Origin of the sequence: Mucilaginibacter inviolabilis (genome assembly GCF_011089895.1) — a bacterium.
Taxonomy (GTDB): Bacteria; Bacteroidota; Bacteroidia; order Sphingobacteriales; family Sphingobacteriaceae; genus Mucilaginibacter; species Mucilaginibacter inviolabilis.
In genome coordinates, this window is sequence record NZ_JAANAT010000003.1 from 749,731 (window position 1) to 805,063 (window position 55,333).

Consider the following 55,333-nt stretch of genomic DNA (forward strand, 5'->3'; position numbering starts at 1 on the left):
ATTTGATATGCAGATATTTAATACTTTTTAAACCTTTCAAAACCCACTCGAAATTTGTTAAAAAGTGTTAAAATGGCGTTAAAGTTTAGTTAAAATGGGCAAAAGTGATGCGCTTTTGCCCTGTTTTTGACTAAAAAATTGTTAAAATTTAAGGTTTAAAAAGTTTTTTGAAAGGATGCTTCTCCCAATTTTTGTTACTCCTTTTTAAAATCGTAAGCGCCGCGTTCTACAAAGTCGGCTACTTTAACTTTTACGCCGGTAACTTTACCATTTTGTACTATAAAAGGAAAAATAGCTTTGCCCATAACCGGGTCAGAAAAAGTTACAAAAAAGCGGTTGCCGCCCAGCGGTTGTAATTTCGCAAACATAGTGGGATGGTGTTCAAAACGCATTTCCAGGTCGCTGTTTTCGCCCTGGGTTACGGTCATGCTGCCATAAAAACTGTTAGTATACTTACCCAGGTACGAGGTTGGTGGTAATGTGGGTTTTAAGGCAAGGGCCACGGTATCGCGCAGTTTGCGTTCGGTTTGTTGTTCGGTCGCGGCACGGGTCTTGTAGTTTTTTAGGTAAGCATCGCTGTAATCATGATATGGTTTGCCCAAAAAAGCATCCAGTATTTCCCAGCGCAAGGCCTCAAAAAGCAGGTTTTGATCGGTATTAGTCAGTATCACAATGCCCAGGTTATCCTGCGGCGATAGGGTAACTGACGAAAGGTAACCGCTAACACCACCATCATGCATAACCAGGCGGTGGTTAAAATAATCCTGTATAAACCAGCCCAGGCCGTACAGCTCAAAATTATTTTCGCCGTTCAGATGGTATTGACTGCCTACAATATCCTGTGGCTCGCGGGTGGCCATAATAGCTGCCTGCGGTATTACCTGGCGGTTGCCTACTTTGCCGTTGTTGAGTAAAGCCATTACCCATTTGCCCATATCGTTGGCGGATGAACTGATGGCGCCGGCGGGGGCAAGACCATCTATCTGGCAATAAGGTATGGGTGCAAGCCGGCCGTCGGTTAAGGTATGCGCCACGGTACGGTTAAGTGATTTGGGCAGATCTTTGGTTAATGCCAGGGTGTTGGTCATGCCCAGCGGCGCAAAAATAGCCTCTTTAAGATATACTTCCCATGGCTTAGTAGTCACGCGTGGAATGATCTCGCCGGCAGTTAAAAAAGCGGCATTGGTATAGCCCCATTTGGTACGGAAAGGATAGGTAGCCTTCAACTCACCCAGTTTTTCAATCACCTGGGCGCGGGTAAGATTGGTGTTGTAGAAAGTAAAGTCGCCCTGAAAAGTCTGGAAACCAAGGCGGTGACACAGCAGGTCGCGCACGGTAGCTTCCTGGCCGGCAAACTTATTCTCCAGTTTAAACTCGGGGATATACTTGGTTACTTTATCATCAAGGGATAGTTTATTGTTGGCCTGCAGCATGGCCAGGGCAGTAGCGGTAAAGGCTTTGGTATTGCTGCCAATCATAAACAGGGTATTGATATCCACTGTATTAGGCAATCCCAGTTCTTTGATACCATAGCCTTTTACCAATACTATTTTGTTGTCTTTTACTATACAAACGGCAATTCCAGGAACGCGCCAATTGGTTAAAGCCTTACTGATGTACAGGTCCAAACTGTCCCTGATAAACTTGGAGCGATCGGCATGCTGCGCCTGAGCTGTTGCAAAAAGGGAAATACAAATAATAAAAGGCAGCAATATTTTTTTCATTATACTGGATAATTTACGTACATGATTTGTGCTAATTTAATGCAAAATTTACAACGGCTTTACTTAATTGTAAATTAACGCCGCAATCTTCATTAAAACACCCAGTATATGAAATTTTTCCGTTCGGGATCATTATTCCTTACCGCTGTATTGCTCATTTTGGGCGGATACGCAGTAAAAGCACAACGGTTGCCAACTCATTGGACAAAGGATGGCTACCAGTATTACAAAATCACCGGCGATGGTATCAGGATACTCGATACCCGCGATACCAGCAAAAAAACCTTATGGATAAGTAAAGAGATGCTTACACCACAAGGAAGTGCGCCGCTCAATGTAAAAAGGTTTTCTGTATCGGCCGATGGGCAAAAGCTGCTCATTAATACCAATACTAAAAAAGTATGGCGTTATGATACCCGGGGCGATTACTGGGTGTATGATACCAACACCAAAAAGCTATGGCAATTAGGTAAAAACTTGCCAGAGTCCTCATTAATGTTTGCCAAATTTTCGCCCGATGGACTTAAGGCTGCCTATGTGAGCGGGCATAATATTTATGTGGAAAATCTGGCAGATGCTTCGGTTAAACAATTAACTACCGATGGTAGTACCCGGTTGATCAACGGAACTTTTGATTGGGCCTATGAGGAAGAATTTGGCTGTCGCGATGGTTTCCGCTGGTCGCCAGATAGCAAGTCGATAGCCTACTGGCAGATAGATGCCAGCAAGATAAAAAGCTACCTGATGCTGAATACAACCGATTCCATATATCCTTATGTGGTGCCTGTTGAGTATCCGGTTGCCGGGCAGGACCCCAGCTCGTGCAAAGTTGGTGTGGTGGATATTACTACAGGTAAAACCAACTGGATAAATACTCCAGGCGACGCCGTGCAGCATTATATACCACGCATGGAGTGGACGCTAAACTCCAACGAAATTATCCTGGAGCAATTGAACAGGGCGCAAACCGAAAGTAGGGTGTTTATCGGCAATGTATCCAACGGTACCGCCAGCCTGATTCGTGAAGAAAAAAGTAGTGCCTGGATTGATGGTAAAGAACGCTGGAATAACGGTGATCCTATAGGTTGGGAATGGGTAAATAAAGGCAAAGAGTTTTTATGGGTGAGCGAAAAGGACGGCTGGAAACACATTTACCGTATAACCCGTGAAGGTAAAGAAACACTGGTAACCAAAGGTGATTATGATGTGATCAGTATAAACCTGATTGATGAAGCATCCGGGTATATTTACTTTATGGCTTCACCAGATAATGCCACCCAGAAGTACCTGTATCGCATTAAAATTGCCGGCGCTGCAAAACCAGAGTGCGTTTCGCCGGCTGATGAACCGGGTACACATAGTTATGATATTTCGCCAAATGGCAAGGTAGCCCTGCACAATTTCTCCAACAGTTATACTCCTCCGGCAAGCGAAGTAGTGAGCCTGCCCGAGCATAAACATATTGCTGGTAACATCATAACATTGGATAAAAACGCTAAAAATAAGACTGAGTTTTTTAAGGTTAAAACTGTTGATGGTATTGAAATAGATGGCTGGATGAAAAAGCCCACCAATTTTGATCCGCATAAAAAATATCCGGTGGTATTTATGGTTTATGGGGAACCTGCTGCGCAAACGGTTACTGATACCTGGGGAGCAGGAATGAACAGGCTGTACGCAGGCAGTATGGCCGATGATGGCTACATCTACATGTCGGTTGAAGGACGTGGTGCACCTGCACCAAAAGGTACAGCCTGGCGTAAAGCAATTTATAAAAACATTGGTATCATTAATATCCGCGACCAGGCTATGGCGGCAAAAGAGATACTAAAATGGCCGTTTGTTGACTCCTCCCGTATAGCTGTTCACGGCTGGAGCGGTGGCGGTTCATCAACCCTTAACCTCATGTTCCAGTACCCGGATATTTACAAAACGGGCATAGCTGTTGCCGCTGTTGGTGATCAGCTTACTTATGATAATATTTACCAGGAACGTTATATGGGTGTGCCAGTTGATGATGAAGGCCGTGCGGCATTTATCAAAGGATCGCCGATAACTTACGCTAAAAATCTGCGGGGTAACCTGCTATATATACATGGTACCGGCGACGATAACGTGCACTATAAAAATGCCGAGGAGCTGATTAATGAGCTGGTAAAATATAACCGCCAGTTTGAGCTGATGTCATATCCTAACCGCACGCACAGTATTTCTGAAGGCGAGGGTACCGGCCTGCATTTAAGAACCCTGTTCACCAGGTATTTAAAAGAGCACTGCCCACCAGGAGGCAGATAGAAAAGTTTTAATGATCCTGTATTGCTGATAAAAATCAGTAATACAGGATTTTTGATGGTGATTGTATCACAGGCATAGATTTAAGCGTAATGTTCATAATTAACCACTTAAATCTCTTGCTTTATGAAAAAAACAACAAACCTTATCTCAGCATTTGGTCTTTTAATTATCATCCTGTTAGTAGCTATTTCGGCCTGTAAAAAAGATACATCACCTAAAAACGTTGGTATTGTCGGGAAATGGCAGCAAGCCCAGTTTAAGGGAACAAATAATTATGAATTTAGAAGTGATCAAACTTTTAAATATTATACGCTGGCAATTGACTCGGTTACTAAAAAAGTTTTAGGATATCGCACTAAAATAGAAGGCAAATACAGTATTCTTCAAAACGATTCATTGAGATTGTATGCTATGGTTGCTTATTCAACCTTAGGCGGCAATTTTACAACCGAAGATAAGTTGCAGAAGATTAATAGCGTCGATAACTCAGGTTATCGCTTTTCAATTAATGATAAAACAAATCAGCTTTCCCTGTTTTTTAAATGCCCGGATTTTGCCGATTGCGTCCCTTCGCCTATGGTTTATATTAAACAATAGGTGTTTAAATAAGATCAAATGATTAGTAGGTAAAGTACCGGGTATCGATAGCCGGTACTTTACTATATTGAGAAAGATGAATAATAATATCAATAAGGCTGGCTGCTGGCTTCGCCATCAGTATAAAGCTGATCTTCGGGTTTGGCAATGGATCGGATATCGCCATCAAAATCACTTTTACGGCCAAGCATGGTAAAGTTTTCAGCAACCACTTCGGTAGTGTATTTTTTAATGCCTTCCTTGTCTTCAAAGGAGCGGGTGCGTAGTTTACCTTCTATGTAAACAAGCTTCCCTTTTTGTAAAAATTTAGCCGCCATATCGGCCAAACCACGCCACATTACAATATTATGCCATTCGGTTTGTTCAACTTTTCGGCCATCTTTATTAAAGGTTTCAGAAGTAGCTAAAGGGAAACTGGTTACAGACACTCCACCTTCTAAAATTCGCACCTCAGGATCTTTGCCCAAATGACCTACAAGTATTACTTTATTAATTCCAGACATGCCATAAAATAACGAAAAATTATTTTATAAATTAAAAATATTTTTTATTAATATAACTACAGGTTTTGGGAATGCCAGGTTTGGCAGGTTTTGAACCCTGGTATAAAACCAGTTGGAGTCTAATTTAATGGGCTTGGATTCTATTTTAATCAACCTGATATACAGGCGTTGGTGAGTAAGAATATGCTTTTGTACAGGTAAGTTATCAGCAGAAATTTTGATATCGTTACCGAAAATTTCCTTTACTGCGGAATGATCCATCAGTTCGGGCAGAGGTAAAAGAGACGCTGTTTCTACCATTGGGAGGTCATATAAGTTGGCCCAGATGTCTTTATCGCCCCTTTTATTCATTAATACAGAGTCTTTATCGGTCACTAAAAAATAATTAAAAAAGCGTTCGCGCACTTTTACTGTCTTTAATTTAACCGGGAGCGTAGTAGTGGCATTATTTATAAAAGCAAAGCAATCCAGGTGCACCGGGCAGATACCGCAAGCCGGATTTTTGGGTTTACATAACATCGCGCCAAACTCCATCATGGCTTGATTATGCAAACCGGGATTTTTCTTATTAATTAAATTGTTGGCAAGTTCCTGGAATGTTTTTTTACCGCCGGTTGAATTGATGGGTTCATCGATGCCAAAATAACGGGCAAGTACCCGGTAAACATTGCCATCAACAACGGCTTTAGCTTCATTTGCCGAGAATGAGGAGATGGCTGAAGCTGTGTATTCGCCAATGCCTTTTAATTTAATGAGCTCGTCGTAACGTTGAGGAAATATACCATGATACTGTTCCTGTATCTGTTTGGCTGTTTTAAGCATATTACGGCCGCGTGAATAATAACCCAGGCCCTGCCATAGTTTAAGCACTTCGTCCTCACCTGCAGCAGCAAAACTGCTTACGTTTGGATATCTTTCTACAAAACGATAAAAGTAGGGCAAGCCTTGTTCTACCCGCGTTTGCTGCAGGATGATCTCCGAAAGCCAGATCACATAAGCATCAGTGGTATTACGCCAGGGAAGGTCGCGTTTATTTTGAAGATACCATTGTATCAGTTCATCAGTAAAATTCATGACTGTAAAAGTAAGGACTTTTGTGAGGAGGAAAGAGTAAGGATTTTTGAAGTAAGGATTTTGGGATAAGGTATTTTTAGACTTTAAAGTATGGCAAGAGATAGGTCCTGAGGTCCTGTTCTTTACTCCAGAAATCCTTGTTCTAAAAGTCTCTTATTCTTGCTCCAAAAATCCTTGCTCCTTAACGATTTAGCTTACAATTTGTAACGGAAATGTACGTTTTACTTACTTACGAAAAAAAAACTGTTAAATATTTCGCTCTTAAAATATAAAGCGATACTTTTGCAACCCCAAAACAGTTAAGTGTTTATATAATAAATAAAAGTAAATCAGATATGACTAAGGCAGAAATTATAACTGAAATCTCATCTAAGACAGGTATAGAGAAAGTAGACGTGCAGGAAACAGTTGAGGCGTTTTTTAAAGTAGTTAAAAGCTCAATGGTTGGCGGCGAGAACGTTTATGTAAGAGGATTCGGAAGTTTTGTTGTAAAGAAAAGAGCGAAAAAAACAGCCCGCAATATTTCAAAAAATACTGCCATCATTATTCCAGAGCATTTTGTGCCAAGCTTTAAACCAGCTAAAACTTTTGTTGAGAAAGTTAAAACAGGTAACAAAAACAGCAAATAATTTATAAGCATGAATAAGAAACAAATAGCCATTAGTGCAGCCGTAGTTGTTATTATGGGCTATTTGTATTATTTACCCGTTAAAGGTTTAATAAAACCCAAAGAGGCTAAACCAGATAAAGCAAACGTAATGACAGGAAACCGCAAAGCGGCCACTGCTGTAACGGTTGATATGGTATCTGCAACTGCTAAAACCGCAATTGGGGCGGCTTTAACAGCAAAGATAAACGACCTTGAAGGGCAACTAAAAAACGCATCAGGCACCAACGAGCAAAAATTGCAGCAGCAATTAGCCAGTCAGTGGGATGATGTTAACCAGCCGGCCCCGGCAGCATTCTATTACCAGGCTTTGGCCCGTAAGGAAAACAAGCTGGAAGATTGGTTAAATGCAGGTAATCGTTTTAACGATGCTTACAAACTTACACAGGACACTTTATTGCAGCCCGCATTTGTAACAAACGCGGTAGAAGCTTTTCAAAGTGCCCTGAAATTAAAACCAGAAAGCCTTGAGGGTAAAACAGGATTAGGTGTTGCGTATGTAAATGGCGGCGCCGGCCCTATGCAAGGTATAGCCTTATTGCTTGAAGTAGTAAAAAAGGATCCGAACAATTGGAATGCAAACCTGAATTTAGGGATGTTCGCCATGAAATCGGGCCAGTACGAAAAAGCGGTGGGCAGGTTTAAAACATTAATTGCCCAAAAACAAGAGCTGGAGCCAACCTTTTATTTGGCCGAAAGCTATAAACAACTGGGCATGAAAAAGGAAGCTATTGACGCTTACCAAAAATGTAAAGAAATGATGCCTGATCCTGTATTCGGGCAACGCATTGATGAATATATCAAGGAATTAAAGAATTAATCACACATTAAAAATTATTATTATGCCGAGCGGTAAAAAACGTAAAAGACACAAAATGGCTACCCACAAACGCAAAAAGCGTTTAAGAAAAAACAGACATAAAAAGAAATAAGCTGCTTTTTTAAAGCAGCTTTACCTGCTTTTTAACAAAGCAGGTAACTTTAATAGTGTTTTTTTACCCACTTATTAACACGCGGTTTTTACCGTTTTAAGAAATGGAGTAGCAGTTGATAAAAGAATTAATTATCGATTCATCCCCAAACGGGGCTACCATTGCATTATTACAGGACAAACAACTCGTAGAACTTCATAAAGAGCAGGTCAGCAACAATTATACTGTTGGTGATATTTACCTTGGGCGTATCAAAAAGATTATGCCCAGTTTAAATGCAGCCTTTGTAGACGTTGGCTACGAGAAGGATGCCTTTTTGCATTATCTTGATCTTGGTCCGCAGGTACAAAGCCTGCTTAAATTAACCAAACAAGTACGTAGCGGGGGATACCAATCGAAGCTTTTGGACGGCTTTAAGCTGGAAGGTGATATCAATAAAGGAGGAAAGATCTCGGAGATATTATCAAAAAACCAACTTATACCGGTACAAATAGCTAAGGAACCTATATCAACCAAAGGACCACGTTTAAGTTCTGATCTTTCAATAGCCGGCCGTTATGTGGTATTAGTACCATTTTCGGAGGCTATCTCTATTTCCAAAAAAATAAAGAGCAATACAGAGCGAAATCGTTTACGGAAGGTTGTTGAAAGCATTAAGCCAAAGCATTTTGGCGTTATTATCCGTACTGTATCTGAAGGCAAAGGGGTTGATGAATTACAAAAAGACCTGCTTGATCTGATATCTAAATGGGAATCATTCATCACTAAGCTGCCGTCTGTTGAACCATCAAAAAAGGTTTTGGGCGAAATTGGGCGTACTTCAACTATCCTTAGGGATATACTGAATCCCGATTTTCAGCATATTTATGTGAATGATAATGGCATGTTCGAAGAAATTCGGTCATACATTCATGAAATATCACCTGATATGGAAAGTATAGTTCGTATGCATAAGCATAAGGAGCCTATATTTGAGCATTTTGGTGTTGATAAACAGATCAAGGGCGCGTTTGGAAAAACCGTTAACCTTGCCGGTGGCGCTTACCTGGTAATTGAACATACTGAGGCATTGCACGTTATTGACGTTAACAGCGGTAACCGTACAGCCAATAAGGAAAACCAGGAAGAGAATGCCTACCAGGTAAATAAAGAAGCGGCTAAAGAAATTGCTCGTCAGTTGCGCCTACGCGATATGGGCGGTATTGTGGTGATCGATTTTATTGATATGCACAAACCGCAAAACCGCAAGGAGCTATTTGATTATTTACGTGCCGAAATGCAGTACGATAGGGCCAAACATACCATTTTACCACCGAGTAAATTTGGTTTGGTTCAAATCACACGTCAGCGTGTAAGGCCCGAAATGAATATTGTTACCAGCGAAGTGTGCCCAACCTGTAATGGTACCGGTACCATCAGGCCAACCATTTTGCTGATGGATGATATTGAAAATAACTTCAATTATATATTGGACGAGCAAAACGAAAAGGGAATTACCCTATGTGTGCATCCATATATTGAAGCCTACATTAAAAAAGGCATTTACAACCGCCAAATGAAGTGGTTTGTTAAATATGGCCAATGGATCAAGGTTAAAAGCAATCCTGCTTACCAGATCACAGAATTCCGTTTCTTCTCGTCAAAAGACGAAGAAATAAAATTGTAAAGAGATTGATTTGCAGCTATGCAGATTTCAAAATATGCAGCTATTTTAATTAATAGCTGCATATTTTGTTTACAGGGATATGGGGTTCCAACCCTTCATATTTTTAATGAACCCTGAATATGAAACCATATCCAACATAATCAGCTTCTGTGTCGTGGACATACCCTTTAGCCTGTAAGGCCAGATAAGGGGTTATAAAGTATTTAAAACCGGCAGTCCAGTAGGTTTTTGTTGGGAAGAAGCTGTCATAGTGTAAATAATAACCATAGCCGGTCATTAATGCCAGTTTGCCCAACCACAAATCAGGGCCCACTGCAAGGCCAACTCTCCAACGGTCATAAGAGGTGGCATGGGACTGAAAAGTATCCAGGAAGCTTTGTGTTGTATTGGTTATTTTATTATAAACGGTGTTATAGTAAACCGCGTCCGTACCCAGTTTAATGCTAAATGCAGGGCTAAACTTGTAATTATAGCCCATGTAAAAGCCTTCTTTATAAAGACTTTTATTGGTATTTAGCGCCCCCCGGCTGCCTATATTGGCGCCAAACTCAAAAAAGTGCTTATTCTCGGGAGCGGCTTCACTTTCATTTACCGGTCCGCTCTGATTAAGTTTTTGTACAATGCCCAGTGTGTAGGCAAATGCATTTATACCATTGTTGGGCAGCTTAGTTGCACCATTGGAATAATGAAAAACCTCAACGCCTGCTTGTATCCCTGTGGTTTGAGTTATTGGGGTAAATATCTTCAGACCGGCCTGAGTGGCTAAATTAATGTGGCTGCCTATAATAACGTTTTGGCTATTGGTTAGGTGAGTTTCGGTGGCGTACAAGAAGCCAAATCCCGGGGTAAACAATAGTTCCGTACGGTTTATTTTAAGCAAGCCAATCTCTAATCGGCCCAGTACACCATAAGTATCACCAATAAGGCCTTTGGTTGCCTGATCATGGTTTAGTATTAAATGGCTCATATTGCGATAAGAAAATACCGCATCAATACTTTTAATGTTTAGTATCCGGATGTAATCACTTTTATTATCCGCCATATTAATATGGTAAGCCAGTTCGCCCCCAAATAATGGGCCACTCAGATAATTTTTTTCTGGCGAAAAAGTTTTAATGCCCGAAGTACCGCTTATTTCAATACTATTTCCTGTATCCTGCGCTTTTGCGGAAAGACTGAATAACACAAACCCAATAATAACAGATAAAAATTTATTCATAAAGGTCAGTTGCAATAGTTAAAAGTACGATCACTAATTGTGCTTCAAATTTTATCTGCTTTTGTTAAATATGAAAACACAGCCGTGATACGGTTAAAGATAGTTTTATGTTTCCCGATTAATTTAGTTTTTCTGCAATTAATTAATTTTTGCGAAAGTTATAATTTAGGTATACTAGATCGGGTAATTCCTGCTAATTTTATTAGTATATTCACCCCGGATTAACAGATAAATGCGCATATTTGCACATCTGCATTGTGCAGGTTTAAAATATGGCTAAAACCAAAATTGCATACTTCTGCCAGAGCTGTGGCTTTGAATCGGCTAAGTGGCTGGGCAAGTGCCCTTCCTGCCAGCAATGGAATACTTTTGTTGAGGAAATTATTGACAAAGGTAATACCACCTCGGTGCCTACCTGGAAAGTTACTTCAAACACGCAGCAACGGGCCAATAAACCGGTTCAGGTGGCAGATATTACTTTTAGTGAAGAACATCGCATGCAAACGCCCGATAAGGAGTTTAACCGGGTTTTGGGCGGTGGTATAGTAGCCGGTTCTTTAGTGCTTATTGGCGGTGAACCTGGTATTGGTAAATCAACCCTGATGTTGCAATTGGCGCTCAATATGCCAAATCTGAAAGTGCTTTACGTATCGGGCGAAGAAAGTGAACGGCAGATTAAGATGCGGGCGGAAAGGTTGGTGACGCCAGAAGTTCTCAGTCAGCAGTCTTCAGTTAGCAGTCAAAAAATTAATATAGCGGCTCAATCCGAAATTAATAAAGGGTGTTTTATCCTAACAGAAACATCAACCCAGAACATCTTTAAACAAATAGAAGCCCTGGAGCCTGATCTGGTAGTGATTGACTCGATACAGACGCTTCATTCTTCCCATATCGAATCTACTCCCGGCAGCGTATCGCAAGTGCGTGAGTGTACCGCCGAGATGCTTCGTTTTGCTAAGGAGACATCAACCCCTGTATTCCTGATCGGGCATATTACCAAAGATGGTATGATTGCAGGCCCTAAAATATTGGAACATATGGTTGATACCGTTTTGCAATTTGAAGGCGACCGGCATCATGTTTACCGCATATTACGCACGGTAAAAAACCGGTTCGGTTCGGCATCGGAATTAGGTATTTACGAAATGCTGGGTGAAGGCTTAAGGGAAGTTTCCAACCCATCAGAAATATTATTGTCGCAACGGGATGAACCTTTAAGCGGTATTACCATATCTGCCACATTGGAGGGTATGCGACCGATGTTAATAGAAACGCAGGCATTGGTAAGTACATCTGCTTATGGTACGCCGCAACGCACCGCTACGGGCTTTGATACCAAACGGATGAGCATGTTGCTGGCTGTTCTGGAAAAACGCTGTGGTTTTAGACTGGGTGCCAAGGATGTGTTTTTAAATATTACCGGAGGTATCCGGGTTGAAGATCCAGCTATTGACCTGGGTTTAGCAGCAGCCATTATATCCTCACATGAGGATATGCCAATTCCCTTTAAAACTTGCTTTGCAGGTGAACTTGGACTATCAGGTGAGATAAGAGCAGTAAACCGGGTAGAGCAACGCATTGCCGAAGCACAAAAACTCGGTTTTAATCAGATATTTATATCCAAATATAATCTCCCATCAGCAGGGCAGGATAAAAAGCGGATGGATCTGTCGCGCTACGATATTGAAATAAAAATAGTGAGCAGCATTGAAGAGGTATTCAGCCAGCTTTTTGGATAGTTTTTAGGCTTTAGGATGATAGGACTTTTGAGATTATTGGACTATTAGATCATCTGAAAAAGGAGACTGTAAGGCAAAGATAAAGGGTTCATTATTCTCATAAACTCTAATAAAAAAACAAAAGAGCAAAGGACTGAAAATCCTTTGCTCTTTTGTTTTTTATCTTTTTTCGAAGGTCTAATAATCCCCTTGTCCAAATGATCTAATAGTCCATTTGGCTTATATTCCTGTCGGCGGAACAAGTTTACGTATACTGTTATTGTTGCTATCTGCTATCCAAATATTTCCGCTGGCATCAGCTACAAGGCCCTGTGGCGCATTAAATAGAGCGTTAGCGCCTTGTCCATCAACAAAGCCTGCTGTCGCTGTTTTGCCTGCTAATGTAAGTAAAACCTTATTGGCGGTTAACTCTAATACACGCCCGTTTTGATCGCTTATGAATAAATTACCTTTAGCATCAAAAGCAAGGGCTCCCGGGTTGCTGATCAACGCAGATAGTTTAAGGCCGCCAACAACGGTTGTCACTACTCCGGCGGTAGTAATCTTGCGGATGGCATAGTTTTGCAGATCTGCTACATAAATATTGCCTTGAGCATCCAATGCAATGCCATTTGGCTGGTTAAATTGTGCGGTTGTTGCCGTAGCATTGTCAACATAACCGGCTGTTGTTTTGCCAGCTATAGTAGTTACCACACCTGCTGCTGTAACCTTACGGATAAGATTATTACCCTGATCGGCCACATATAAATTTCCTTGACCATCCAGTGCCAGACCCCGCGGACTGTTAAAGGTAGCTTTGTTTCCTGTGCCATCGGCATAACCGGCATCACCACTTCCGGCAAGGGTACTTACGGTGCCATTTGCCGATATTTTACGGATCATATTGTTGCCAAAATCGGCTACATAAATATTGCCGGCAGCATCGGCCACCAGGCTTTGTGGTGCATAAAATTTAGCAGTAGCAACCGGGCCGTCAACGTAACCTATACTTCCGGTACCAGATACGGTAGTTACTACACCGGCCGGTGTAACTTTTCGAATAGCACTGTTAAAGGAATCCGCTACGTAAATATTCCCGGAGGCGTCAATACTTAGTCCTTGTGGACTATCAAATACCGCATTTGAACCGGTCCCGTCCGCAAATCCAGTAGTTGCACTGCCTGCAACTGTGCTCACGGTACCTCCCAGGGCCGACAGATCTGCACTGGTCGTAAATTGAATAGTATTACCATATACAGTTCCGGAAGCACTAATAGCATAAGCCCTTAAATAATATGTTGTTTTGGGAGTTAAGCCGGTTATTTTACTGGCATAGCTCAGTACCGTAGCGGTGTCGGTAGTTTTAGAGTCGGCAGTGGTAGGGTTTTGATTGCTTGTGCTCCAGCATACTCCAAGCCCCGTTAGGCTTTGAGTTAAGGTTGTGGTAATTAATCCACCGCTATATGCACCCGTGCCGGTAGCCGTGGAGGTTACATCCATGGTTACTAAAGTAGGTGGAGTGCCCGATATGCCTGATGAGCTTTTGTTACAGCTGGTGACGGTTAAAAAAACAGCTAGCAGACTTGTAGCAAAAAAAATGGATTTAGTTAAGGTTTTGTTCATGTGTTAATAGATTAAGTAGTAAGTATGTTATTAAGCACTTTATTAACTCTATACGTGACAGCATATTATTTAGCTACATGGGTTTTAACATATCTTAACAGATGGCATTAAAAACCTTTTTTATAGTCTGAAAATGGCCTCTGTGGTCTCTAAATAGATGTTTTTGAATGAGGATAGTATGAAGAAGGGTAATATGATCGGGGCATATAACATTTTGCCTATATAATTGTTACAATACAATAAACAATAGCCATGAAATTCCCCATATTTCTAATAGCCCTTTTAGTTTCATCTGCTGTTTTAGCGCAACAGCATACACCTTTACCACACGGTATGGTTTATGGCACAAAACCAGATACGCAGGCCATGATGAATGCAACAAAACTGGAAAGCTTCATGGGGAAAAAGACCCGGATCAGTACCACTATTGAGGGCCGGGTGATTAGGGTGATCCACGAAAAAGGTGGTTGGTTTGAGTTAGATGCAGGCGGAGGTAAAGTAATCACCGCGCATTTTAAAAATTATAATGTTAATATTCCAGCGGATATAGCCAGGCGCGTGGTAATTATTGAAGGGGTGGCACAAAAACAATTCATAGCCGATGATCTTCAACATCTGGCGGGTGATACAGTTACCGGGAAGAAACAACACCAGGTGAAAACTAATGCCAAAAGGAAGCTGACCTTTGAGGTAAAAGGATTGCAGGTGGATAAGTAAGCTCCCTCAAGAGAACTCATATCGAATAATGAATTTCCAACATCGAAGTTATTATGTGATACCCCCGTGTCTGATATTTAATACTTCATAAACCCTTATTTGGGGCGTTTAGGTGGGTTTACATGTAAACCCACTATATGATATTATTTTTTATTTAATTATTTGATTATCAATTATTTATATAGATATTGACCGTGAAAAGTGTAAACCATGTAAACCCACTTTTATAGCAAAATGGGGCGGTTATTGGTGGATTATGCTTAACCTCATCTTTTAAATACACTGCTATTGAATAGGGAATTTTTGAATAGCATCTTAAAATGAAAAAGGGAATCTATATATAATGGATTCCCTTTTTCATTTTAAGATTATTTTTAATGCTGCTTAAAACTTAGCGTCGCGGGTTAATACGGATGGTTCCAGGTATAAATCGGCTGTAAATAATTCTTTTACTTTTTGCGATATCTCGTTACGGTTAACGGTTGAGGCATCTTTACGACATTTGATATAATGTTCACGCGCCACTTTTTCGGCCAGATCGCCCAGGGTTTTTACTTTGAGCTCCTTACCAAATTTACCGGCCAGCATTAAGCCTGTTATGGCAACAATGGCTCCGATCAAAGCCATTACCGGCTGGTAAAAGAAGCCAACTGCTGATGCCAGAAGCACAAATAGAAATGTGCCTACAATGCCCTGTTTAGGTTGTAAAAGATTAATCTTGAAACCCATTTCGCGTTCAATCTCGGCAATTACCTGTAAACGGGTATCTCTGGGAAAAATATCAGCCAGTTTGGTTTGGGGTTTTATTAACTCTTTTGGAGGCGAAATAGTAGAGTTAATGGCGTTACGTATTTTATAAAATGCCTGTTGGGTGGTACAGCTATCGTTATTGGTTTGTTTTACCTTCTCTACCACAATATCACAAAGCTTGCCGAAGGTTTTTACATCCTTGCAGGATGTGTCGTCTAAACGGATATTAAAGGATCTTTCAATTTTTACAAGAACATCACCTATCTCCTCAGGATCAACATTATTCAGGTTGAATGCCTGCGTACTATTCGAATTAACTTTCAATCTATACTAACTTAGTTCAACAATAATTTACCTGCAGCCTGGGGGCTACAGGTAAATGTTATCGGTAATTAGACTGCGTGTGCAATCTAATGTTTTAATTATTTTATTTGCTCAGGTACATTGATTTCTCTTTGTACAAATGCCTGAAATAAGGATCCTGAAGGTTAGGGATAAAACGGATGGCTTCGCCGGTTGATTTCATTTCGGGTCCCAGTTCCTTGTTCACTTCGGGGAATTTATCGAAGGAGAATACAGGCTCTTTGATGGCATAACCCCAAAGTTTGCGCTCGATAGTGAAATCTTTAAGTTTGTTAACACCAAGCATTACCTTGGCGGCTATGTTGATGTAGGGTACGTCGTACGCTTTGGCAATGAATGGTACCGTACGAGAGGCACGTGGGTTAGCCTCAATCACATATACCTGGTCATTCTTAACCGCAAACTGGATGTTCAGCAAACCGCGTACATTTAAAGCCTTGGCTATTTTTATAGTATACTCCTCCATCTGGCTGATCACGTTGTCTGACAGGTCAAACGGGGGAAGTACAGAGAATGAGTCGCCGGAGTGGATACCTGCAGGCTCAATATGTTCCATCATACCTATAATGTGCACATCGTCTCCATCGCTGATCGAGTCGGTTTCGGCCTCGGCAGCACGGTCAAGGAAGTGGTCGATCAGTACACGGTTTCCGGGAAGGTTTTTCAACAAGCTAACTACAGCCTTTTCCAGGTCTTCATCGTTGATCACAATGCTCATTCCCTGGCCACCTAATACATAACTTGGGCGTACCAATACGGGATAACCAACCTGGTGAGCTACTTCAAGAGCTTCTTCAGCGCTTTCGGCAACGCCATATTTAGGATAAGGAATTTCAAGATCTTTTAACAGGTCTGAGAAACGGCCCCGATCTTCGGCGATGTCCATGTCGTTAAATGATGTACCGATAATCTTAATGCCATGTTCGTGCATTTTCTCGGCCATTTTTAACGCAGTTTGTCCGCCAAGCTGAACAATTACACCATAAGGTTTCTCCAGCTCGATGATCTCGCGTACATGCTCCCAGTATACCGGCTCAAAATAAAGCTTGTCGGCCATGTTAAAGTCGGTCGAAACAGTTTCAGGGTTACAGTTCACCATGATGGCTTCAAAACCTGATTCTTTGGCGGCAAGCAGGCCGTGTACACAGCTGTAATCAAATTCGATACCCTGGCCAATACGGTTAGGGCCCGATCCTAATACAATTATTTTCTTTTTATCAGACGATACTGATTCGTTCTCGCCTTCGTAGGTAGAGTAGTAGTATGGTGTTTTGGCCGGGAACTCTGCAGCGCAGGTATCAACCATTTTGTAAACACGGTTAATGCCGAGGGCTTTACGGCGCTGGTAAACGTCCTCTTCGGTTACGTTGCCCAATATGTAGGCTATTTGAGTATCTGAGAACCCTTTTTGTTTCAGGGTGTACAGGAATTCCTCAGGGATGTTAGTTAAGGAATAGCGGCGCAGTTCGTTTTCCAGGTTTACCACATCCTGGATCTGGTTCAGGAACCAGCGATCAATTTTGGTAACTTTACGTACCGATTCAATTGGCACTCCCAAACTTAATGCATCGTATACATGGAAAAGTCTGTCCCAGCTTGGGTGCTCCAGGCTGTGCATGATCTCTTCCAGGTTGCGGTTTTGGCGGCCGTCGGCACCTAAGCCAGCGCGACCGATCTCTAAACTCTGACAGGCTTTCTGCAATGCTTCTATAAAGCTGCGGCCAATACCCATCACTTCGCCTACCGATTTCATTTGCAAACCCAACTCGCGGTTAGCGCCTTTAAACTTATCAAAGTTCCAGCGGGGTATTTTAACGATCACATAATCCAGCGTAGGCTCAAAATAAGCCGAAGTGGTTTTGGTGATCTGGTTTTCAATTTCGTCAAGGTTATAGCCTATAGCCAGTTTGGCAGCAATTTTGGCAATTGGATAACCAGTTGCTTTTGATGCCAGGGCTGATGAGCGTGAAACGCGGGGGTTAATTTCAATAGCGATGATAGATTCATCAGCCGGGTTAACCGAAAACTGTACGTTACAGCCGCCGGCAAAGTTACCAATGGCGCGCATCATTTTAATGGCCTGGTTCCGCATCTCCTGATAGCAACGATCGCTCAGAGTCATGGCAGGTGCCACGGTGATCGAGTCGCCGGTATGGATACCCATCGGGTCAAAGTTTTCGATAGAGCAGATAATGATCACATTATCATTGCTATCACGCAATAGCTCTAGCTCGTATTCTTTCCAGCCTAAAACCGCTTGCTCCACCAAAACCTCATGGGTTGGTGATGCCTGCAGACCACGGCTTAAAGCGGCATCAAATTCTTCTTTTTTGTGTACAAAACCGGCACCTTTACCACCCAGCGTATAGCTCGGACGGATAACCAGGGGAAAGCCGATTTCCTGAGCTGCTTCTTTGCCTTCTAAAAACGAGTTGGCAATTTTCGAAGTAGCAACACCCACCCCAATATCAACCATTAATTGGCGAAAAGCTTCGCGGTTTTCGGTTTTTTCTATCGCGGCCAAGTCAACGCCAACAATTTTGACGCCATATTTTTCCCAGATTCCGAGTTCAGCAACGCTGATACAAAGGTTAAGGGCGGTCTGGCCTCCCATGGTAGGCAGTACTGCGTCAATTTGCTGTTCCTGTAATATTTTTTCAATACTTTCAGGTTCAAGTGGCAACAGATACACATGATCAGCAATAACCTTATCTGTCATGATAGTGGCAGGGTTACTGTTGATGATGGATACGGTAATGCCTTCGTCTTTCAGGGAAAGGGCGGCTTGTGAGCCAGCGTAATCAAATTCGCAGGCCTGGCCGATAATAATAGGGCCGGAGCCAATAATGAGAACAGATTTGATGGAATTATCTTTGGGCATAGGGCTTTTTTTAAGTCAAAAGTTCTAAGTCAAAAGTTAAAGGCTTTTTAAGGCCCGTAAACGATTTTTCCTATGCACTGAAGGCGAGAAATCCCGACCTCAGTGTCGGGGTGCAAAGATATGTTTTTGTTAAACTTTTTTTGTTATTTTTTTACAAAATTTCAGAAAGTCTCTATAACCTGATTTTGCATTGCTTTTCATGCACTAAAATGTGTTTTTAAATACAAAAAATGTATTTTTAAATATTGTTGCGATAAACCAGTTCAAAACCCCTGTAGATATTGTGTTTTTACCTGTTTTTAAGGTAAATTATACCGAACTTTAAGTTGAGGCTCGTGTATAAGAATCGCCGAACTTTTATCTGTAGCTTACTGGTCAACCATCTGAATTAAAATGATGAAGAAACTTACATTTATTTTGCTTGCTTCAATTTTATTTTTAAACAGCTGTGCTATGATGCAACGTGTTGTAAAAGGGACATTTCCTTATACCGCTAATATGGTAATCCCGGCATCAGCAAGTATAGGTGAACCCCATACCGCCATAAGTACCGCTAACAGCTTTGATCAGGATTTTACCAAAGATGGCAATAATGCGGGTAAAATAAGTGAAGTACGCATCGTGTCAGCCAAACTGGAATCCAAAGACCCCGCTAACTATAATATTGGTAATGTTGTTTCGCTAAGATTATATATGGCCAAAGCTGATGGAAGCGAAGAGGTAATGGTTGCAATACGTAAGGATATTGCAGCTGCAGCAGGTAACAGTATTGTACTGGATATTGATAACTCCCATTTTCTTGACGAGTTGGTGCGGCAACCCAGTGTACGCATCAGGATGGTTTACAAATTGCGTAAAGCCAATGATGTAGATGTAAGTTTGAAATTATCGCTGGGTATCGCTGCTGACCGGCAGTAGTTAATTGCCAAGTGTAAAAGTAATAGGAACACTATATTGCACTCTTACAGGCATGCCGAATTGTGTGCCTGGTATCCATTTAGGTGATTCCTTAAGCACCCGTATGGCTTCGTTATCAAAAATCGGCGTCACCGATTTGCTTACTTTTATATCAGAAAGCTCACCATTTTTTTCAACTACAAATGAGAGTATCACCTGGCCTTGTATGCCTTTTTGACGAGCCAGATCTGGGTATATAATGTTTCTCGACAAATATCGTCCAAAGCGTTCGATACCTCCTTTAAACTCCGGCGGCACTCCTCTTGCGCCTGAGTAAGTGCTGGTTTTGCCATATCGGTTCGATGCATTTCCAATTAGTAGTTTGCCGTTGTCGTAACTTTCGGTGAAAGTGATGTGGTTGTTCCTATATTCGCCTTTCCAATTTCCATCTCTTCGACCGTTTTTGATATTACCTTCCTCCTCAACGTAAATGAATTTGTCATCGTAGCTTTTCATATAGCCATTCCCATCCTTTACAAGTACGTTTCCCAACGAATCATTACATGATTCTATCAGTGCGTCATTCCGGTATTCGCTTTCACGGGTTTCTTTTTCCGGATAGTTTAATAAAAGATAGCGTTTGCCATTTGGATAGTACAGGACCTCGTTCCCGGTTTTTGAGTTGTTTTTGTAGTTCGATAGCCGTTGTTTTAGACCGTTAGCATAATAGGTAATACGTGGCCCTTCATATTTGGGCGGATCGATACTTCTTGATTTTCCGACAAGTTTTTGGGCGCCATTGAGGTAAAATTCAACAACATTGTATAGTGTTGAAGCAGAATCGGGTTCTCTAACTATCCTGATATAATCGGCGCTGTCCCGAACATTTACATATTTACCATTGTTTTTCAGGAAATAAATATTTTGCCTTTGCGCAAAGCATATGCTTGCAGTTAATAGAAAGAGAGAAGTAAAAAATAATTTCATCAAAACAGTGACGGTTTAGCACACACAAAGCTACTGCAATAATTATAATTATGCCCAATAAAAGTAATCTGCCCGGTTTATACCTGGGCTTTGAAAATAGAAGATAATTAAGGGGGACTTCCTGAGTAATAAGAAAGCCCCGGTTTTTTTTAATATTTATAAATTTTGTAGCCTTTGGTTGTGCCCTTATTGTCGGTTACGTTGATTACATAATAGCCAGGCGATAAACCGTTAAGGTCAAGCTCATAATGTGTATTATTAATGTTCGAGAACTTTTTAACTGTATGCCCTGTCCCAAACTCAGTAAGCTGCAGATCCGATATTTCAATGGAGTTATCCAGGTGCAATACGGAGGTTGCCGGATTTGGATAATAGGTGAGTTTGGATGTTGATGGGACTTTGGCCGGGATAACCTGATTGTTTTTGACATCAGCTACCGTGCCGGCGCCAACGGTGATGCGATAAATGGAGGCATCGGCGGCGCCAAGGGTAAAATTTATCGAATTATTGCTGATGTTTGATGTAGTGCCGGCATATAACTCCTTCATCGCATAAGTGCCATTAGGCAGACCAATACGGCTGAAGTTTACAGTGTATGACTTGCTGCTGGTACCATAGTTAAATGCAGCCAGATATAAATAGTTACCAATACTACGGGCAAACAGTTCACTTGTTCCGGTGCCGGTATTGCCGTCAACCGGTCTGAAGGCAACTCCATTACGCGCGATGTCCAATACATCCTGATTTTGGAAAAGAGTTTGCGCCCGGCCTGTCCATTGTCCGGTTGTGGAGTAGTTGTCGCCGGTAATTACGGTTCCTGTAATAACTCCAGAAGTGACTCGTATGTGATTAGTGCCCAATGTTTCGGTAGCTAAAACCTCATGATCAGCATCAATGTAATTATACATATAAGTTTGCCACCAGCCATAGTTGGTGCTGTTAAGTGTATACTTTGCATCGTTCACAGATGAATAAGCATCACAGGCTATCCTGCGCATGTGTGCATAACGAGCAGTTGCCAGATTGGGCGAAATAGCCGCGTATACCAACATTTGCCCGGCCAGCTGATCGGTTAAATATTCCATACCTTGCCTGTATGCTTGCATTCCTGTGTGGATATTGCCATCATAATAACTATCTGCTTCGATGGCTGCGTGCCCCAGGAAATCAATTTTGATCATCTGAAAGCCTGCAGTTTTAAAACGACCGATCATATAAGCTATCCGTTGCTTGGTGCCAGGGTGAGTAGGGTCCAGAGCACGGCAACCATCAAGATCATGATAGGCTCCATTTTCTTTCGCCCATATATCGGTATAATTATAAGTGCTGCCCTCTACCGTGCGACTACTTTTGCCCCAATCAACAAACGGAGCCCAGTAAACGCCCGGTGTTAGTCCTTTGCTTTTAGCGTAATCTGCAAATTGTTTCAGTTCGCTATCATTCAGGTTATCCCAATAGGAGTCAAGATCGATATAAGCTGTATTGCCATTGCGGAAACCGGTTAGATTGTTGGCGAAAAAATCAACCACGCCTTTGGCATTGGTTAAGTTCAGGTTGCTTTGTATCGCTCCCCAACTATTCCAGCCAAATGGAGTGGATGATGTCCAGTTAAAAATGTACGGAGGTTCGGCTATCCGGTTCGATTTTCCGTATTCTTCCATGCCGTCACGCCAGTCACTAAAAAAACCAACCATCATTTTGGGCGATTTACAGGTAGTTGCGCCCACACCAACCCAACCATGCCCTCTGACGTCGCGGGTTATATTTACATTGGTAAAACCGCCGAAAAGACTCAGCTGGGATAGCGTATTACCTGCTGAACCTACCATCTGTACCCCAGATTTCCAATCCTTATGTTCAATAGAGCCTAGTATCAGTCCATTACGGCTGTTGTTATCATATAAAGCGCTAACTTCCGAACTGGTAGTATTTACCGAACTGCTTAAAGATGCAGCATTGTATGAGATAAAAGTGTCATTATCGAAGGGTACATTTAATACCCGGTTATCTCCGCTTACGGGTAAAACAACATTATTGGATACCAGTGGAGTCATTCCATAGCTATTGGCACCTGTACCGTTCAGTAAAACTTCTGTATAAAAGTAACTTCGGTTATTATATACATAAAATACCTGTTGCATGGGTATAAGGCCGTTACCTGAAAGAGAGATAATGTGTTTAGTGCCCGAACCCAGACCGTCGGAAACAGGCGTGGAACTATAAGTGCGGGTAGAATAGTTAAGACTTGAATATAAATTATTTGATTGCGCAGTAGCATAAGCGTCGGTAATAACCTTAGTGCCATTAAAATAAACATTGTATTTGCCAGAGGTTAGGTCATATTCAATGCGGCTGTTGGGTGCAAAACTTATATTTTTTGTGGTAGCTGGTATTGTTGCCAAGCTTAATCTATCGGCATTAGGTGCATACCATCCTGGATTGTTTAAAGTAATAGTGTTATTTCCAGCATTTAAAGCTACGGTTAGGGTTGCTGTTGCCACGGTGGTCCATCCCCCTGACGGAACACAGGAAAGCTCTGTTGCGGCTGCATTATTTACAGATACAAAGAATGAACGTGGATCCTGGGTGGCATAATAAACAGTGAGTATATAGTTACCGGCAGTGCTTACATTCACAGTGTTAGTTACCGATCCTGTACCGAGGTTGCCCACCATTGATGCACCAGAACAAGATGGGCATGATTGTATATTGGCCCCGCCCGCTAATGTCCCGGCCTCAGCTTCGTAAAATATAGGGGCGATGCCTATCCGGTCTACATTTGGAGCCCACTGTAAGGCGTTATTATTTAATTTGATGGTATTGGCCCCTGCCTGTAAATTAATAACCAGCGTAGTAGTTGCCACAGTACTCCAGCTCCCCGAATTACAGGCTACTATTACAGCAGAATCGTTGTTTACTGTTATGTATAAATTACGTGGGTCGGCGGTTAGGTAATTTACAGATAGAGTATATTGACCAGCAGTAGCCACATTAACCGGGATACTAAGTGTCCCGTTTGATGGCCCGCCAAGATTACCCACTTGCTGCCCGCCAGAACTACTGCTATTGGTTTGTACAGCCGCGCCATTGGATATTGTACCCGATTCTGCTTCGGTCCAGGTAATTTGGGCAAATGTAACTTGCGTAATAAGAAGTAATAGGATGCTGAATAATGTAGTAAGCAGCTTTTGCCTGTTCTGCGGCAAAGCAGAGGGAATAAAACACACCTGTTTCATAGTATAAGATTTAAGTTTAATTGGTTCAAATTGGTAAGATCTGAAGTTACTTCCTAACGTTGTGGCAGGGAGTCTCAGCTCTTTTTGCAGCAAGAGCAAAGGATTGCTATGCTTGCTTTATAAAGGTATTAATTAAATTTTATTAATGTCAATATTACATTAATAAAATTTAATTAATAGGTAATACCTATTATCATCTCCCAATAAACTTATCGTTGGAAAAAGATGTATTCTTAAAATGGCATCGAAAAAATAAGCAATAATATACATGCCCGCTTAAAGCAGGGAGGTATAGAAGAGGTCTACGTGAGAGATTGGGGTTATTTGATTAGCTTATTATCAGAATCGGGGAATATCAATATAGGTTCGTAAGAGCGGGCTTCTTCGGCTTCCATGTAAGCGTATGACATAATAATCACAATATCACCCACCTGGGCTAACCTTGCGGTAGCGCCATTAAGGCAAACGGTACCGCTACCACGTTCGCCCTTTATTACATATGTTTCGAAGCGAGCGCCGTTATTATTATTTACAATCTGCACCTTCTCGTTAGGTATAATATTGGCCGCCTCAATTAAATCTTCGTCAATTGTAATACTGCCCACATAATTCAGTTCGGCTTGCGTTACCTTAACCCGGTGAAGTTTGGACTTTAATACTTCAATAATCATGGCGCAAAGTTAGGAATAATTTAGTCTATTGGTTCATTGGTTTATAAGTTCATTGGTCTTGGCAGTGCAATATTCAATTACAGCAACATGGGGTGATAAACTAATGAACTAATTAACCAGTGAACTAATGAGCTATCCCCCAATCAACATATTATCTATCAATCTTGTTTTACCGGCACGGGCAGCAACAAGCGCAACAATATTCTGAGTGTCTGCGACTGCGATATGCAAGGTTTTTCCGTCAACTATTTCAAAATATTCCAATTCGATCCCAGGTTCATTGCTGATCATTGATTCGGCCTGTTGCTTTATAGCTGGAATATTACCTGCATCAAAGTTGGTTTTAACCCAATTTAAGGTTTTTGAGAGTATGAGGGCATGTTCGCGATCATAGGGAGTTAAATGGATATTTCTTGAGCTCATGGCCAATCCATCAATTTCGCGCTGAATAGGACACATGATCATTTGGACTGGCATATGTAGCAGATCAACCATCTTACTCACAACCAGGAACTGCTGGTAATCTTTCTGACCAAAAAAAGCGAGATCGGGCTTAACAATATTAAATAGTTTAGAAACTACCTGAGTAACCCCCTGGTAGTGCCCTGGTCTAAACTTGCCTTCCAATAAATGCTCCAGATCGCCTATATCTAAATGCCATTTCTCATTATCATCATATATTTCACTAACGGTTGGATTAAACAGAACATCACAGCCCGATTGCTCAAGCATCGCTATATCCGCAGCTATAGGTCGTGGGTATTTTTCAAGATCCTTAGGGTCATTAAACTGAGTTGGGTTTACAAAAATGCTGCAAACTACTTCATCGCTATTTTGCTGTGCCTGTTTGATTAATGATATATGGCCCTGGTGCAGGGCGCCCATAGTTGGAACAAAACCCACTATTTTGCCCTGTTTAGAGGTAAAATACTGAGCTATTTCATTTTTGGTGGTAAATATTTTCAATGGAAAAGTTATTACAAATTTTGGTAAAGGTGTGCATTTGTATAAAAAATACCAAAAGTTACTTGCGTAATTCGTTGACAGTTCATATAATAATGCTTATATTTGCAGACTCAAATTTTTTGACTTCTTTACATATTTAATACTGATTAAGTGATGGGTAAATCTAAGCTTTTGTTTATAACTCATGAAATGTCTCCCTTTCTCGAACTCACAAAAATTGCTGAAATAACACGCCAACTTCCGCAGGCTATGCAGGAGAAAGGTTACGAGATCCGTATCCTTATGCCGCGTTTTGGCAATATCAATGAGCGCAGGAATAGACTTCATGAGGTGATCCGTTTATCGGGAATGAACATCATTATCAACGATAATGATAACCCGCTGATCATTAAAGTAGCATCTATCCCGGCGGCGCGTATGCAGGTGTATTTTTTAGATAATGAGGAATATTTTCAGCGTAAACATGTGTTTGGTGATAAAGACGGTAAGTTTTACGCTGATAACGACGAAAGAATGATTTTCTTTTGTAAAGGTGCATTGGAAACAGTAAAAAAATTAGGCTGGGCTCCGGATATTATCCATTGCCATGGCTGGTTAAGCGCATTGGTTCCGGCTTATTTAAAAACCACTTACAAAGACGATCCGACATTTAAAAACTCTAAAATTATTTATTCTATTTACGAAAATGATTTTAAAGAGAAATTAAATGCTGATTTCGCACAAAAAGCGGTAATGAGCAATATGACCGAAGATCATGTTGAAGCCTATAAAGAAGGCTCTAATTCTGCACTATACGCAGGAGCCATTCAGTACTCTGACGGAATTGTTTTGGGGAGTGAGAATATAGATGCAGATGTGTTAAATAATGTTAAAAACAGCAATAAATCGGTTTTAGAATTTGATTCTACCGCAGATTTCGAAAATTATTACAATTTTTACGACGAAATTACCAACGACGAATTGGTGCATGTTGCTTAATCTTTAATATTATATATGAAATTTTTAAGATTAGACTTATTGACCCTGTTAATAAGTCTTTTTATTTTTAATAGTTGTAAACGGCAGGATGGAATTGGTTTGGGTATCGACCCAACCAACCAGGTTAATGGTGCCTTGGTAGTGGATACCAATATCATTATCCGCACAGAAGTTGATTCAACTGCAGTAACGTCCGGACTTGCAAAAACACCGCTTGGTAACTTTACTGATCCTGCATTTGGTACCACTGTTTCAAATGTGGCTCTTGGTTTATCATTGCCGAATGATGCGGCATATACAGTACCTGCAGGTACATTAACTATAGACTCTGCCGTGCTTGTATTAAGGTATGCCAATGGTTTTTATGGCGACTCGGTAGCTACGCGTTACACCGCGAATGTTTATCAGTTAGCAGAAAAAGCAGGTGTCCAGACTTATTATAATACAAAACGCTGGCTCGTGAATACAGGAACTGTGTGGGGAACAAAAACATTTACTGCACGTACCCATGATAGCGTTACTATTGCCAATATCAGAACAGGTAAAGCAGATACTATACAAAAGGTAGGTCCACAGGTGCGTATCCCGTTTAGCAAGGCATTTATATATAATAACCTATTTAATGCAAACGGCTCGCAATTAGCCTCTACATTGCTTTTCCAAAATGCAGTAAAAGGATTATATATAACATTAGATAAAGGACAAGCTAATAACGTAGGTGGTATTTTACAATTAGCACTTGACTCTTCAAGGTTAGATGTATTTTATAAAACAGTTAACGGGGCAACAATTGACACTGCTACAGTATCATTGCCTTTTGTATCGCATAGCGCGGCAATAACATATACGTATACAACAACTATCCAGGCTTTATTAGCAGATAAAGTAAATTCACAAAATACAGTTTATTTGCAAGGATTGGCTGGATTACGGGCTAAAGTAAGTTTTCCGGATCTTAATAAATTTAATCCGGATTCGATTGTGTTAAACCGGGCCGAGCTGGTAATTACCCCTCAGCCTAATTCGGGTATACCATATGCGCCATTGCCTAAGTTAACCATGTACCAGTTAGATATAGCTCATCAGCGAACTTATATTCAGGATGCTTCACCAAGTGATGGGCGTAATCAAATATCTGCATTTGGTGGTAGGTATGATAAAACTAAAAAGGAATATCATTTTTTAGTGACGGCCTATGTTCAGGATCTGATTCGTAAAAAAACAGTAGACTACGGAACTTTTATCGCTCCGATTGATACCACTGAGGTTACCACAGTAAGCGGTAGCAGTGTTGGGACAACCAGTGTTTCTCCAAGCGTGCAAACTGCGGCCCGTACAATTGCAGTGGGTAGTGATAAAAGCTCACCTTATAAGATCAAGCTAAACATTATTTACACGCGTATACGCAAGTAAATAAAAGCACATATTAATAAAAAGAATCCCCGTTAAGGGGATTTTTTATTTAAGCCATTTCTACTTTTTAAAATTTATTTTGAAGTAGGGAAAAACTCTTTCCGTTTGTGAAAAAAACAAAATAATAAGCCGTCATTTATGTTATATAGCTAATTATTTTTGCTCCATTTACACTTTATTAAATTTACTATGTGCGGAATTGTTGGTTATATAGGTTATCGGGATGCTTATCCCATCGTTATAAAAGGGCTTCATCGTTTAGAGTATCGGGGTTATGATAGCGCCGGTATTGCTTTGCTTGACCAGGAACTGAAAGTTTATAAAAAGGCAGGAAAGGTTGATGACCTCGAAAAGTTTGTTAAAGATATTGATCTGAAAGGGTCAATTGGTATGGGGCATACCCGCTGGGCCACGCATGGCGAACCAAACGATCGTAATTCGCACCCTCATTCATCCGGAAATCGTAAGTTAACCATTATTCATAATGGCATTATCGAAAACTATGGTGTTATAAAAGAAACCTTACTGGCCAAAGGACATACTTTTAAAAGTGATACGGACACCGAAGTGCTGATTCATCTGATAGAGGATATACAGCTGCAGGGCGGGCTTGAATTGCGTGAAGCGGTGAGGGTTGCCTTAAACAAAGTAATAGGGGCATATGCTATTGTGATTATGAGTGCAGATGAGCCCGATCAGTTAATAGCGGCCCGTAAAGGGAGCCCAATGGTGATAGGTGTAGGCAAAGGAGAATACTTTATAGCCTCAGATGCTACACCAATTGTAGAATATACCAAAAATGTGATCTATTTAAATGATAATGAGATCGCCTACATCAACCGTGAAAATCTGCTGATCAAAAATATTGATAACTCGGTTCAGACACCATACATTCAGGAGCTTGATCTGAAGCTGGAGATGCTTGAAAAAGGCGGCTATGATCACTTTATGCTTAAAGAGATATATGAGCAACCCCGCTCTATTCGTGATTGTCTGCGTGGTCGTATATATCCGCAGCAAGGTAAAGTACAATTAGGTGGCATTAAAGAGTATGCGGAGAAGCTAAAAAATGTCGATCGTATCATTATTATAGCCTGTGGTACTTCCTGGCATGCTGGTTTAGTGGGCGAATATCTTATTGAGGAGTATGCACGTGTACCGGTTGAGGTGGAATATGCCTCAGAGTTCAGGTACCGAAATCCTATCATTACCGAAAAGGATTTAGTGATTGCCATTTCGCAATCGGGTGAAACTGCCGATACTATGGCAGCTATTGAATTGGCCAAAGAAAAAGGAGCTACCATATTTGGTGTTTGTAATGTAGTAGGTGCTTCTATTCCGCGTATTACCCATGCCGGAGTTTACACGCATGCCGGGCCCGAAATTGGTGTAGCATCTACAAAGGCTTTTACTGCCCAGGTGAGCGTATTAACGCTAATGGCATTTTACATAGCACAACAAAGAGGTACGATAACGCAAAGCAAACTGGTGGAATATCTAACAGAACTGAACGAGGTTCCGCAGCTGATAGAAAAAGCGTTAAAATCAAATGAGCGAGTAAAGGAAATCGCTGCGAAATTCAAAGATTCAACCAATTGTCTGTTTCTGGGCAGGGGAAGTTCCTTTCCCGTAGCGCTGGAAGGTGCTTTAAAGCTTAAGGAAATATCTTATATACATGCTGAGGGCTACCCGGCAGCCGAAATGAAACACGGTCCTATCGCCTTAATTGATGATGAAATGCCTGTGGTATTTATTGCTACACAACATTCATCTTACGAAAAAGTGATCAGTAATATTCAGGAGGTAAAAGCGCGTAAAGGTCACGTCATAGCTATTGTTACCGAAGGCGACACCGAGGTGAGGAATATGGCCGATTATGTGATTGAGATACCACAAACCAATGAAGCATTTGTACCGCTGGTAGCTACTATACCACTGCAACTATTGGCCTATCACATTGCAGTGATGCGGGGCTGCAATGTTGATCAGCCGCGTAACCTGGCTAAGTCTGTTACAGTGGAGTAGGGATTAGATTGGAGATGTTAGATTTGAGACAACTACATAGTTGTTTTAAATCTCAATTTTCGTTTTATAAAAAAGATGCCTCTTGCAAGGCATCTCAAATCTTATGTCTAACATCTCAAATCTATTAAGCCGGCATTTGTTTCATGGTTTCGGCCAGATCAAGCTCAAGACCTTTGGCAATAGCCATGCCTAAGTTGATATCTGCCCTGAACCAATGACACAGCTGACGATTAACGATTTGATCTTTTTTAGGTCCGTCGATACCACTCATGGAACCTACAATATTGTTGATCAGGTCTTTTTTCGCTTGTGCATCCATCAAACGATATAAATTACCAGGCTGAGTATAATGATCGTTTTCCCCTTCTCCGTTACGATCATACCAGTCGCCTACAGAATTGCCAAAATCCCAGGCCGGTTCTTTATAAGTTTGATCCGCCTCAATATCATCAAAACTGTTTGGGAAATAATTAGGGCCTGAACCTCCATTACCATCAACACGCATTTGCCCATCACGCTGATAATTGTTCACCATAAACGGACATTTATTAACCGGGATCTGCTCATAATTGCCACCCAAGCGATAACGGTGAGCATCTGGATAAGAAAGGATACGACCTTGTAACATTTTGTCGGGAGAATAACCCACTCCGTCAATTAAGTGCGCCGGGGCAAAAGCTGCCTGCTCTACATGGGCAAAATAATTATCAGGGTTTTCGTTTAACTCCATAACACCCACATCAATCAGAGGATAATCGGCGTGAGGCCATACTTTGGTCAAATCGAATGGGTTGATATGGTATGTTGCAGCGTCAGCTTCCGGCATTACCTGTATTTTCATATCCCATTTTGGGAAGTTGCCATTATCAATAGCGGTTAGCAAGTCATGTTGTGCAAAATCGGGATTTTTGCCACGCATTTCTCCGGCTTCTGCATCGGTAAAGTTTTTAATGCCTTGTTGCGTTTTAAAGTGGAATTTTACCCAAAATCTTTCATTTTTAGCATTGATAAACGAGAAGGTATGGCTACCAAACCCGTCCATATGACGATATCCATATGGAGTGCCCCTGTCGCTCATCAGGATGGTTACCTGGTGCAGGCTTTCTGGATTCAACGACCAAAAATCCCATACCATGGTGGCACTTTTGCAATTGGTATATGGGTCGCGTTTTTGGGTATGAATAAAATCACCAAATTTCTTAGGGTCTTTTATAAAAAATACGGGTGTATTGTTGCCTACTAAATCCCAGTTACCATCTTCTGTATAAAATTTAATAGCAAAGCCACGCGGATCTCGTTCCGTGTCGGCAGAGCCCTTTTCGCCGCCAACAGTTGAAAAACGTAAGAATAATTTTGTTTGCTTACCTATTTGATTGAATACTTTGGCACGTGTGTATTGTGAAATATCATGCGTTATGGTTAACGTTCCGTAAGCGCCAGATCCTTTGGCATGCACCACGCGTTCAGGAATGCGCTCGCGGTTAAAATGAGCCATTTTTTCATGAAGAATATAATCCTGTAACAGAATAGGCCCCCGCGGACCGGCAGTTTGCGAATTTTCATTTTCCGCATATGGCCTGCCAGAGGCAGTGGTGAGTTTCTTTTTATTAGTTTCCATAGTTATTGGGGTTTCTGATTCAAACTTCATCATAATATTTCAATAGAAAAAATCAATAATTGTTATATTTGAATAGAATTTCTCTATATGACTATTACTCAATTAGAATATATTGTAGCTGTTGACACTTACCGGAGTTTTGTGATTGCAGCCGAAAAATGCTTTGTTACCCAACCTACATTAAGTATGCAGGTGCAAAAGCTGGAAGATACCCTGGGCGTGAAGTTATTTGACAGAAGTAAGCAGCCGGTAACACCCACCGAAATAGGGATCGAGATTATTACGCAAGCCCGTATCTTGTTGTCGGAAAGCGAAAAGATAAAGGAAATTATTACCGACAGGCAAAAAGAATTATCGGGCGAATTAAGGGTTGGTATTATTCCTACAGTATCTCCTTATATATTACCTAAGATCATTAAGGGTTTTATTGAAAAGTTTCCGCAGGTTAAGCTGATAGTTTGGGAGCAAACTACCGAAGAGATCATACAGCAGTTAAAGCTGGGAATGATTGACTGCGGTATTATGTCGACCCCGCTGCATGAAAGTTCATTAACGGAGATCCCCGTATTTTACGAAAACTTTGTAGCCTATGTATCCAAAAACAGCAAGCTCTCCAAAAAAAAGAATATCAACCCCGAAGATATTGATATGGAAGAGATATGGGTGCTTAACGAAGGGCATTGTATGCGGGAGCAAGTTTTGAATATTTGCCAGCGACGTAAATCAACCAAAGGTTTTCTGCATTTTGAGTATAATACCGGCAGCGTGGAAACCCTGAAGCGTATGGTTGATCAAAATAACGGTGCTACCATATTACCTGAGTTAGCTTTGGCTGAGCTAACTGAAAAGCAGTTAGACAAAGTTCGTTATTTTAAATCGCCCGAACCTGCTCGCGAAGTAAGCATAGTAATACAGCGTAATTTTTTAAAACGTAGAATGATCGAAGCCTTAAAAAATGAAATACTTGAGTTTGTACCCAAACGAATGAAGAGTAAAAAGAAAAAAGAAGTAATGGATATTTGAGTTTTAAGCCTGTAAAAGGGTTTAGCTATTTTCGGATTCTGGAGTTTTATTATTTGTAATTGTTCTAAATAATTTGGATTGTTAGGCTTCGTGTCTTATTTTTGGCGAATTATTTATAATTAGTCTAAATAAAATGGCGCAACCCCAACTTAATTTTCACAAACTATTTTCTCTCTCAATTTTCGCAATTATACTGTTCTTCAATTCTGCTGCAATTGCTCAGCAATCTACTAAAGGAATTATCAAAGGTCACGTTGTAATCCAGAATGATGGGCCTGCCGAAAACGTTTCGGTTACTTTAAAAGGTACAAAATATGGTACTGTGACCAACGAAGACGGTGATTTTACTTTACGAGTTCCACAAGGTAAGTACACCCTGATTATCTCGCAGGTTGGCAGCAAGAGCCAGGAAACCTCTGTTGATCTGGCAAATGGGCAAACGCTTACATTACCACAATTTACTGTTAGCAAAGCTTCCAATAATTTGCAGGAAGTAAGTATCAGTGGCAGCAAGGTCAATAAATTTAAAACCAAAAAGAGTGTTGACGTTGCCAAGATGCCTCTAAACAATTTGGAGAATGCACAGGTTTACACCACCATAACTAACCAGTTAATACAAGAGCAACAGATATTTTCGGTTGACGATGCTATACGTAACGCTCCGGGTATACAAAAAATGTGGGAAGCAACTGGTCGTGGTGGCGATGGTGGCAGTTATTATAATTCCCGTGGTTTTATTGTACAAAGTAAGCTGCGCAATGGTATAGCCGGCAATGTAACCTCAACCATCGATGCCGTTAACTTAGAAAGAATAGAAGTGATCAAGGGGCCGTCGGCAACTTTATTCGGAAGTACACTAACCTCTTACGGCGGTTTAATCAACCGGGTAACCAAAACTCCTTACGACTCTTTTGGCGGCGAGGTTTCATTTGCTGATGGTAATTATGATTTTCACCGGGTTGCCCTCGATATAAACACACCTTTGGATGTGCAGAAAAAAGTGTTATTCCGTTTAAATACTGCTTTTAATAATGATGGCAGTTTCCAGAATAATGGGTTTAACCGTTACTGGGCCATCGCGCCAAGTTTACTTTATAAAGTTAATGACAGGTTAACGATATCAGCCGATGCGGAATTGTCTTATGGTAAAAATATTGGCAAATCTATCTTCTTTATGCCATATAATCAGACTGTTGCAGCTTTGGGTTATACTAGTGCCGATCAGTTAAAATTAGATTATAAACAATCTTATCATGGTGATGGTCTGACACAGACGTCAAACAGCACCAGTTTTTTTGGCCAGGTAAAATATAAAATATCCGATCAGTGGACAACCAACACCAATATCAGCGCAACGCACAGCTTTTCAAACGGTTTTAATCCTTACTTTTATTTACTTCCCAAGGATTCAATTTCCCGTGAGGATCAGTCAACAAAAAACAGTACTGATGACATGATCGAAATTCAGCAAAACTTTAATGGTGATTTCAAGATCGGCAAATTCCGGAACAGATTTGTTGGTGGTTTGGATTTTTTCAGGGAAAACTCCAATCAACATTTTTTCAGCACAGCGTTTGACAGGGCTTCTGTATTGGGAAGCCATGACTACTCCAACTTTAACCAGATGAATATGGATGCCGTTTATGCAAAAGGTACAGCCTTTGTTTATCCATCTGTTTATAAAACAAATACCTATAGCGCTTATGTTTCTGATGTATTTAATATCACCGATCAGTTAATTGCCTCGGCCGCTATCCGTGTTGACCGTTTTGATAATAAAGGTAATTACAACCCGGCAACCAACACTACATCCGGAGGATTTAAACAAACCGCCTTTTCACCCAAATTTGGCCTGATCTACCAGCCGGTTAAAGATCATGTGGCATTATTTGCTAACTACCAGAATGGCTTTACCAATAAAAATGGTCTAAGTGAAAATAATAAACCGTTGAAGCCTGAACAGGCTAACCAAATTGAAGGCGGGGTTAAAATTGACCTGTTTGATGGTAAATTAAGCAGTACCTTAAGCTATTATGATATTAAGGTAAAAGACATCGTTCGTCAATCAACTATCAACCAGGCACTATCGGTACAGGACGGTACACAGTTAAGTAAGGGCTTTGAGGCCGAAGTAATAGCGAATCCTGTAACGGGCTTAAATATTATCGCCGGTTTTTCATACAACGATTCAAAACTGGAGAAAACTGCTGATCTGACAGTGGAAGGTTTGCGGCCAACAACTGCCGGATCTCCTTATACAGCCAACTTTTGGGCCAGCTACCGTATTTCAAAAGGTCTTGTAAAAGGTTTGGGCTTTGGCTTTGGTGGTAATTACGCCAGCGATAACAAAATTATAAACAGTAAAACGCTTGGTGTATTTTCATTGCCTGCATACACGGTATTAAATGCCTCTGTATTTTATGATACAAACCAATACAGGGTAGGGTTTAAAATGGATAACCTCACCAACGAAAAATACTGGATAGGTTATACCACTGTTAATCCGCAGAAGTTAAGAAGTTACGCTCTTACATTTGCCTATAAGTTTTAACACTGATGACGAGATTTAAAAAAGTCATATTATTTTGCCACCGCTGGCTCGGATTTATATCCGGGCTCGTGGTGTTTATAGTAAGTGTTACCGGCTGCTTGTTCTGTTTTCAGGATGAGATACAGGATGCCTTTTGCAGTTACCGTAAAGTTGAGGTACAGCATAAACCCTTTCTTGATCCATCAGTATTAAAAGCCGCAGCTTTAAAAGGACGTAAGGGAGCTACTGCCACCTATATGTATTATTATGGTGTTGATCGTCCTGCGGGGATATTGGTCAACCAACCTAAAGACGGGATGCTGTATGTTTATCTTAACCCCTATACCGGCAAAGTAACCCACATAGAAAACCCCACGAAGAATTTTTTTATAGTGGTAGAGTTTATACACCTTTACCTGTTGCTGCCTCCTAAAATAGGCAGCCTGGTGGTGGGAATATCCGTTATTATATTCATGGTGATCATGATCACCGGGTTAATACTATGGTGGCCTAAGCGCAAAAGCGACCGTAAACGCAGCTTCAATATCAAATGGAACGGGCGTTGGCGCAGGGTAAATTATGATCTGCATAACGTATTGGGTTTTTATGCTACTTCCATCGCACTTATATTATCCATAACCGGCTTATCCATGGTATTTCAATCGGTTAGGGAAGGTATTTATGCTACCGCTAACCTGGGCCGCTCTTACCCATCAGAAAAAGAAGTACTCAAGTCCGACTCGCTTTTGAAGAACAAATTTAGCGGTAAACCCATTGTTGACCAGGTATTTGCAATGGCACAGGCACGGGCCCCAAAAACCGAAATGTACTCCATCATGGAAGATGCATCCGCCGCAGGAACAATTGGTATCAATGCCTACGCACAAACCCTGCATTATTACAAGAGCGATGAATTTATTTTTGAAAAATATACAGGCAAACTCCTGAAACAAATTCCGCATGACAAGAAAAGCCCGGGCATGAAAATGAATGACATGAATTATGATCTGCATGTAGGGCAAATAGGTGGTTTAACCACCAAAATTATCGCGTTTTTAGTGAGTTTGATCTGCGCTTCGTTACCCATAACTGGTTTTATCATCTGGCTGGGGAAACGTAAGAAAACAAAATCAAAGAAAGTGAAAGAAGTTGTGCATCGTAGGGTGCATAAACAGCATTTGGCATAACATTTATGGTCATGCCGAACTTGTTTCGGCATCCCATAAGCAAAGTTTATAGCATGCTGATCAGCTTGTCCTGTGGGATCCTGAAACAAGTTCAGGATGACAACTAATTGGTGATGCTCAGGAAGCAGGTGAATAATCTATCACCACATCATCACTTACCGGGTGACCGGTGCAGGTAAGTACCCAGCCTTCGGCGATATCTGCATCCGTGAGCACATCATTTTTTACCATTTCAATTTTCCCGCTGTTGCACCGAGCGGTACAGGTTGAGCATACCCCGTTTCTGCAACTGTACGGCAGCTGTACGTTGTTTTGCAAGGCTGCCTGTAATATCGACTGATTTTCGCCAACGGCAAGGTCATGCAGTTCATTTTTAAATTTGATCCTGATGGTTCTGGGTGGAAAATTCAGTGCGGTACGGGTAACAGCTACGGTCTCTATCACAAAATTTTCCCGGCGGATCTGTTTGGGATCGATCCCCATATATACCAGTGCGAACCTGATCATTCGCATATAAGCAAAAGGTCCGCAGAGGTAAAATTCCGCTTTATCTCTATCCTGTTGTACGAGCTGGCGGGTAAGGGCCTCTACTTTATCATTGTTCAGCCGGTTGGCTTCACTGCTTAACAGGTAAATGACCTTAAACCTGTCGGGATATTTTTCGGCCAGTTGATCCAACTCATGTTTAAACACAATAGAATGGGCATCCTGATTGCTGTAAATGAGCGTAAGTCTGCTTTTCCCAGGGCGTTTGAGTACATATTTGATCTGCGAAAATATGGGTGTAATGCCTGTACCTCCGGCAAAAAATAAAATATCCTTTTCCTGTTCAAATTGAGTGATAGTGAACCTCCCTGCCGGGGCCAATGCGGTTAAAACATCTCCCTGGTGTTCTTTAGCCAGCATAAAGCGGGAAATTTCACCATTGGTGATGCGTTTTACGGTGATAAATAACAACCCCTCATCAGGTGATGAACCCAGCGAGTACGACCTCCTGATCTCCTCGTTGCGATGGTTAAATATCAACGTAACAAACTGCCCTGCTTTATAAGGGATGGGCTTGCCAGAAACATTGCTTAAATAAAAAGTAGCCGTATCCTTTGTTTCCCACTTTATCCGTTCAATTTTTAGTTGTAGTATATCCTCATTCATGAAAGCTATCCATGTTTTGCTGCAAGCTTTTTGCGTATTAAGCTGTTCTTTTTACCGTAGGTGAAATATATAACTAAACCAATTGCCAACCAAATTATTAATCGCAGCCAGGTATCGCCGGGTAAAAAGGTCATCATGGCAAAGCAAACCAAGATGCCTAATATAGGTACTACCGGCACCCATGGCGTTTTAAATGGCCGGTGAATATTAGGTTGCTGCTTTCGTAAAATCAACACACCGGCGCATACCATCACAAAGGCCAGCAGCGTACCTATGCTGGTCATTTCGCCTACCACCCGGATAGGTACAAATGCAGCGAACAAGGCGATAAAGGTACAGAGCACGATATTCGATTTCCATGGAGTGCGAAATTTAGGATGTACGTCTGAAAATACTTTGGGTAACAACCCATCCTTCGACATGGAGAAAAATACCCTTGATTGGCCCAGCAGATCAACCAGAATCACCGATGTATAACCGATCAATATAGCCAGCACAATGGCTTTGCTGAGCCATTGGTAATGCGTCTTTTCGATAGCGATGGCAACCGGAGCACCAGAGCCGATGAACTCTTTATAGTTGGCCATACCTGTCATGACATGGGCGAAGATCACAAATAAAATGGTACACACCACCAGCGAACCAATGATACCAATGGGCATATTGCGCTGCGGATTTTTGGCCTCCTGTGCCGCGGTTGATACGGCATCAAAGCCGATGAATACGAAGAATACCAGTCCGGCCCCCCTCAATATGCCCGACCATCCGTAATCGCCCCATACTCCTGTATTTTGGGGTATATAAGGATGATAATTCTGTGGGTTGATGAACGACCAGCCCACAGCTATAAACACCAGAACCACACCAACTTTTAAGGTAACAATAATGGCGTTAACTAGCGCCGAACCTTTTGTGCCCCGGATAATGATAGCAGTAACCACAATCACAATCAGCGCGGCAGGCAGGTTAATAATACCGTGTGCGATATCGCCACTGGCTCCTTTTGCGGTTTCAAAAGGCGACATGATCAGCTGTGGAGGTAGGTAGAGGTCAAACCAGGATAAAAACTTGGTCAGGTATTGCGACCAACTGATGGCCACTGTAGCCGCTCCTACGGAATATTCCAATACCAAGTCCCAGCCAATGATCCAGGCAAAAAGCTCACCCATAGTAGCGTAGGAATAGGTATAAGCACTGCCGGCTACGGGTATCATAGCCGAAAATTCGGCATAACAAAGTGCTGCGAAGGCACAACCTACAGCGGCTATTAAAAATGATATGGTTACCGCCGGACCCGAATGCTGCCCTGCTGCGATGCCTGTTAATGAGAATAAGCCAGCCCCGATGATAATGCCGATACCGATAAGGATAAGATTAACCGGGCCTAATGTGCGTTTTAAAGAGTGTTCACTGTCCTCTGCCGATTCCTGCAATAGCAGGTCGATGGGTTTTTTGATCATGCCTGAAATAAAGTCCACAAAATTAGTAGATTATTTTGCAATCGTTTTATTTATTGGCAGATAAGCTTATCGTCTAGGGAATTGAATGTGTTAGTTTGTTGATTATCAGTTATTTTATATACTAGCACCATAGATTTTGCAATACAATTTTACCAAACTGTGAGGATTTTTCCATCCTGTCAACGGCCTTTTGAGCATTTTTAAAATCATACACCTCATCAACTATGGGCACTATGCCGTGCTTGTTTACAAAATCGATCATTGCAGCAAAATCATCAGAGGTGCCCATGGTGGTACCCAGTAGCTGTAGTTGTTTCCAGAATACCTTGCGCCCATCCAGCGGTGGGATATTACCTGCTGTTCCGCCGAATATCACGATACGGCCACCGGGGTTACAAAGGTCGGGGAATTTGGCAAAACCCGCGCCCAGGGCACTGTCGATGATAATATCAAAACCGTGGGCCATCAGTTTCAGTTGCTCGGCCCAGTCCTGCGCTTTATAATTTACGCCTGCGGCTGCCCCCATTTTTTTTGCCCGTTCAATTTTTTCGCCGCTGCCTGAGGTTACGAACACCTGGCAACCTGCGGCAACGGCCCATTGCAGGGCGAAAGCTCCTGTACCGGCGCCCACACCCGATATCAAAACCCTATCGCCTTTTTTGGCCTTAGCCTTGGTAAACAGTGCCCGGTAAGCGGTTAAACCTGCCAGCGGAATAGCCGCTGCCTGCTCCCAGGTAAGGTGGTTGGGTTTGGCGTGCAGATATTCTACCCGGGTTTTTACATATTCGGCAAAGGTGCCATCATCAGGCAGACCTAATATTTTAAAATCGGCGCCCTGGTAATCATCACTTTTGCCATAATTGTTGCTGGGGTTGATCACTACTTCTTTACCGATCCAGTGTTTATCCGCTTCGCTGCCTACTTCGGCTACTACACCGGCACCGTCTGATCCCAGTATAGTAGGATATTTGATGCCAGCGTATTTGCCTACCGTTATCCAATAGTCGCGGCGGTTTAGGGCTGCTGCTTTGATGTGTACCAAAACCTCGCCGGGGGCAAGGGTTGGTTTTTCAACTTCTTTACATATCAGTGGTTTATCGGCGGCTTCTAAAACGATGGCTTTCATATGTTAATTATTGAATTAGTGAATTAGCGATTTTTTCTCCGGGGTTACTATACTATCATTAAAATTAACTAAAAAAGCGGCAAGGTAAAACCCTGCCGCTTTTTTAATATACTTAGCTTAAAAAATTAAGCGGTTGCTTTTGCGTAAAGCTCGGCAACGTGTTTCCAGTTGATCACGTTCCAGATAGCAGCCAGGTAATCCGGGCGACGGTTCTGATATTTCAGGTAGTACGCGTGCTCCCAAACGTCGATACCTAAAATCGGGGTGCCTTTTACCTCGGCGATATCCATTAACGGATTGTCCTGGTTAGGGGTTGATGTTACGGCCAGTTTTTTATCGGAAGTAACAATTAACCATGCCCAGCCCGATCCGAAACGGGTTGCACCGGCTTCTGATACTTTGGTTTTGAAATCAGCAAATGAACCGAAAGTGCTTTTGATAGCATCGGCCAAAGCGCCTGTAGGCTCGCCGCCTCCACTTGGAGAAAGCAATGTCCAGAATAAAGAGTGGTTATAATGACCGCCACCATTGTTGCGTACAGCAGCCGGGAATTTAGAAATATTTTTGATGATATCGTCGATATTGCTATCCGCCTCTGGCTTGCCTTCTAAAGCTTTATTTAAGTTGGTTACGTAAGCCTGGTGGTGTTTGCCATGGTGAATTTCCATGGTTAGTTTATCAATGTGCGGTTCCAATGCATCGGTAGCGTAGGATAACGCCGGTAGTGTAAATGCCATAATTGTTTATTATTAAAGTTTAAAAGTTTAATGTTGTGACGTAACAAATATAAGAGATGAACTGAGTTTTTGTTCTAAAAAATTTGTCAGGATTGTGTCTGAACTCGAATTTATGGAATTAAAGAATTTTGGAATTTTATTTCAAAAATTAATGCATTCTGTTAATTCCTGAATTCGATAAATTCGAGTTGTGATTTATTTCTTCCTTTTCCCCTTAAAAAAACTCTTCACTAGTTCTGAGCATTCGTTTTCGCGAATGCCGCCGGTGATTACGGTTTTAGGGTGCGTTATTTTTTGGTTGAGCCTGCCGAAGCCCAGCTTGGTATCATATGCCCCAAACACTATCCGGCTTACCTGGAACCAGTACGATGCCCCGGCGCACATTACGCAGGGTTCCATGGTTACATACAAAGTACAACCTTGTAGGTACTTACCGCCCATAGAGTTGGCCGCGGCCGTAAGGGCCTGCATTTCGGCATGGGCCGATACATCGTTCAGTCGCTCGGTGAGGTTATGGCCACGACCGATGATCTTGCCGCCCGATACTACAATAGCACCGATGGGTATTTCGTCTTCTTCCAGGGCATATTTGGCTTCTTTTAAAGCTTCACCCATAAAAAAATCATCCGGCGAGATAGTGGGTTCATCTTCAAAGCTGAAGTATCTCATTCTAAATTAATTTGCTGCCGTTAGGCACGGGTTTATCTACAGCGGCTAAAACAATGTCGCCATTTTCGTCGGCAAAGCCGGTTACCAAAAACTCCGACATAAATTTACCGATCTGTTTTTTGGGAAAATTGATCACGCCGATGATCTGGCGACCAGGCAATTCGTCTAAAGTATAATGTTTAGTAATCTGCGCGCTTGACCATTTGATACCAAATTCACCAAAATCAACCCTGACCTTATAGGCCGGTTTACGGGCTTCGGGAAATGCTGTTGCTTCAAGGATGGTTCCGATCCGGAGCTCTACTTGCTCAAAATCGTGCCAGGTAATCGTATCCATAATGGCAAAGGTAAAAAATAGATGTGGGGATTTTGTGTGGTGGATATGCAGATTGGTATACGGAATGAAAAATTATGTCATTGCGAGGAGGAACGACGAAGCAATCTCGTAGCTATACAGAGGGGTTTTGCAAGACGTATACCCGCTCATGGCCGCGGGAGGGCCTAGTTACTTTTCCTTGATGAAAAGTAACCAAAAATCAAGTCACCAGAAATGCTTCTTTGCCGCACGTGGCCTTTACCCGGCAAAGCGGGCAGAACCACGGCTGCTAAACCTTACCTCTACTTCGTTCGCTCATTATCCCCCGCTTCAGGTAAGGTTCGCTATGCCCCACAGCCGCACAAGCCACCATCTTTCTGCCCGCTTTCGCCCGAAGCTTATCTGCTGACGGGAGAAGAAGAGTTATTTTTCAATCACTAATTTACTAAATGAATAATTCAATAATTAAAAAGGCTTATCTGCTGATGGAAGAAAAGATTTGTTTTATCAATGATTAAATAAATCAAGGCAATCCTATAATCGGATAAATCAAGGTTCAGACAAACTGAATAATTAACTAAAACCCCTTCTTCCTGGTAATTCCCGGTTTGCGGGGTTTGCGTTCGGTGGGCTCGGCAAAACCTTCGGTGCCGTAGCTGCGGGCCATTTTGGCAATGCGCTCTTCGAGGGTTTCGGTGGTGAGTCGTTCCCGGCCCAGGCTGTCAACCATAATGGGGAACGCGAAAGGGGTTGGGCGTTCGATGTTTTTAAGGATGATAGTTTGTGTGGCGATGCGCTGTAGTGCTGCCCTTAGCCTGAACTCTTCCAGTTGAAAAGCAAGGGCTTCATTATAGGCCTGCCGTACCAGCAGATTATCGGGCTCATATTCGGTAAATACTTCGAACAGTAGTGATGTGGATGCCTGTAAGTGCCTGTTTTTTACCGGCTGACCGGGATAGCCGGTAAATACCAAGCCACCAATGTGAGCGATATCCCTGAAGCGGCGACGGGCCATTTCGTTGGCATTAAGACTGTGCTGGATATCATCCAGCAGGTTATCTATCGAAAAAAAACTGGCATCTTCCAATACTTGTTCAATGGGCACATCTTCATCGGTCAATAGCTCAAAACCATAATCGTTCATGGCGATAGAGAAACTGGCGGATTTTATTTTGCTGATACGGAAGGCCAGCAGCGATGCCATACCTTCATGCACCAGTCGCCCTTCAAAAGGATAAAATAACAGGTGGTGCCCCTCGCGCGATTTGAACGACTCGATCAAAAACTCATGACTCTGAGGCAGGTGCGAAAGCTGTTGCTGCAGATTGAACAGCGGTTTCAGCGCGATTACTTCTTCGTCCTTTTCTACCCCATGCGCTACCTCATCCAGCTTATCCCTGAACACTGCCGCCAGTTGCGACGATAAGGGCATGCGGCCACCGTTCCAACTGGGGATAATGCCTTTGGTGGAGTTTGATTTTTTAACATAAGCCGTCATCTCCTTTACCCGGATAAACTCCAGGCTACGCCCCGCGAACCAGAAGGTGTTACCCGGTTTTAAGCGGGATATAAATGATTCTTCGATAGTACCCAGACTGCCGCCGCTGAGCCACTTTACGCGTACGCTGAGTTCGCTGGTAATGGTGCCTATGCTGAGGCGATGGCGCATAGCCACACGGCGATTGTTTACTTTGTACAGGCCATCCTCTACCTCTACCTTTAAAAACTCATCATATTGCGCCAGGGTTTTGCCGCCACTGGTGATAAAATCCAACAACTGGCCAAACTCATTGCGGCTAAGATCGGCAAAGGCATAGGTGGTTTTTACTTCGTTAAACAATTCCTCGGCCTTGAAGCCGTCGGATACGGCCAGGGTAACCATATATTGGATGAGCACATCCATGGTGAGCAGCATCGGGTCGCGGCTTTCAAAAATGCCTTTTTTGATGGCTTCTTTAAGAGCGGCGCCTTCCAATAGTTCGAGGGAGTGTGTGGGCACAAAATAGGCCCGGGATACCGCGCCGGGATGGTGACCGCTACGGCCGGCACGCTGCATAAACCGGGCCACGCCTTTGGGGCTGCCTACCTGCACCACGGTGTCAACGGGTCTAAAATCGACACCCAGATCCAGACTGGAAGTGCATACCACCAGTTTTAAAGCTTCAGCATGCAGTGCCTGCTCCACCCAGTTACGCAGCTTATTATCCAGCGAGCCATGATGCATAGCCATGATCCCCGCGTATTCGGGGTAGTTATCCAGGATGGCATGATACCAAATCTCGGATTGCGAGCGGGTATTGGTAAATATAAGCGTGGTTTTGCTGCGGGCTACTATCTCCATTACCTCGGGTAACAGTTTTAAGCCGATATGCCCCGCCCAGGAATAGTTCTCAATATTTTTAGGAATGATCGACCGGATATCCAGCTTTTTATCCAGATTGGCCCGCACCATTTTAACACGACCGGGTGGAAAATCATTACCTAACAAAACTTCGGCCGCCTGCTCCAGGTTACCAATGGTAGCGCTGATACCCCAGATGCGAAGCGGGGCTCGAGGTTCGGGGCTCGGGGAGCGAGGCGCGAGGTTTGAGTCGGAGTTTTTCGACGCCGTTTTATTTTCATTTCCCGTACCTCGTTCCTCGAAACTCGAGCCTGAAACATCATTTCCCGCACCTCGCTCCCCGCCTCCCGCACCCAAAATTTTCAACTTCGACAATCCCAGCTCCACCTGTACGCCTCGTTTGGTGCCCAGGAGCTCGTGCCATTCGTCGATCACGACTACCTGTAAGCCGGCGAACATTTTTGGATATTCCTTTTGGGCTAGCATCAGGTGCAGACTTTCGGGCGTGGTGAGCAGTACTTCGGGTAGTTTTTTCTTGAGGGCCTGTTTTTCGGCGGCTGGGGTATCGCCGGTGCGGGTGGCAATGTGCCAGGGCAGGCCTATTTCGTCGCAGGCTTCCTGCATGGCCTTGCGGATATCGTTGGTAAGCGCACGCAGCGGCGTTATCCACAACATAAGCAAACCGTTATTTTTTTTGCTGGTATAGGTATCGGGATTTTGATTGATAAAACCGGCCAGGAAAGGCAGGAACAAGGCGAAAGTTTTGCCGCTACCGGTAGGCGCGTTGAGCAAACCGGAGTAACCTGATAGATAGGCAGCTTCCATTTCCTGCTGAAAAGGGAATTGCTGCCAGTTTTTTTGCCTGTACCACTGCTGTATAACCTGTTGGCCTTTTGATGTCATTTATTTGTTCAACAAATTAATGTTAATTTGGTTAGGTAAATCAAACTACCCAACAAAATAAATATAATACCGTTATGATAAACATGATGAAAAATAGTGTGCTATTATTATGCTGCGCTGTACTGTTTGCCTGTAAGCAGCCAGGCCAAAAACAAAACAGTGTCGATACCACTGCCCAAACCGCGGATACGGCTAAAAACAAAACCGCTGTAACCAATAAACTGATAATCCCGGGCAGAAGCATTGGTGATATTGTATTAAGCGAGGATGTGGCCAGGGTAAGTGATTTATTGGGCAGGCCCGATAGTTCGGATGCGGCGATGGGAAGCTCTTTAATGGTTTGGTACAGTAGGCATAAAGCTGATGGTTACCGCACCAGTGTTTTTGCACACCGAAAGATGGGTGATAAGGACGAGATCATCAGCAGGATACAGAAGATACTGGTTAATTCGCCCGAGTATAAAACTGCCGAAGGCCTTGGTGTTGGCAGTACTGTTGACGAGATCAAAAAAAGCTATAATCTGAAACCAACCAGCGATTATAAAAACAAGGACGGCAAAGTACAGGTGTATACCGACCTGGATAAAGGGATTTCCTTTGAGATTGATACTGTCGGTAAATGCGTAGGCGTGGTGGTACATCAGCTACACGATACGGCTGTTGCTTATTTAAATATGCATTGAGTTTTATTGCCTGGCGTATACCCCCCCTGCTTTCGCACAGTCCACCACACCCCTCCCGTGGGGAGGGAATTGAAGCATATTTATAAAAAAGCCCCGTTGGATTTATCCGGCGGGGCTTTTTTTTATATCCCTGAAAGAAAAACTATTTCTTCTCGGTTTTTTCTGGCATCAGTACCAGTTTGATGTAGTTTTTACCGCTCAGATATTTGTTGGCGGCATCTTTGGTGCTTTGAACGGTCACCTGCTCCAGGCTATTCACGTGGTTCAGGATCTGGTCTGGATTCTCTTTGTTTTGTGAGGTTGACGCCAGGTAACTTGCCCAGAAGAAGTTTTCTTTCAACTGCTCCTGCGTTGAACGGGCTTCTTTGGCTACAAATTTCTGGATGTCTGTTGGTTGGGCGCCGTTTTGTTTAATTTTGCCAATTTCTTCGATGGTAGCATTGATCAGCTTATCCACATTTTCAGGTGCACATCCGAAGTAAATCGCAATGCTGTACCTGCCGCCTGGAATTTTATGGTAAGAAGCACGTACTCCCGGGGCATATACGCCGCTTTCCTGCTCACGCAGGCGCTCTATCAATTTAATATTTAACACTTCTTCCAGCGCATCCATTTGCAGGTTGTTGGCATCGTTATAATCATAATCGCCACTGAAAACCAATTGTACGCTACTTTTTTCGCCCACACCTTTATTTACAGTAGTGTTGATGATACCGGCAGGCGGGTGTATCTCGAGGTTTTTATAGTTCTCGTTACTGTTGGTTGATGGCAGGGCACCCAAGTAATGAATTAGGAATGGTTTAATAGTTTCTACATTGAAGTTGCCAACCAGGGTAAAGGTAAATCCGCTGGCGTCGGCAAAACGGCTTTTATAAAAACTGTAGGCTTTATCTAATGTAGCCTTGTTTAACCTATCTATCGTGGTTACCATCGACCTGAAGTTATGATTGCTTAAAACTGCTGAAACCGTATCCTGGAAAACATTTACAGGATCAAGACCGCGATTGGCCAGCAACGACCGGGTCTGATCAATTTGCGATTGCCAGATATCCTTATCCTTACGTGGCTGAGTAAAATACAGGTAAACAAGCTGCATGGCTGTTTCAAAATCTGCTGGTGATGAGTTTCCATTGATACCCTGAGCATATTCGCTTATGTAAGGTGAAATGTTTACGTTTTTACCGGCAAGCTTTTTATCCAGCTGGCCTTGATTAAACTGGGCAATACCGCTGCTGCTTATTATAGGAGCCGCCAGGTTGGCCGAAGTAAAATCATCGTCATTAGCCAGTGATGTACCGCCAAAAGAATAGCCGTTGATCAGGATCTGGTCGTTACGGAAATCGGTAGGTTTTAAAACTACTTTTACACCATTGCCTAAGGTAAGCGTGGTAGTGCCGATGGCTTCATCCTTCACCTCGTTGGTAACGGCACTTCCGTCAGGCAGTTTGCTCATCAACGGGTCGGATGATACATTATCCACATAAGCCGTTATATTTTGCCCTGCCGAGGCTATCCATTGCAAAATGGTTTTTTCATCGGGCAGTTTGTCTTTATCCTTATCAGGCCCCTCCACAATCACCACGCGGTTTTGATCGCTGATGAATTTGCCGGCCAGGGCGTTCATTTCGGCAAGGGTTATTTTGCCAATGTTATTAACATAAAAATTGTATTCAAATTCAATACCTGGTATCGCCTCGCCGGTTAAAAAGTTTTGCTGGTATTCGCGTACAAAATTTACCGAACGGGTTTTATCGCGTTCTTTATAAGCATTACCAATACCTACCAGTGCGTCTTGTTTGGCGCGTTCCAGTTCAGTAAGTGTAAAGCCAAATTTACGTGCGCGTTCGGTTTCGGCAACTACGGCTTTAACAGCAGCTTCCAGTTCACCGGGTTTAGATACGGCGATAGAGGTAAACGCGTCTTGTTCGCCAATAAAATCACCATAGCTGGAGCGGCCATATAAAAATGGCGGGTTTGGCTTTTGCAGCAACTCACCTAAACGCGCGTTTAGCATCTGGTTAAATAATTGCTCGCGTATTTGCTGCATATAATCGGTAGTGGTTTTGGTGGGTGCTCCCGGATGTTTTACAACGATCTGAGCCAGAGTGTACGGAAACTCTTTATCGGTAGCTATTTTAACCGCAGTGCCAGGTGTTGGCGGTACGGCATATTTGGTGCGTGGTTTTTCGCCGGCAGGATTTTGCAGCTGCGAAAAATTTTGTTTAATCAATTCTTCCACACGTTTAGGATCAAAATCGCCCACGGCTATTACCGCCTGCAAATCGGGACGATACCAATCGTGGTAAAAGCTTTTGATAGTTTCGGGCTTAAAATTCTTCAATATATCCTCTTTACCTATAGGCAAACGCAAAGCATAGCGCGAATTATTGAGGAGTACCGGTAAGGTTTGCAGCTGTAAACGCTCCTGCGCGTTTTTACCGCGAAGGCGCTCTTCTTCCAGCACCACGCCACGTTCTTTATCAATTTCGCTGGGGTCAAAGCTTACGTAACCGGCCCAGTTGGCCAGTATTTTAAAGCCGTTCTCGAATATTTTAACGGTATCAGACGGAATAGGCAGCTGATATACCGTTTCATTAAAGGAAGTATAGGCATTCAGGTCAGCACCAAATTTTACACCCGATTTTTGGAGATAATCAACCATCTGATTCTTCGGGAAATCACGGGTGCCGTTAAAGGCCATGTGCTCGGTAAAGTGGGCCAGACCCTGTTGATCGTCGGTTTCCAGAACCGATCCGGCTTTGTTCACCAGGTATAGTTCGGCTTTGTTCTTAGGCTCTACGTTCTTGCGGATATAATAAGTTAAACCGTTGGGCAGTTTGCCGATGATCACCTGATTATCAACTGGTAGCAGATTGCCTTTCACGGCCTCTTGTGCAGCAGCCGGTTTATTTTTTGCCGATGCGGCCGGTTTCTTTTTTACTTGAGCAATGGCGCCTCCGGAGGTAATTACTAACGCCAGGGCAATCGCAGAAAGCTTTAGGTTTAAATTCATATAATTAATGGGATATATTATGCTAAGATGCAAAACGAAAGCCTTAGTTACAAATGGCAAAATGTTAATTAACCCTATTTCCTGATTTTAACTAAGATGGCTATCTGGTTTAGGAATCTAGTTTATCCAAAGCTTTATCTATTGATTTAAAAAAAATCAAAACAGACTTGCTTTATAACCCAAACAAAATTCCCGAAAATTTATTTAAGAAGGATCAACCTGGCAATTGTTAATGTTAGTCTGTTAAACATTAATAAGATGATCAACAAATAAAAAAATATGAATGAAGTAAGTACACTGGCAGACGCTTTAAAGCGAAACAATCTGGAGGAAGCAAAAAAACGAATAGATGAAGGTGAAAAACTTCCTAAAAACCTGGCAGATTATGATAAGGAGCAAATTTATAATGTGTTGGTAAGAGAACGGGCTTTTGAGCTGATCAACTCGCTGGTGAAAGATGGAATTATAGAGACAGATATTTATGAATACGAGAAATTCGATAGATCCATTTTCGAAAAGCTATTTAAAAACCTGGAAAATAACGAAACCGATCTTAGCTTTTTAACCGGTTTTGTTAAAAAGCTGGATAACATTAACGACGCTGTGCAGGACAAAACCCTGCTGGAGCTTGCTTTTTTAAGCTCGGCACCTATCGATATCATCAGGATACTGGTTGATGCCGGGTGCGATATTCATTATAAAAATAATTACGAACAAAACTTTCTGTATAAAATTATTCAGGAGTATAGCATTAATGAAGAAACCGGGCTAGGCTATCTTGAACTTTTAATTGAGGGAGGAGTGGATCCTAATGGCGGAGATATAGTAGGAGAAACACCGCTGCATTTGGCCATTAGTAAAAACAAGAAAAGGTATATCCAATATCTGCTCCAGAATGGGGCTGACCCTAATCAACAAAATAAAGATGGCGAAAGCCCTTTTTACGCTGCTGTTGTTCACCAGGTTTGCAATGCGGCTACCTATAACATGCTCAAGGAATACGCCTCTGCTGATTTTGATTTGACCAACAAAAACGGGGAAACATTACTGGTGGGCGCTGTACGGATGCGTAGCCGGGCATCAGAAGATGAAATAAATCTCCTGGTGAGTTTGATTAATGACGGGGCGGATGTTTACCAAACCTCGCCTTATTATAACTATAATAAATCGACACTTGACTGGATAAGTGAGCGACCTGCCGATGTTTTACAGGCTGTGCTGGAAACAGGTGCTGTTGATGTTGGACGTAAGGATAATGAGGGTAATACATTGCTGCATAGAGTATGTGCCTATAACGTAAATTATGATCAGGAAGCCGCTAAACACGTTTACCGGAAGGCAAAATTGCTTATTGAACAAGGAGCCGATGTAAACGATACCAATGATCTTGACCAAACGCCTATGGATCTGGCAGCTCAGGATAATCTGAAAGTGAAAACTGTTGAACTATTGTTGAAGAATAAAGCATAGAAAACCATGTCCATGTCATTCATAATTGCCTGCGAAAGCGGTAAAAGAAAAATTGCCGAAATTTTATTAGCTAATAACGAAGTTGATGTTAAGTACACAGATGAAAAAGGACGAACAGCTTTGCATTATGCCGTTCACCATGGATACCTTGACCTGGTTAAATTGCTGTTAGATGCCGGCGCCGATCTGGATTACGAAGATCATGCGGGGGAAACTCCATTTTATTTTGCGTGTTTGCAAAAGCAAAAACAAACCGCGCTATTCCTGCTGGATAAAGGGGCCCGCTTGAATATTAATGATCTGCAGGGAAATAGCCTGCTGCATTTAACCGCAAAAACAGGACAAAAAGAACTGGTTGATAAATTATTGGAGCAGGGCGTGAATGTTGATCTGGAAAACAATGATGCGGAAACCCCGCTGTTGATTGCTGCAGGCTGGTGTAATAAAGAAATTGTACAAACGCTTATTGATCATGGGGCCAATGTAAACACCACCAATAAATTGGGCGATACCCCGCTGATTGTAGCTGTGCGTTCCAAAAACCAGCCTATGGTGGCTTGCCTTATTGAAAATGGCGCGGCTGTTAACCATATCAACCATGCCGGCGAATCAGCATTGTTAATTGCATGCTATGATGCCAACAGGGCCTTAACCACGCTTTTGGTTGATCATGGTGCCGATGTTTTGATCACTTCAAAAAACGGACTTTCGCCTATTTGGTATGCCTGTGCCAAAAACCAAAAAGAGATGGTAAGTTTATTCCTTGACCATAGCATCGATGTCAATTTCAGTCAGCCTGTATCTGGTGATACAGCCAGCATGAACAGCTACCTGGATTGGGTGGAAAGCTCATCTAGTCTCTCTATGGATAATGCTTTCAGTTTAAATAATTCCTATAGCTATGGTGGAGAGAGCCTGCTGCATGTTGCCGCGAAAAACGGCCACCTCAGTATGCTTAAATTATTGTTGGAGCGTGGGGCCAATATCAACATTCAGGATGAATCTGGTAATACCGCTTTACATTATGCTGCCTCGAACGGTAAAAAGGATGTGGTCAAATATCTGCTTGATCAGCATGCCGAAGTAGCTATCATTAATACCAAAGAACAAAAAGCGATTGATTACGCCTCTATAAAAGGATTTAATGAAATAGCAGCCTTGTTACTAAGCTATAACTCGCCCAATGCCACAGCAGCACCAAAAGTAGCGGAGAGCAAGACAGAAAGCAGTATAACGAATAAAAAACAGGCCTTGCTTGATCTTAAAGAACTGCTGGACGCCGGGGTTTTATCACAAACAGAATTTGATGACGAAAAAGCAAAAATACTGAAGGGATAAAGCTCAGTCCATTAATTACTCTTTTGCTGCCGGAGCTGCATCGGCCTGAAATGCGTCCTTCATCATTTGTTCCAGTTCGGGACGATGATCTTCAACTGCTTGTTGACCGAGTAACATGCCTTTTTGCAACAGGACAGGAGTCTTAGTACTCGCTTTTTTTCCGAGCGGGGTGTTATAAAAAGCGGCTAATTGTTTCAGTTCATCCTCCGTGAATTCGGCCGCGTATATTTTATCAAGGCGATCTTTCAGCACATCCCAGGTAAAATATTTGGCCATAAAAGCGCTCATGACTTTCAGGTAGGAGGCCCGGTTTGCTTCGGGTATTTGCGAGCTTGATGCACCAACCATTTTATTTAATACATCGCCAAATTGAGTGTTTACGCCTGTAGCTATCAAATATTGTTCGGCCGCTTTTAAGTGTGATGGCTTAAAATCGGGCGTGTTTGTTTGAGCTTTTAAGTTTCCTGCAAATAGGAAAATAATGGCCGTAAGAATGATAAGGTTAAGTTTGATTTTCATACTTATATTTTGATAAAGATCTTTTTAATATAGAATATCCACATTACCAGCCATAATATAGCCACCGTAAATATAGCACTAACCAGGGAAGCATTGACGGGCGAAAAGTAAGGTGCAAAGAAGGTTTGATAAATGGAAGCCCCGCCAATTTTGATCATACCCATATAATGCGGAATATAGCCCGACAATACATAGGCGGTAATGGCGTTGGCCCCGAAAACCACAAAAAAGTAGGTGAACCGTTTACGGCCCTGTACATCAATAAGCCAATAGCATAAGGCCAGGGCAATAGTGGCCAATCCACCTGTATAGAGTACGAATGAGCTTGTCCATAAAGCTTTGTTGATAGGGAAGAACAGATCCCAGATAAGCCCCAGCACCACGGCAATTACGCCATAGGTAAACATCCAGCTTACTTTAACATTATCATCGCGATCCTTTCGTTTTAACCAGCTGCCTACGCGGATACCAAACAAACCGGTAGCGATAGCAGGCAGTGTGCCCAGCAAGCCTTCCGGATCCCAGGTGTGTGATTCGCGCCAGAGGTGATTAGTGGTAAATACCAATCGATCTATCCAGGCACCCATATTAGTTTCGGGTTTCAAATTGGCATAGCCTATACCAGGCACCGGTATGCAGGTCATGATGATAAAGTAACCAATGAGCGCGAAGGCAAATATCCAGTCGCGGGTTTTTTGTGATGTTTTGAGGTAAAGAATAGTACAGATAAAATAAACCAGCGCTATGCGCGGTAACACGCCCGGCAGGCGCAGATGTGCCAATCCACCATCCGGATGAAAGATCAATTGCGTGATCCAGGGAATAGCGATCAGGATAGCGGTACGACGCAAAGCATTCAACAATAATTTACCATGCGGTACGGTAGCCTTTTTGCTTTCCATCGCATACACCACAGATACCCCCACCATAAACAGGAAAAAAGGAAACACCAGGTCGGTAGGTGTACAGCCATCCCATTTGGAGTGTTCCAACGGCGCATAAATATGCCCCCAATCGCCGGGATCATTTACTAATATCATGGCAGCGATGGTAGCACCGCGGAAAACATCGAGGGAGAGGAGCCTTGGGTTTTTCTCAGCTGTAATTGTTTTACTCATTTCTTGTTTTATTTCCAGTTTTCGAATCTATAGCAGTCATACGCGCAAAGGAACTTAGGTAATTTATCAGAAATTAAAACGGTTTTAATTTTCGAATTCGACTCTTCCGATTTAAAATACAATTTGTTATTCAATAACTTATATGGAAGTTCATCAGGCATATTTAAATGATATTCTCCCACAATTTTACCATTAGGATTTAGAAAGAATAACGAACTATTGCCATGCATAACTATTGCAGCCCGGACGCATGTAAAATCGCTGATCACATGATAAATTATTTTACCTTCTCGTGATCGGATAGCACCTAAATATATTTGCCTCGATTTATAATCTTTTTCATTCCGGGTAATTTTATAGCCCGGATACCCGTTGTTTATTAACGGTTGATAACCTGTAGATTGAGCATAACTATGGCTAGCGGAAAAAGTAATTATCAGTAAACATGTAAACCATACTCGTTTATTCACTCTGTTGATAAATGGAGACTTCAATTCCTATTCCCAGATCTGCACTAAGTTTTACCAGCTCGACAGGCAGATACTGTGTTTGTGTGAATTTATCTGGATTATATTCTACAGCGAAATCTAATGTTGCGTATTGAATTTCGGGTATCGATTTTATGTATTGTAATTTTTGCAGATGTTTATTTAAATACTCAACAGCATCCTGTACTTGTTGATTAAACGAATCAAATCAGCTTCACTCACTTTTAAATTACAATCGGAAAAATTTCGTTTTTCACCACCGGGTTTGGATTCGATCCTTGGCTCACCCGTATAAAATTTAGCATTTGGCAATATTTTACTTTGCCTGATAAAATTGTCTACATCAAATTCCTTGCCCGTTATTCTAAGTATGCAAGACATGAGCTCCTTGTTAAAAGATTAAGAGACACATGTAATGTGTCTCTACGAAAATAAAAAATGTAGAGACGCATCACATGCGTCTAACCTGCTTAAAATATATAACGCTTAAACGCTTCCATAGCTTCATATTCAGCAAGCCCAAGACGATCATAACGCTGAGCGGTGTCGCGTGTACGATCTTCGGCCCTCACCCAAAACTCCCTGGCATCATCACCCGGGAATACAGGACGATCTTTTTGCGATTGATGTTTAAAGATGGCGTTGCGCTTGCGGATCACCTCCTGCGGTGAAAGCGGCACAGCCATTTCAATTTCATAGGTTTCAAACTCATGCCATGCACCGCGGTACATCCACAACCAGCAATCATCTACCCAGGCTTCTTTACCTTTCAGACGGGCCAAAGCCGCCAGGATAATGTTGAAACACACCAGGTGCGTACCATTCGGATCGGCAAAATCACCGGCAGCAAAGATCTGCTGTGGTTTTACTTTTTGTAACAGTTCGATGGTTAACAGGATATCTTCTTCACCCACCGCATTTTTCTTGGTTTTACCGGTTTCATAAAAAGGCAAAGCCATAAAATGGATATGGTCATCCGGTAAACCCGCGTAACGGGCACCCGAGATGGCTTCTGTTTTACGGATGAACCCTTTTACATTGCGGATCTCGCGGGTATCAATCTGATTAGGCTGCTTCTGCGGAAAGAAAGCTCGCATCTCTTCGTATAATTTGTGCAGGTGACCACTGTCTTCACCAATAGAATTGGTAAAATCAATAGCAAACTCCATGTACCGTAATACATCATCATCCCAAACGGCGGTATTACCCGAGGTTTGATAAGCCACATGCACATCATGCCCCTGATCCACCAAACGGATAAAAGTACCGCCCATGGAGATCACATCATCATCAGGATGCGGAGAGAAGATAATAGAACGTTTTTTGGCAGGCAAAGCCCGCTCCGGACGCTGCGAATCATCCGCATCCGGCTTACCACCCGGCCATCCGGTAATGGTATGCTGTATCTGGTTAAAAATATCAATGTTGATGTTGTAAACCGGTCCTTGTTCTACGGCCAGCTGTGCCATACCATGATTGTTATAATCTTCTTCGGTCAGCTTCAATACCGGTTTACCAATGGTATCGGCTAACCAGATCACGGCTTTTTTCTTCAGTATATTATCCTCCCATGAACAATCTTTTACTAACCATGGGGTATCAAAACGGGTAAGCTCCGAAGCAGCAGCCTCATCGAGTACAAACTCTACATGATCAGACAATTGCAGGTAGGTAGCCGGCACCTCGCCAGACATTTCGCCTTCCACTGCTTTTTTAATGATGGGAGCTTTTTTCTTGCTC

39 protein-coding genes and 1 pseudogene are annotated in these 55,333 nt (G+C 42.3%); 17 read left to right on the plus strand and 23 right to left on the minus strand.

Annotation, left to right across the window (positions count from 1 at the left end):
* Positions 1-194: 194 nt before the first annotated feature.
* Complete coding sequence (locus tag G7092_RS23205; protein ID WP_166093062.1) at positions 195-1,724, minus strand: serine hydrolase; 1,530 nt, start codon at positions 1,722-1,724, stop codon at positions 195-197.
* A 108-nt stretch (positions 1,725-1,832) separates the two neighbouring features.
* Here G7092_RS23205 and G7092_RS23210 point away from each other — a divergent pair, with 108 nt between their 5' ends.
* Together G7092_RS23210 and G7092_RS23215 are read left to right on the plus strand one after the other, a co-directional pair.
* Entirely contained in the window at positions 1,833-4,019 is a 2,187-nt protein-coding gene (locus tag G7092_RS23210) for a S9 family peptidase (protein ID WP_166093064.1), read from the plus strand.
* A gap of 123 nt (positions 4,020-4,142) precedes the next feature.
* Positions 4,143-4,616 (plus strand): hypothetical protein, encoded by a 474-nt coding sequence (locus G7092_RS23215; protein WP_166093066.1) that lies wholly within the window; start codon positions 4,143-4,145, stop codon positions 4,614-4,616.
* Between the two features lie 89 nt (positions 4,617-4,705).
* Here the strand turns inward: G7092_RS23215 and G7092_RS23220 are convergent, their stop codons facing one another.
* Both G7092_RS23220 and mutY read right to left on the minus strand, forming a co-directional pair.
* A complete protein-coding gene (locus tag G7092_RS23220) occupies positions 4,706-5,119 on the minus strand; it encodes a single-stranded DNA-binding protein (protein WP_235953919.1) in 414 nt (137 codons plus the stop codon).
* Between the two features lie 24 nt (positions 5,120-5,143).
* Positions 5,144-6,193, minus strand: a complete 1,050-nt coding sequence (mutY, locus tag G7092_RS23225; RefSeq protein ID WP_166093068.1) for an A/G-specific adenine glycosylase — start codon at positions 6,191-6,193, stop codon at positions 5,144-5,146.
* A gap of 305 nt (positions 6,194-6,498) precedes the next feature.
* Here mutY and G7092_RS23230 point away from each other — a divergent pair.
* From G7092_RS23230 to G7092_RS23240, 3 genes and pseudogenes are all read left to right on the plus strand, one after another.
* Positions 6,499-6,822 (plus strand): annotated as a pseudogene (locus G7092_RS23230) (HU family DNA-binding protein); the annotation flags it as partial.
* Positions 6,823-6,831: 9 nt separating this feature from the next.
* Positions 6,832-7,680, plus strand: a complete 849-nt coding sequence (locus G7092_RS23235; RefSeq protein WP_166093070.1) for a tetratricopeptide repeat protein — start codon at positions 6,832-6,834, stop codon at positions 7,678-7,680.
* A gap of 227 nt (positions 7,681-7,907) precedes the next feature.
* Positions 7,908-9,458 (plus strand): Rne/Rng family ribonuclease, encoded by a 1,551-nt coding sequence (locus tag G7092_RS23240; protein ID WP_166093073.1) that lies wholly within the window; start codon positions 7,908-7,910, stop codon positions 9,456-9,458.
* Positions 9,459-9,561: 103 nt separating this feature from the next.
* Here G7092_RS23240 and G7092_RS23245 read toward each other — a convergent pair whose 3' ends face one another.
* Positions 9,562-10,677, minus strand: a complete 1,116-nt coding sequence (locus G7092_RS23245) for an acyloxyacyl hydrolase (protein ID WP_166093075.1) — start codon at positions 10,675-10,677, stop codon at positions 9,562-9,564.
* 272 nt (positions 10,678-10,949) lie between these two features.
* On the opposite strand from G7092_RS23245, the gene radA reads away from it, so the two are divergent.
* On the plus strand, positions 10,950-12,416 hold the full coding sequence (gene radA, locus G7092_RS23250; RefSeq protein WP_166093077.1) for a DNA repair protein RadA: 1,467 nt from the start codon (positions 10,950-10,952) through the stop codon (positions 12,414-12,416).
* A gap of 219 nt (positions 12,417-12,635) precedes the next feature.
* Here the strand turns inward: radA and G7092_RS23255 are convergent, their stop codons facing one another.
* A complete protein-coding gene (locus tag G7092_RS23255; protein WP_166093080.1) occupies positions 12,636-14,018 on the minus strand; it encodes an NHL domain-containing protein in 1,383 nt (460 codons plus the stop codon).
* 252 nt (positions 14,019-14,270) lie between these two features.
* Here G7092_RS23255 and G7092_RS23260 point away from each other — a divergent pair, with 252 nt between their 5' ends.
* The gene (locus G7092_RS23260) at positions 14,271-14,735 is read left to right on the plus strand and encodes a DUF4920 domain-containing protein (protein ID WP_166093082.1); all 465 of its coding nucleotides are present in this window, start codon (positions 14,271-14,273) and stop codon (positions 14,733-14,735) included.
* A gap of 384 nt (positions 14,736-15,119) precedes the next feature.
* On the opposite strand, the gene G7092_RS23265 is transcribed toward G7092_RS23260, so the two are convergent.
* Positions 15,120-15,809 (minus strand): YtxH domain-containing protein, encoded by a 690-nt coding sequence (locus G7092_RS23265; protein ID WP_166093083.1) that lies wholly within the window; start codon positions 15,807-15,809, stop codon positions 15,120-15,122.
* 103 nt (positions 15,810-15,912) lie between these two features.
* Complete coding sequence (carB, locus tag G7092_RS23270) at positions 15,913-18,729, minus strand: carbamoyl-phosphate synthase large subunit (protein ID WP_166093086.1); 2,817 nt, start codon at positions 18,727-18,729, stop codon at positions 15,913-15,915.
* A gap of 453 nt (positions 18,730-19,182) precedes the next feature.
* Here carB and G7092_RS23275 point away from each other — a divergent pair, with 453 nt between their 5' ends.
* Positions 19,183-19,647, plus strand: a complete 465-nt coding sequence (locus tag G7092_RS23275) for a hypothetical protein (protein ID WP_166093088.1) — start codon at positions 19,183-19,185, stop codon at positions 19,645-19,647.
* Here the strand turns inward: G7092_RS23275 and G7092_RS23280 are convergent, their stop codons facing one another.
* The 4 genes from G7092_RS23280 to panC form a co-directional block, all read right to left on the minus strand.
* The gene (locus tag G7092_RS23280) at positions 19,648-20,613 is read right to left on the minus strand and encodes an energy transducer TonB (protein ID WP_166093090.1); all 966 of its coding nucleotides are present in this window, start codon (positions 20,611-20,613) and stop codon (positions 19,648-19,650) included.
* 149 nt (positions 20,614-20,762) lie between these two features.
* Entirely contained in the window at positions 20,763-23,849 is a 3,087-nt protein-coding gene (locus G7092_RS23285; protein ID WP_166093094.1) for a CBM35 domain-containing protein, read from the minus strand.
* Positions 23,850-24,169: 320 nt separating this feature from the next.
* The gene (gene panD / locus G7092_RS23290) at positions 24,170-24,520 is read right to left on the minus strand and encodes an aspartate 1-decarboxylase (protein ID WP_166093096.1); all 351 of its coding nucleotides are present in this window, start codon (positions 24,518-24,520) and stop codon (positions 24,170-24,172) included.
* Between the two features lie 132 nt (positions 24,521-24,652).
* On the minus strand, positions 24,653-25,486 hold the full coding sequence (gene panC / locus G7092_RS23295; RefSeq protein WP_166093098.1) for a pantoate--beta-alanine ligase: 834 nt from the start codon (positions 25,484-25,486) through the stop codon (positions 24,653-24,655).
* Positions 25,487-25,639: 153 nt separating this feature from the next.
* Here panC and G7092_RS23300 point away from each other — a divergent pair, with 153 nt between their 5' ends.
* The 3 genes from G7092_RS23300 (at position 25,640) to glmS (ending at position 29,902) form a co-directional block, all read left to right on the plus strand.
* On the plus strand, positions 25,640-26,464 hold the full coding sequence (locus G7092_RS23300) for a glycogen/starch synthase (RefSeq protein ID WP_166093101.1): 825 nt from the start codon (positions 25,640-25,642) through the stop codon (positions 26,462-26,464).
* Between the two features lie 15 nt (positions 26,465-26,479).
* Positions 26,480-27,877 (plus strand): DUF4270 family protein, encoded by a 1,398-nt coding sequence (locus tag G7092_RS23305; protein ID WP_166093103.1) that lies wholly within the window; start codon positions 26,480-26,482, stop codon positions 27,875-27,877.
* Between the two features lie 189 nt (positions 27,878-28,066).
* Positions 28,067-29,902, plus strand: coding sequence for a glutamine--fructose-6-phosphate transaminase (isomerizing) (glmS, locus tag G7092_RS23310; RefSeq protein ID WP_166093105.1), 1,836 nt, complete (start codon positions 28,067-28,069; stop codon positions 29,900-29,902).
* Positions 29,903-30,026: 124 nt separating this feature from the next.
* On the opposite strand, the gene G7092_RS23315 is transcribed toward glmS, so the two are convergent.
* Complete coding sequence (locus G7092_RS23315; RefSeq protein ID WP_166093108.1) at positions 30,027-31,520, minus strand: catalase; 1,494 nt, start codon at positions 31,518-31,520, stop codon at positions 30,027-30,029.
* 87 nt (positions 31,521-31,607) lie between these two features.
* Here G7092_RS23315 and G7092_RS23320 point away from each other — a divergent pair, with 87 nt between their 5' ends.
* The 3 genes from G7092_RS23320 to G7092_RS23330 all read left to right on the plus strand — a co-directional run bounded on the left by G7092_RS23320 (position 31,608) and on the right by G7092_RS23330 (position 36,260).
* Complete coding sequence (locus tag G7092_RS23320; protein ID WP_166093110.1) at positions 31,608-32,543, plus strand: hydrogen peroxide-inducible genes activator; 936 nt, start codon at positions 31,608-31,610, stop codon at positions 32,541-32,543.
* Between the two features lie 133 nt (positions 32,544-32,676).
* Positions 32,677-35,094, plus strand: coding sequence for a TonB-dependent receptor (locus G7092_RS23325; RefSeq protein ID WP_166093112.1), 2,418 nt, complete (start codon positions 32,677-32,679; stop codon positions 35,092-35,094).
* A gap of 5 nt (positions 35,095-35,099) precedes the next feature.
* Positions 35,100-36,260 (plus strand): PepSY-associated TM helix domain-containing protein, encoded by a 1,161-nt coding sequence (locus tag G7092_RS23330; protein ID WP_166093114.1) that lies wholly within the window; start codon positions 35,100-35,102, stop codon positions 36,258-36,260.
* A gap of 117 nt (positions 36,261-36,377) precedes the next feature.
* Here G7092_RS23330 and G7092_RS23335 read toward each other — a convergent pair whose 3' ends face one another.
* The 7 genes from G7092_RS23335 to G7092_RS23365 form a co-directional block, all read right to left on the minus strand.
* The gene (locus tag G7092_RS23335) at positions 36,378-37,412 is read right to left on the minus strand and encodes a ferredoxin--NADP reductase (RefSeq protein ID WP_166093116.1); all 1,035 of its coding nucleotides are present in this window, start codon (positions 37,410-37,412) and stop codon (positions 36,378-36,380) included.
* A 5-nt stretch (positions 37,413-37,417) separates the two neighbouring features.
* Positions 37,418-38,872, minus strand: coding sequence for an amino acid permease (locus G7092_RS23340; RefSeq protein WP_166093188.1), 1,455 nt, complete (start codon positions 38,870-38,872; stop codon positions 37,418-37,420).
* A 121-nt stretch (positions 38,873-38,993) separates the two neighbouring features.
* Entirely contained in the window at positions 38,994-39,998 is a 1,005-nt protein-coding gene (locus G7092_RS23345) for a zinc-binding dehydrogenase (protein ID WP_166093119.1), read from the minus strand.
* A 125-nt stretch (positions 39,999-40,123) separates the two neighbouring features.
* Positions 40,124-40,735 carry a superoxide dismutase gene (locus G7092_RS23350; protein ID WP_166093121.1) on the minus strand — a complete coding sequence of 204 codons (612 nt, stop codon included), beginning with the start codon at positions 40,733-40,735 and terminating at the stop codon, positions 40,124-40,126.
* A gap of 195 nt (positions 40,736-40,930) precedes the next feature.
* Entirely contained in the window at positions 40,931-41,404 is a 474-nt protein-coding gene (locus G7092_RS23355; RefSeq protein ID WP_166093123.1) for a nucleoside deaminase, read from the minus strand.
* A 1-nt stretch (position 41,405) separates the two neighbouring features.
* On the minus strand, positions 41,406-41,741 hold the full coding sequence (locus G7092_RS23360) for a tRNA-binding protein (protein WP_166093125.1): 336 nt from the start codon (positions 41,739-41,741) through the stop codon (positions 41,406-41,408).
* A gap of 556 nt (positions 41,742-42,297) precedes the next feature.
* Entirely contained in the window at positions 42,298-44,964 is a 2,667-nt protein-coding gene (locus tag G7092_RS23365; RefSeq protein ID WP_166093127.1) for a ligase-associated DNA damage response DEXH box helicase, read from the minus strand.
* Between the two features lie 83 nt (positions 44,965-45,047).
* On the opposite strand from G7092_RS23365, the gene G7092_RS23370 reads away from it, so the two are divergent.
* Entirely contained in the window at positions 45,048-45,647 is a 600-nt protein-coding gene (locus G7092_RS23370; RefSeq protein WP_166093129.1) for a hypothetical protein, read from the plus strand.
* Between the two features lie 142 nt (positions 45,648-45,789).
* Here G7092_RS23370 and G7092_RS23375 read toward each other — a convergent pair whose 3' ends face one another.
* Complete coding sequence (locus G7092_RS23375; RefSeq protein ID WP_166093131.1) at positions 45,790-48,660, minus strand: M16 family metallopeptidase; 2,871 nt, start codon at positions 48,658-48,660, stop codon at positions 45,790-45,792.
* A gap of 279 nt (positions 48,661-48,939) precedes the next feature.
* Here G7092_RS23375 and G7092_RS23380 point away from each other — a divergent pair, with 279 nt between their 5' ends.
* Positions 48,940-50,130 (plus strand): ankyrin repeat domain-containing protein, encoded by a 1,191-nt coding sequence (locus tag G7092_RS23380; protein WP_166093134.1) that lies wholly within the window; start codon positions 48,940-48,942, stop codon positions 50,128-50,130.
* 12 nt (positions 50,131-50,142) lie between these two features.
* The gene (locus tag G7092_RS23385; protein WP_235953920.1) at positions 50,143-51,468 is read left to right on the plus strand and encodes an ankyrin repeat domain-containing protein; all 1,326 of its coding nucleotides are present in this window, start codon (positions 50,143-50,145) and stop codon (positions 51,466-51,468) included.
* Between the two features lie 15 nt (positions 51,469-51,483).
* Here the strand turns inward: G7092_RS23385 and G7092_RS23390 are convergent, their stop codons facing one another.
* From G7092_RS23390 to G7092_RS23400, 3 genes are all read right to left on the minus strand, one after another.
* Positions 51,484-51,987, minus strand: coding sequence for a DUF2059 domain-containing protein (locus G7092_RS23390; RefSeq protein ID WP_166093138.1), 504 nt, complete (start codon positions 51,985-51,987; stop codon positions 51,484-51,486).
* 2 nt (positions 51,988-51,989) lie between these two features.
* Positions 51,990-53,105: an acyltransferase family protein gene (locus G7092_RS23395; RefSeq protein ID WP_166093140.1), complete on the minus strand. Its 1,116-nt coding sequence runs from the start codon at positions 53,103-53,105 to the stop codon at positions 51,990-51,992.
* Positions 53,106-54,063: 958 nt separating this feature from the next.
* Positions 54,064-55,333: PIG-L family deacetylase (locus tag G7092_RS23400; RefSeq protein ID WP_166093143.1), on the minus strand; the 1,270-nt coding region annotated here is incomplete at its 5' end.

Bases quoted from the DNA above. Each gene is read 5' to 3' on its own strand.
- G7092_RS23205 (WP_166093062.1), bottom strand. From the start codon at position 1,724: ATGAAAAAAATATTGCTGCCTTTTATTATTTGTATTTCCCTTTTTGCA.
- G7092_RS23210 (WP_166093064.1), top strand. From the start codon at position 1,833: ATGAAATTTTTCCGTTCGGGATCATTATTCCTTACCGCTGTATTGCTC.
- G7092_RS23215 (WP_166093066.1), top strand. From the start codon at position 4,143: ATGAAAAAAACAACAAACCTTATCTCAGCATTTGGTCTTTTAATTATC.
- G7092_RS23220 (WP_235953919.1), bottom strand. From the start codon at position 5,119: ATGTCTGGAATTAATAAAGTAATACTTGTAGGTCATTTGGGCAAAGAT.
- mutY (WP_166093068.1), bottom strand. From the start codon at position 6,193: ATGAATTTTACTGATGAACTGATACAATGGTATCTTCAAAATAAACGC.
- G7092_RS23235 (WP_166093070.1), top strand. From the start codon at position 6,832: ATGAATAAGAAACAAATAGCCATTAGTGCAGCCGTAGTTGTTATTATG.
- G7092_RS23245 (WP_166093075.1), bottom strand. From the start codon at position 10,677: ATGAATAAATTTTTATCTGTTATTATTGGGTTTGTGTTATTCAGTCTT.
- radA (WP_166093077.1), top strand. From the start codon at position 10,950: ATGGCTAAAACCAAAATTGCATACTTCTGCCAGAGCTGTGGCTTTGAA.
- G7092_RS23255 (WP_166093080.1), bottom strand. From the start codon at position 14,018: ATGAACAAAACCTTAACTAAATCCATTTTTTTTGCTACAAGTCTGCTA.
- G7092_RS23260 (WP_166093082.1), top strand. From the start codon at position 14,271: ATGAAATTCCCCATATTTCTAATAGCCCTTTTAGTTTCATCTGCTGTT.
- carB (WP_166093086.1), bottom strand. From the start codon at position 18,729: ATGCCCAAAGATAATTCCATCAAATCTGTTCTCATTATTGGCTCCGGC.
- G7092_RS23275 (WP_166093088.1), top strand. From the start codon at position 19,183: ATGATGCAACGTGTTGTAAAAGGGACATTTCCTTATACCGCTAATATG.
- G7092_RS23280 (WP_166093090.1), bottom strand. From the start codon at position 20,613: ATGAAATTATTTTTTACTTCTCTCTTTCTATTAACTGCAAGCATATGC.
- G7092_RS23285 (WP_166093094.1), bottom strand. From the start codon at position 23,849: ATGAAACAGGTGTGTTTTATTCCCTCTGCTTTGCCGCAGAACAGGCAA.
- panD (WP_166093096.1), bottom strand. From the start codon at position 24,520: ATGATTATTGAAGTATTAAAGTCCAAACTTCACCGGGTTAAGGTAACG.
- G7092_RS23300 (WP_166093101.1), top strand. From the start codon at position 25,640: ATGGGTAAATCTAAGCTTTTGTTTATAACTCATGAAATGTCTCCCTTT.
- G7092_RS23305 (WP_166093103.1), top strand. From the start codon at position 26,480: ATGAAATTTTTAAGATTAGACTTATTGACCCTGTTAATAAGTCTTTTT.
- glmS (WP_166093105.1), top strand. From the start codon at position 28,067: ATGTGCGGAATTGTTGGTTATATAGGTTATCGGGATGCTTATCCCATC.
- G7092_RS23315 (WP_166093108.1), bottom strand. From the start codon at position 31,520: ATGGAAACTAATAAAAAGAAACTCACCACTGCCTCTGGCAGGCCATAT.
- G7092_RS23320 (WP_166093110.1), top strand. From the start codon at position 31,608: ATGACTATTACTCAATTAGAATATATTGTAGCTGTTGACACTTACCGG.
- G7092_RS23325 (WP_166093112.1), top strand. From the start codon at position 32,677: ATGGCGCAACCCCAACTTAATTTTCACAAACTATTTTCTCTCTCAATT.
- G7092_RS23330 (WP_166093114.1), top strand. From the start codon at position 35,100: ATGACGAGATTTAAAAAAGTCATATTATTTTGCCACCGCTGGCTCGGA.
- G7092_RS23335 (WP_166093116.1), bottom strand. From the start codon at position 37,412: ATGAATGAGGATATACTACAACTAAAAATTGAACGGATAAAGTGGGAA.
- G7092_RS23340 (WP_166093188.1), bottom strand. From the start codon at position 38,872: ATGATCAAAAAACCCATCGACCTGCTATTGCAGGAATCGGCAGAGGAC.
- G7092_RS23345 (WP_166093119.1), bottom strand. From the start codon at position 39,998: ATGAAAGCCATCGTTTTAGAAGCCGCCGATAAACCACTGATATGTAAA.
- G7092_RS23350 (WP_166093121.1), bottom strand. From the start codon at position 40,735: ATGGCATTTACACTACCGGCGTTATCCTACGCTACCGATGCATTGGAA.
- G7092_RS23355 (WP_166093123.1), bottom strand. From the start codon at position 41,404: ATGAGATACTTCAGCTTTGAAGATGAACCCACTATCTCGCCGGATGAT.
- G7092_RS23360 (WP_166093125.1), bottom strand. From the start codon at position 41,741: ATGGATACGATTACCTGGCACGATTTTGAGCAAGTAGAGCTCCGGATC.
- G7092_RS23365 (WP_166093127.1), bottom strand. From the start codon at position 44,964: ATGACATCAAAAGGCCAACAGGTTATACAGCAGTGGTACAGGCAAAAA.
- G7092_RS23370 (WP_166093129.1), top strand. From the start codon at position 45,048: ATGATGAAAAATAGTGTGCTATTATTATGCTGCGCTGTACTGTTTGCC.
- G7092_RS23375 (WP_166093131.1), bottom strand. From the start codon at position 48,660: ATGAATTTAAACCTAAAGCTTTCTGCGATTGCCCTGGCGTTAGTAATT.
- G7092_RS23380 (WP_166093134.1), top strand. From the start codon at position 48,940: ATGAATGAAGTAAGTACACTGGCAGACGCTTTAAAGCGAAACAATCTG.
- G7092_RS23385 (WP_235953920.1), top strand. From the start codon at position 50,143: ATGTCATTCATAATTGCCTGCGAAAGCGGTAAAAGAAAAATTGCCGAA.
- G7092_RS23390 (WP_166093138.1), bottom strand. From the start codon at position 51,987: ATGAAAATCAAACTTAACCTTATCATTCTTACGGCCATTATTTTCCTA.
- G7092_RS23395 (WP_166093140.1), bottom strand. From the start codon at position 53,105: ATGAGTAAAACAATTACAGCTGAGAAAAACCCAAGGCTCCTCTCCCTC.